This is a genomic window from Luteolibacter yonseiensis (genome assembly GCF_016595465.1).
GTDB lineage: Bacteria > Verrucomicrobiota > Verrucomicrobiia > Verrucomicrobiales > Akkermansiaceae > Luteolibacter > Luteolibacter yonseiensis.
In genome coordinates this window covers 807,401-863,267 of the sequence record NZ_JAENIK010000004.1, presented here as the reverse complement: position 1 = coordinate 863,267, position 55,867 = coordinate 807,401, and the positions used below count along the sequence as shown (strand labels likewise).

Annotated in this window: 56 protein-coding genes and 1 tRNA gene (2 of these 57 cut by a window edge); 20 read left to right on the top strand and 37 right to left on the bottom strand. The window is 58.8% G+C overall.

Annotated elements, in window-relative coordinates; translation table 11 throughout:
• Positions 1 to 992: the end of a polyribonucleotide nucleotidyltransferase gene (locus JIN84_RS05240; protein WP_200349954.1), read on the top strand. 1,159 nt of this gene lie to the left of the window's left edge; the window shows 992 of its 2,151 coding nt (coding positions 1,160–2,151); its start codon lies beyond the left edge, outside the window; the stop codon is at positions 990 to 992.
• Positions 993 to 1,047: 55 nt separating this feature from the next.
• Here the strand turns inward: JIN84_RS05240 and hyoA are convergent, their stop codons facing one another.
• Entirely contained in the window at positions 1,048 to 5,391 is a 4,344-nt protein-coding gene (hyoA, locus tag JIN84_RS05235; protein ID WP_200349953.1) for an NACHT domain-containing antiphage protein HyoA, read from the bottom strand.
• Positions 5,392 to 5,699: 308 nt separating this feature from the next.
• Between hyoA and JIN84_RS05230 the strand changes: the two genes are divergently transcribed.
• Positions 5,700 to 7,778: a M13 family metallopeptidase gene (locus JIN84_RS05230; RefSeq protein WP_200349952.1), complete on the top strand. Its 2,079-nt coding sequence runs from the start codon at positions 5,700 to 5,702 to the stop codon at positions 7,776 to 7,778.
• A gap of 88 nt (positions 7,779 to 7,866) precedes the next feature.
• On the top strand, positions 7,867 to 8,496 hold the full coding sequence (locus JIN84_RS05225; protein WP_200349951.1) for an alpha-ketoglutarate-dependent dioxygenase AlkB family protein: 630 nt from the start codon (positions 7,867 to 7,869) through the stop codon (positions 8,494 to 8,496).
• A 27-nt stretch (positions 8,497 to 8,523) separates the two neighbouring features.
• On the opposite strand, the gene JIN84_RS05220 is transcribed toward JIN84_RS05225, so the two are convergent.
• Positions 8,524 to 9,447, bottom strand: a complete 924-nt coding sequence (locus JIN84_RS05220; protein ID WP_200349950.1) for an EamA family transporter — start codon at positions 9,445 to 9,447, stop codon at positions 8,524 to 8,526.
• Positions 9,448 to 10,051: 604 nt separating this feature from the next.
• On the opposite strand from JIN84_RS05220, the gene JIN84_RS05215 reads away from it, so the two are divergent.
• The 12 genes from JIN84_RS05215 (at position 10,052) to JIN84_RS05160 (ending at position 18,666) form a co-directional block, all read left to right on the top strand.
• The gene (locus JIN84_RS05215; RefSeq protein ID WP_200349949.1) at positions 10,052 to 11,356 is read left to right on the top strand and encodes a tyrosine-type recombinase/integrase; all 1,305 of its coding nucleotides are present in this window, start codon (positions 10,052 to 10,054) and stop codon (positions 11,354 to 11,356) included.
• The gene (locus tag JIN84_RS05210; RefSeq protein ID WP_200349948.1) at positions 11,353 to 11,943 is read left to right on the top strand and encodes a hypothetical protein; all 591 of its coding nucleotides are present in this window, start codon (positions 11,353 to 11,355) and stop codon (positions 11,941 to 11,943) included. Before JIN84_RS05215 ends, JIN84_RS05210 begins: the two co-directional genes overlap by 4 nt.
• Positions 11,944 to 12,003: 60 nt before the next feature.
• Positions 12,004 to 12,216 carry a helix-turn-helix domain-containing protein gene (locus JIN84_RS23470; RefSeq protein WP_200349947.1) on the top strand — a complete coding sequence of 71 codons (213 nt, stop codon included), beginning with the start codon at positions 12,004 to 12,006 and terminating at the stop codon, positions 12,214 to 12,216.
• On the top strand, positions 12,213 to 12,542 hold the full coding sequence (locus tag JIN84_RS05200; protein WP_200349946.1) for a hypothetical protein: 330 nt from the start codon (positions 12,213 to 12,215) through the stop codon (positions 12,540 to 12,542). The genes JIN84_RS23470 and JIN84_RS05200 overlap by 4 nt, the downstream gene beginning before the upstream one ends.
• A gap of 62 nt (positions 12,543 to 12,604) precedes the next feature.
• Positions 12,605 to 12,793 (top strand): hypothetical protein, encoded by a 189-nt coding sequence (locus tag JIN84_RS05195; RefSeq protein WP_200349945.1) that lies wholly within the window; start codon positions 12,605 to 12,607, stop codon positions 12,791 to 12,793.
• Entirely contained in the window at positions 12,790 to 14,313 is a 1,524-nt protein-coding gene (locus JIN84_RS05190) for an AAA family ATPase (protein WP_200349944.1), read from the top strand. Before JIN84_RS05195 ends, JIN84_RS05190 begins: the two co-directional genes overlap by 4 nt.
• Before the next feature lie 352 nt (positions 14,314 to 14,665).
• Positions 14,666 to 14,884, top strand: coding sequence for a hypothetical protein (locus tag JIN84_RS05185; RefSeq protein ID WP_200349943.1), 219 nt, complete (start codon positions 14,666 to 14,668; stop codon positions 14,882 to 14,884).
• A 125-nt stretch (positions 14,885 to 15,009) separates the two neighbouring features.
• Complete coding sequence (locus JIN84_RS05180) at positions 15,010 to 15,492, top strand: hypothetical protein (protein WP_200349942.1); 483 nt, start codon at positions 15,010 to 15,012, stop codon at positions 15,490 to 15,492.
• A gap of 87 nt (positions 15,493 to 15,579) precedes the next feature.
• Positions 15,580 to 15,873 carry a hypothetical protein gene (locus tag JIN84_RS05175; protein WP_200349941.1) on the top strand — a complete coding sequence of 98 codons (294 nt, stop codon included), beginning with the start codon at positions 15,580 to 15,582 and terminating at the stop codon, positions 15,871 to 15,873.
• A 76-nt stretch (positions 15,874 to 15,949) separates the two neighbouring features.
• Entirely contained in the window at positions 15,950 to 16,660 is a 711-nt protein-coding gene (locus JIN84_RS05170) for a hypothetical protein (RefSeq protein WP_200349940.1), read from the top strand.
• Between the two features lie 11 nt (positions 16,661 to 16,671).
• Positions 16,672 to 17,412 (top strand): hypothetical protein, encoded by a 741-nt coding sequence (locus JIN84_RS05165; RefSeq protein ID WP_200349939.1) that lies wholly within the window; start codon positions 16,672 to 16,674, stop codon positions 17,410 to 17,412.
• Between the two features lie 27 nt (positions 17,413 to 17,439).
• On the top strand, positions 17,440 to 18,666 hold the full coding sequence (locus tag JIN84_RS05160) for a hypothetical protein (RefSeq protein WP_200349938.1): 1,227 nt from the start codon (positions 17,440 to 17,442) through the stop codon (positions 18,664 to 18,666).
• 112 nt (positions 18,667 to 18,778) lie between these two features.
• On the opposite strand, the gene JIN84_RS05155 is transcribed toward JIN84_RS05160, so the two are convergent.
• On the bottom strand, positions 18,779 to 19,042 hold the full coding sequence (locus JIN84_RS05155) for a hypothetical protein (protein ID WP_200349937.1): 264 nt from the start codon (positions 19,040 to 19,042) through the stop codon (positions 18,779 to 18,781).
• 289 nt (positions 19,043 to 19,331) lie between these two features.
• Entirely contained in the window at positions 19,332 to 20,135 is an 804-nt protein-coding gene (locus JIN84_RS05150; protein WP_200349936.1) for a TIR domain-containing protein, read from the bottom strand.
• Here JIN84_RS05150 and JIN84_RS05145 point away from each other — a divergent pair.
• The 4 genes from JIN84_RS05145 to JIN84_RS05130 all read left to right on the top strand — a co-directional run bounded on the left by JIN84_RS05145 (position 20,134) and on the right by JIN84_RS05130 (position 23,024).
• Entirely contained in the window at positions 20,134 to 20,460 is a 327-nt protein-coding gene (locus JIN84_RS05145) for a hypothetical protein (protein WP_200349935.1), read from the top strand. The genes JIN84_RS05150 and JIN84_RS05145 overlap by 2 nt on opposite strands.
• Positions 20,457 to 20,921, top strand: a complete 465-nt coding sequence (locus tag JIN84_RS05140; RefSeq protein ID WP_200349934.1) for a hypothetical protein — start codon at positions 20,457 to 20,459, stop codon at positions 20,919 to 20,921. The genes JIN84_RS05145 and JIN84_RS05140 overlap by 4 nt, the downstream gene beginning before the upstream one ends.
• A gap of 391 nt (positions 20,922 to 21,312) precedes the next feature.
• Positions 21,313 to 21,576: a hypothetical protein gene (locus JIN84_RS05135; RefSeq protein WP_200349933.1), complete on the top strand. Its 264-nt coding sequence runs from the start codon at positions 21,313 to 21,315 to the stop codon at positions 21,574 to 21,576.
• A gap of 584 nt (positions 21,577 to 22,160) precedes the next feature.
• On the top strand, positions 22,161 to 23,024 hold the full coding sequence (locus JIN84_RS05130; protein ID WP_200349932.1) for a DNA-methyltransferase: 864 nt from the start codon (positions 22,161 to 22,163) through the stop codon (positions 23,022 to 23,024).
• Positions 23,025 to 23,390: 366 nt separating this feature from the next.
• On the opposite strand, the gene JIN84_RS05125 is transcribed toward JIN84_RS05130, so the two are convergent.
• The 16 genes from JIN84_RS05125 to pbpC form a co-directional block, all read right to left on the bottom strand.
• Complete coding sequence (locus JIN84_RS05125; RefSeq protein ID WP_200349931.1) at positions 23,391 to 23,957, bottom strand: hypothetical protein; 567 nt, start codon at positions 23,955 to 23,957, stop codon at positions 23,391 to 23,393.
• An 833-nt stretch (positions 23,958 to 24,790) separates the two neighbouring features.
• A tRNA-Arg gene (locus tag JIN84_RS05120) sits at positions 24,791 to 24,862 on the bottom strand.
• Positions 24,863 to 24,915: 53 nt separating this feature from the next.
• Entirely contained in the window at positions 24,916 to 26,163 is a 1,248-nt protein-coding gene (locus JIN84_RS05115; protein WP_200349930.1) for a voltage-gated chloride channel family protein, read from the bottom strand.
• A 64-nt stretch (positions 26,164 to 26,227) separates the two neighbouring features.
• Complete coding sequence (locus tag JIN84_RS05110) at positions 26,228 to 28,309, bottom strand: M3 family metallopeptidase (RefSeq protein ID WP_200349929.1); 2,082 nt, start codon at positions 28,307 to 28,309, stop codon at positions 26,228 to 26,230.
• Positions 28,310 to 28,349: 40 nt separating this feature from the next.
• On the bottom strand, positions 28,350 to 28,736 hold the full coding sequence (locus JIN84_RS05105) for a PIN domain-containing protein (RefSeq protein ID WP_200349928.1): 387 nt from the start codon (positions 28,734 to 28,736) through the stop codon (positions 28,350 to 28,352).
• The gene (locus JIN84_RS05100) at positions 28,733 to 28,969 is read right to left on the bottom strand and encodes a DUF6364 family protein (RefSeq protein ID WP_200349927.1); all 237 of its coding nucleotides are present in this window, start codon (positions 28,967 to 28,969) and stop codon (positions 28,733 to 28,735) included. The genes JIN84_RS05105 and JIN84_RS05100 overlap by 4 nt, the downstream gene beginning before the upstream one ends.
• A gap of 32 nt (positions 28,970 to 29,001) precedes the next feature.
• On the bottom strand, positions 29,002 to 30,114 hold the full coding sequence (locus JIN84_RS05095; RefSeq protein WP_200349926.1) for a 3'-5' exoribonuclease YhaM family protein: 1,113 nt from the start codon (positions 30,112 to 30,114) through the stop codon (positions 29,002 to 29,004).
• A gap of 25 nt (positions 30,115 to 30,139) precedes the next feature.
• Positions 30,140 to 31,570, bottom strand: a complete 1,431-nt coding sequence (locus JIN84_RS05090) for a sensor histidine kinase (RefSeq protein WP_200349925.1) — start codon at positions 31,568 to 31,570, stop codon at positions 30,140 to 30,142.
• On the bottom strand, positions 31,567 to 32,217 hold the full coding sequence (locus tag JIN84_RS05085; RefSeq protein ID WP_200349924.1) for a response regulator transcription factor: 651 nt from the start codon (positions 32,215 to 32,217) through the stop codon (positions 31,567 to 31,569). Before JIN84_RS05085 ends, JIN84_RS05090 begins: the two co-directional genes overlap by 4 nt.
• 94 nt (positions 32,218 to 32,311) lie before the next feature.
• Complete coding sequence (locus tag JIN84_RS05080) at positions 32,312 to 33,520, bottom strand: ABC transporter permease (RefSeq protein ID WP_200350028.1); 1,209 nt, start codon at positions 33,518 to 33,520, stop codon at positions 32,312 to 32,314.
• Positions 33,521 to 33,525: 5 nt separating this feature from the next.
• Complete coding sequence (locus JIN84_RS05075; protein ID WP_200349923.1) at positions 33,526 to 34,236, bottom strand: ABC transporter ATP-binding protein; 711 nt, start codon at positions 34,234 to 34,236, stop codon at positions 33,526 to 33,528.
• On the bottom strand, positions 34,233 to 35,564 hold the full coding sequence (locus JIN84_RS05070) for an efflux RND transporter periplasmic adaptor subunit (RefSeq protein ID WP_200349922.1): 1,332 nt from the start codon (positions 35,562 to 35,564) through the stop codon (positions 34,233 to 34,235). The genes JIN84_RS05075 and JIN84_RS05070 overlap by 4 nt, the downstream gene beginning before the upstream one ends.
• A gap of 28 nt (positions 35,565 to 35,592) precedes the next feature.
• A complete protein-coding gene (locus tag JIN84_RS05065) occupies positions 35,593 to 36,996 on the bottom strand; it encodes an efflux transporter outer membrane subunit (RefSeq protein WP_200349921.1) in 1,404 nt (467 codons plus the stop codon).
• A gap of 102 nt (positions 36,997 to 37,098) precedes the next feature.
• Positions 37,099 to 38,310 (bottom strand): tetraacyldisaccharide 4'-kinase, encoded by a 1,212-nt coding sequence (gene lpxK, locus JIN84_RS05060; protein WP_200349920.1) that lies wholly within the window; start codon positions 38,308 to 38,310, stop codon positions 37,099 to 37,101.
• Positions 38,311 to 38,371: 61 nt separating this feature from the next.
• The gene (locus tag JIN84_RS05055; RefSeq protein WP_234043181.1) at positions 38,372 to 39,055 is read right to left on the bottom strand and encodes a zinc metallopeptidase; all 684 of its coding nucleotides are present in this window, start codon (positions 39,053 to 39,055) and stop codon (positions 38,372 to 38,374) included.
• A 142-nt stretch (positions 39,056 to 39,197) separates the two neighbouring features.
• On the bottom strand, positions 39,198 to 41,462 hold the full coding sequence (gene pbpC / locus JIN84_RS05050; protein ID WP_200349919.1) for a penicillin-binding protein 1C: 2,265 nt from the start codon (positions 41,460 to 41,462) through the stop codon (positions 39,198 to 39,200).
• 89 nt (positions 41,463 to 41,551) lie between these two features.
• Here pbpC and JIN84_RS05045 point away from each other — a divergent pair, with 89 nt between their 5' ends.
• Entirely contained in the window at positions 41,552 to 41,971 is a 420-nt protein-coding gene (locus JIN84_RS05045; RefSeq protein WP_200349918.1) for a cytochrome b562, read from the top strand.
• Between the two features lie 90 nt (positions 41,972 to 42,061).
• Here JIN84_RS05045 and JIN84_RS05040 read toward each other — a convergent pair whose 3' ends face one another.
• From JIN84_RS05040 to JIN84_RS04960, 17 genes are all read right to left on the bottom strand, one after another.
• The gene (locus tag JIN84_RS05040; RefSeq protein ID WP_200349917.1) at positions 42,062 to 42,706 is read right to left on the bottom strand and encodes a L,D-transpeptidase; all 645 of its coding nucleotides are present in this window, start codon (positions 42,704 to 42,706) and stop codon (positions 42,062 to 42,064) included.
• 89 nt (positions 42,707 to 42,795) lie between these two features.
• Positions 42,796 to 43,854 (bottom strand): type IV pilus twitching motility protein PilT, encoded by a 1,059-nt coding sequence (locus tag JIN84_RS05035; RefSeq protein WP_200349916.1) that lies wholly within the window; start codon positions 43,852 to 43,854, stop codon positions 42,796 to 42,798.
• A complete protein-coding gene (locus JIN84_RS05030; protein ID WP_200349915.1) occupies positions 43,851 to 44,630 on the bottom strand; it encodes a tetratricopeptide repeat protein in 780 nt (259 codons plus the stop codon). Before JIN84_RS05030 ends, JIN84_RS05035 begins: the two co-directional genes overlap by 4 nt.
• Positions 44,627 to 45,502, bottom strand: a complete 876-nt coding sequence (locus JIN84_RS05025) for a hypothetical protein (protein WP_200349914.1) — start codon at positions 45,500 to 45,502, stop codon at positions 44,627 to 44,629. The genes JIN84_RS05030 and JIN84_RS05025 overlap by 4 nt, the downstream gene beginning before the upstream one ends.
• Positions 45,502 to 45,699, bottom strand: coding sequence for a DUF2997 domain-containing protein (locus JIN84_RS05020; protein WP_200349913.1), 198 nt, complete (start codon positions 45,697 to 45,699; stop codon positions 45,502 to 45,504). The genes JIN84_RS05025 and JIN84_RS05020 overlap by 1 nt, the downstream gene beginning before the upstream one ends.
• Positions 45,700 to 45,702: 3 nt before the next feature.
• On the bottom strand, positions 45,703 to 46,173 hold the full coding sequence (locus JIN84_RS05015) for a hypothetical protein (protein WP_200349912.1): 471 nt from the start codon (positions 46,171 to 46,173) through the stop codon (positions 45,703 to 45,705).
• Between the two features lie 75 nt (positions 46,174 to 46,248).
• Complete coding sequence (locus tag JIN84_RS05010; protein WP_200349911.1) at positions 46,249 to 47,802, bottom strand: AAA family ATPase; 1,554 nt, start codon at positions 47,800 to 47,802, stop codon at positions 46,249 to 46,251.
• A complete protein-coding gene (locus JIN84_RS05005) occupies positions 47,799 to 47,987 on the bottom strand; it encodes a hypothetical protein (protein ID WP_200349910.1) in 189 nt (62 codons plus the stop codon). The genes JIN84_RS05010 and JIN84_RS05005 overlap by 4 nt, the downstream gene beginning before the upstream one ends.
• Positions 47,984 to 48,862: a radical SAM protein gene (locus JIN84_RS05000; RefSeq protein WP_200349909.1), complete on the bottom strand. Its 879-nt coding sequence runs from the start codon at positions 48,860 to 48,862 to the stop codon at positions 47,984 to 47,986. Before JIN84_RS05000 ends, JIN84_RS05005 begins: the two co-directional genes overlap by 4 nt.
• Entirely contained in the window at positions 48,835 to 49,071 is a 237-nt protein-coding gene (locus JIN84_RS04995; protein WP_200349908.1) for a hypothetical protein, read from the bottom strand. The genes JIN84_RS05000 and JIN84_RS04995 overlap by 28 nt, the downstream gene beginning before the upstream one ends.
• Positions 49,068 to 49,628 carry an RNA polymerase sigma factor gene (locus tag JIN84_RS04990; RefSeq protein WP_200349907.1) on the bottom strand — a complete coding sequence of 187 codons (561 nt, stop codon included), beginning with the start codon at positions 49,626 to 49,628 and terminating at the stop codon, positions 49,068 to 49,070. The genes JIN84_RS04995 and JIN84_RS04990 overlap by 4 nt, the downstream gene beginning before the upstream one ends.
• A gap of 161 nt (positions 49,629 to 49,789) precedes the next feature.
• Positions 49,790 to 50,836: a ketol-acid reductoisomerase gene (gene ilvC / locus JIN84_RS04985; protein ID WP_200349906.1), complete on the bottom strand. Its 1,047-nt coding sequence runs from the start codon at positions 50,834 to 50,836 to the stop codon at positions 49,790 to 49,792.
• Positions 50,837 to 51,386: 550 nt separating this feature from the next.
• Positions 51,387 to 52,766: a dihydrolipoyl dehydrogenase family protein gene (locus tag JIN84_RS04980; protein ID WP_200349905.1), complete on the bottom strand. Its 1,380-nt coding sequence runs from the start codon at positions 52,764 to 52,766 to the stop codon at positions 51,387 to 51,389.
• A complete protein-coding gene (locus JIN84_RS04975) occupies positions 52,763 to 53,665 on the bottom strand; it encodes an ADP-ribosylglycohydrolase family protein (protein WP_200349904.1) in 903 nt (300 codons plus the stop codon). Before JIN84_RS04975 ends, JIN84_RS04980 begins: the two co-directional genes overlap by 4 nt.
• A 231-nt stretch (positions 53,666 to 53,896) precedes the next feature.
• Positions 53,897 to 54,217 carry a hypothetical protein gene (locus JIN84_RS04970; RefSeq protein ID WP_200349903.1) on the bottom strand — a complete coding sequence of 107 codons (321 nt, stop codon included), beginning with the start codon at positions 54,215 to 54,217 and terminating at the stop codon, positions 53,897 to 53,899.
• 141 nt (positions 54,218 to 54,358) lie between these two features.
• The gene (locus JIN84_RS04965) at positions 54,359 to 55,099 is read right to left on the bottom strand and encodes a rhamnogalacturonan acetylesterase (RefSeq protein WP_200349902.1); all 741 of its coding nucleotides are present in this window, start codon (positions 55,097 to 55,099) and stop codon (positions 54,359 to 54,361) included.
• Positions 55,100 to 55,108: 9 nt separating this feature from the next.
• Positions 55,109 to 55,867 carry the final stretch of a glycoside hydrolase family 2 TIM barrel-domain containing protein gene (locus tag JIN84_RS04960; RefSeq protein ID WP_200349901.1) on the bottom strand. The gene runs 2,244 nt beyond the window's last position, so the window shows 759 of its 3,003 coding nt (coding positions 2,245–3,003); the start codon falls outside the window, past its right edge; it ends in the stop codon at positions 55,109 to 55,111.

Here is a 55,867-nt window from a genome sequence, read left to right as displayed (position 1 = left end):
TCGGCGAATGCGGACGCATGGGCGGCATCAACCGCCGGGAAATCGGCCACGGATCGCTCGCCGAGCGCTCCATCGAGCCCGTCATCCCTGACGAGTCCGTCTTCCCATACGCCATCCGCGTCTCGTCGGAAGTCATGGAGTCCAACGGCTCCACCTCGATGGCGTCCGTCTGCGCCGGCACCATGGCCCTCCTCGACGCCGGTGTCCCGCTGATCCGCCCCGTCGGCGGCATCTCCGTCGGCCTCGTGACCGAGACCAACGAAGACGGCACCCTCAAGGCGCACAAGATGCTCCTCGACATCATCGGCTCCGAGGACTTCTACGGCGACATGGACTTCAAGCTCTGCGGCACGGACGAAGGTGTCACCGGCTACCAGCTCGACCTCAAGCTTCCCGGCCTCCCCCTCTCCATGCTGGAGGAGGCGATCCACATCGCCAAGGCGGGCCGCACCAAGGTCATCGCGAAAATGGCCGAGTCCATCGTCGAGCCGAAGCAGCTCAGCCCGCACGCTCCACGCATCGTTTCCGTGAAGATCCCGGCCGACCGCATCGGCGAACTCATCGGACCTGGCGGCAAGAACATCAAGGGCATCCAGGCCGAGTCCGGCGCCGAGATCAACATCGAGGACGACGGCACCGTGCACATCTACGCTTCCAAACAAGAAGGCCTCGATCGCGCCAAGTCGATGATCGACCGCATGTTCCAGGAAATCGAAGTGGGCAAGGTCTACACCGGCAAGGTGGTTTCCATCACCCAGTTCGGCGCGTTCATGGAAGTGCTTCCAGGCAAGGACGGACTCGTCCACGTCTCGGAACTCGCCGAAGGCCGCACCGAGAAGGTCGAGGACGTCGTCAAGAAAGGCGACACCATCACCGCCAAGTGCCTCGGAGTTGACGAAAAAGGCCGCGTGAAAATGTCACGCCGCGCCTGGCTCCGCGACCAAGCCGCCGCCGAAGCAGAGGCGAATCCACAGCCTGTCGCTGCCGAGTAATTCAAGGAGTGACGACCTCGCTGTCGTCATCTTCCGTTTCATCAAACCGGCGTCCTCACAAGGGACGCCGGTTTTTTATCTTTATAGAAGCCTCGCCTAAAAGAGCGCTATTTTTACTATTTCTTGTCTTCTTCACTCGTTTGGCTTCGGTCGGCAGGCGAGGACGCAAATCCAGAGCGCAGACATGCAAACGAATAGCGGCGCCGAGCTTTTCTACAATTCTGTTGGCCTCTTCGCGTAGTAGGTCTGCTAGTTCTGTGAAGCCAATACGAGATCCTGTGTCGGGATGGTCCCAATACCGATTCTTGGACAGAGTAAACATGAGACAACCTGATCGCCTGGTCTCTGGAGCCATGTATTTCTCGACGAGCTGAGTTTCAAGAGTATCGCGTAAGTCCTTGGCAGAACGTCCGTCAGCCAGCTTGAGTTCGATGACTGCTTCATAAAGCGATGTAGTGGAAAGTAACCGGATGTCAGTTTCCTTCTCGTCGGCAGTCACGCCTTCCTGACCAATTTTATAGAGTCCGTTGGCGTGGTAATTCAGTTTTTCGGCAATTGCACGTCGCATTATCTTTTCTTCGGTGATGCCTGCCCATAACTCGCGCGGCGAGTCATCACGCAAAAGCAGGTCTTCTAAGTCACTCAAGCGGTCCAACATCATTGCAAACATCGCCTCATTCGTGGAAGGGGGGGCTTCACCGGTTTTGTCGAGTGCAATAACCTGCTCTTCATCAAGAGCAATGCCGTCGATCTCCTCCGCCCATTGTTCTTCGGCCAGCGCTATTATGCGGTCCTTGAAATGTGCGCAAACTGGGTCGGATGCCATTTCCCACTTCGCAGTCCAACCTTCTTCGCCGTTGGTTTTAAGCAACGCATTCACAATCCAACTGCGCGCACGTTCGGCGTCATCGCGTTTGGCGTCATCCGCCGGATGGACATGACGATACGCCAGACGCACAAGCCGGAGAAGGATCTGTGGCGTAAATTGAGGGTCAGATAAATTTATACCGTCATGGCGATCATCGAAGATGTCGCCTATCCATTTCTCGGGCCTGCTTCGTGTCGCCTTTCCACTTGATTTCATGCGCGCTTCAAGCGCGTTAACGCCAGAACTCGGATCAAGTCGCATCAGCACCGGTAGCCAGACTTTAGCAACTGGAATGGAAATTTTTTTCCCAAGACGCTCGTGTGCCATTGCGCAAATGTCCGCACGGGTTTCTTTATCGCCATTTTTTATCAGAAAATGAACTACTTGCACGATGCGTTGTGCTGTTACATTTACATTTTTCCCCTTACACTTATAATTGTCATTTAACCATGCACGAAGAATCGGCAGGAAAATGTCTATCACCGGCTCCGACGATTGGTCGATATTCTGTAATAACATGGAATCTGTCCCCGCGTCACTCTCCAGATCAAAAAGTAACTCCCTGCCAAGTATTGCCACTACTCCTGCCGAGTGCACCTTTACCAATGCTTCCATCCACAAAGGCAAGCCATCATATCCGATAGCTGCGAAACGAGCAACAAGTTTAGCCTCTTCGTCCGAAAGCTTCGTAGCCCACTGGACGTCTTCAGCTTCCGCATAAATGGCGGCGAGCCCCAGGAGCCACCTCACAAGATAGGTGTTCTTTTCTTCATCCGGTCGCTCACTTCTTAGCGTAGGGCGCTCTTTGCGCCACTGTTCCATCAAAGTCAGCCTTAATCGATCTGCGATTTCCTTACCAAATTGTTCTTCAATGAAACGCCGATTCCAACTAGAAGCGCGACTTCCATCTCCAGCCTTACTCATGACATTCCACAGGTACCATGCCGTGTTGCCTCTCCGTTCAAGAGAAAACACGGTATCAGGCTGATTTGCTATCTCACTCCAAAAATTCACCCAACTTACATGCGTCTCGGCTTGCTTCCTTTCTAGTCGCTTTTTCTGTCTAGCATGTTTTTTTTCCCAACGTTTGTGCTCTTCGTTGGGCTCTTGCGGCTTCAAACTATCTTCAACTATTCCAAGAAGTTCGAGTTCATCGGCAACAAGTGGTTTCAACCCAATGAGATGGTTACGCCATTCGTCTTGGCTTGGGGCATGCCGCATCGCGGCCTCCAAAAGCAATGCACGATCTATTGAGGATCGGGTAGAATCGAAGAGGGCTTCCTTAATCCAGGCCAGATCGCGTTCTGAGTTTATACAAGCAGCACCCTGATGTATGATTTCATAGTAGCGCTCCCAGGCACTCGCAGTGGGGTGGATTGACTGAATCAATGTATTTCCAGCCCAAAATAACTGAGCATTCCTGTCGGCTGTCAATTCCGCTAGTAGTTTCTGAAGTTGAGTATACGCCTCATCACCACCATGATCTTGGCGAGGAAGCTGAAGGGCAAGATTACTTGCGTGTATCCACGACGTCATCGAGCCAACATTGAAACTACGTACGCAAGTGGTCGCTAGCGCACAGCTCAGATCATCACGATTCGAAACGATATGCGGCCATCCGTCTTGCCATCGTAATCCAGCGGAGGCCAAATCGAATAGACCATCGCGCAAAGCTTCCAATGTTGAAGCATCCAAATCGGCCTCTACGATCAGTCGAGGAAGCTGCCAGCTCAAGTCACCGATGCCGCGCTTCTTCTTTTTTAGGCGTCCCAAAATCTGAAAAAAATGATTCACTTTGAGATGCTTAGGGAAAAGCCCAACAGCTATATTCTGGGCGAGATCATCCGGCCAAAGTTCAGCATTTTCCGCTATTCCGGCCGTTATGATATCCACACGCAAGTCATTGCACATCGCCAACGCCTCAATGGCAGCAAATCGCTCAGGGCGCGATGCTCCAACGTCCATTGCAACCGCATAAGCAATATCCAAACATTCAGTAATTCTACCGACCTCGATCAAATTAAGGAGAATTTCACGAATTTCAGGATTTTCGATCCCCTGCATCCAAATACGCTTGATTTCGCCAGACAATTGAGGCACGGCAAAGCGGTGAATTTGTATATGAGGCACGGAAAGCCCGCGCCAGCCACCCTTACTATAATGCTCGGCATATGCGCTAAGTGCTTGGTTTTTTTGGGTCAATGATAACGATTCGGGATCTCCCTCTGTGAGCAGCACAGCTGGCTCATAATCACGTAGAGTCTCGAAAACCATTTCTTCGGTCAGAGCAATCCATCCGGCGATAGGCCGTTTTGATGGCCGCACGATGACTTTTCCTCTGGTTGCTGCGAAAAGTAGTCGTCTGAGCGCACGCGAAGTCATACCCCGCTCGCGCAGTAGTTTAATCCGCTCTGCGGCAAGGTACTCAGGCACCGATCGATGATGAAAGCGCACCCGGCCGTACGAAGCAAAACCGAACAACGGCCGTTCCAGCAATGTCTTGCGCTCGTCAGCACTCCAGTCGGAAAGAATTGCGGAGGGATCTAACGGAACACCATCACCCCCGGAATCGGCCTCCGCACTGTGCCGAATAGTTAGACGGCGAGTTCCCATCATGGCCAGAGCGAGACGACTTGCTCCTTCCATTGCTTTGTCGACCGATAACTCAGAGAGCTCGCGCCGGTCTTCTCGCGGCTTTAATTTGATACGCACGTTGCTCTCCACCTGCTCCCGATGAGTGCGGATACGCTTGAAATTCCGCCAATCAGCGCAGAGTTCGATCAGGTCTTGAGGTCGCCGGGCAAACTCCTCGGCATTCCGACGTCGCAAATCCTTCAGCAACGCCTCGGGTTCATCCACACCTTGAGTCTGCGCAAAATCCGAGATCTGGCTATCCGATAATGGCATTAACGCCACAGTTCGCCAATCTGGCGGGACTTCCTCTTCATTCTCTTTCTTTTTGTTTCGCCGACCATGCAGGGCAATCTGAGCAAATGTTTCGCCATCAGCACTGGTTTCGATCTCCGCAAACTGAGGCACGGGGAACAACTTTCTCACGAGCTGTTCATCGAACGGAATAGGCCGTGTGGTGATAATAATACGCATTCGACCTAACTTCCCATAGCATTCTTTTGCAAGCTGCGTTAATGCAACTTTAAAGGAGCCGCGGCTGAGCTTTAGCTCATCAATGGAATCCAGAAAGAAAGTGGCTACATCACATTGAGATATTAGCCAGCCTTCGAAACGGCTTTCTTGCTCAAGATCAAGCATGTCTCGTAAGCGACTTCCTGCCAGCGTAGCCAGCTCTAGATGAAATGCCGGTTCTCCAGCATCCCAAAGGCGTTTGCACTGCGATTCGCACTCGTATGTTTTTCCTGCCCCAGCCTCGGAAATAATGAGCACGCGTTTTGAACGCAGCAATTCCTGCCATCCGGTGCTTCCCGACCATCCCAAACTCACCAGATACGACTGCTGATCCGCTTTATCGAGACTGCCTTCGGAAATATTTTGAAAAGTCCTTTCAATTTCCATGATGATTCTGAATTATTCTCCGATTAATATCACCGCTTGGTGACACCTCACTTTGGCTACCAACTATACAATTATCAATCTTTTTGGAAAAATCTGTCGCTTGGTACATTCACGTCCGCTGCTTTCAACGCGCGTTCATTTGACACATGTTATGAATCACAAGAGGAGGCCGAGGAGTTGCAAATCCTCGTGACACAAGCTTCCTTAAGCTCCGGTCGGCGAGAAGACTTCCCGGGAAAGCCTTAAGTTTGGCGACATTCCGCATGCCTTGCCATTCTCCTCCGAAGGAACTATTTCTTGTCGCAACAATGATGCCAAAAACCGTCTTCCCTCTCCCTCCATCGTTGGCCGCCCGGCTGCTTGCGAGCGCTTTTCTTCTCAGCTCCGCGATGCCGGCTCCCGCCCAGATCACCCCGGAGCCATCCCCGCCCAAGGACATTCTCGCGGCGAATCTGGACACCTCGGTGGATCCGGCGGTGGACTTTTACACATACGCGAACGGAGGCTGGCTGGCGCGCAACCCGATCCCCGCATCCGAGGCGGCATGGGGCATCGGCAATCTGGTGCGGGACGAGTTGCTGGCGAAGCTCCGCTCGATCAACGAGGAGGCGGCCAAGGCAGGGGCTGCGGAAGGAAGCGAGCAGCGGAAGATCGGCGATTTCTGGGCCACAGCGATGGATGAGGCCAAGGCGGATGCCGCGGGGCTGGCACCGCTGAGCAAGGAGCTTGCGATGATCGATTCGATCGAAACCGTCGGCGGCGTGCTGGACGCCTCCTTCGCACTCCGGTCATTGATGGTGGAAACGTTCTGCGCCGTGTCGGTGGGACAGGATGAGAAGCAGAGCGATCTGATGTCCGTCCACATCTGGCAGGGCGGACTGGGACTGCCCGAGCGGGATTTTTATTTCAACCCGGAAAAGGGAACGGCGAAGGTCCGCCAGGAATACTCCGCCCACCTCACCCGGATGCTGGTGCTCCTCGGTCGCGCCGATGACGACGCCCGCAAGGCGTCGGACAAGGTCATGGAACTGGAGACCGCCCTGGCCAAGGCATCGCGGAAACTGGAGGACCTGCGTGATCCGGGGGCTAACTATCACAAAATGACGCCCGGGGGACTTACCGAAAAGCACACGCCCCTGATCGTCTGGCAGGACCGGCTGGCGGCGATGTCGCTGCGCCCGGATTCCGTCATCGTCGGCCAGCCGGAGTTTTTCACCGAACTGGACCGTCTGCTGAAGGAGACATCCCTCCCCGTGCTCAAGGACTACCTGCGTCTCCGGCTGGTCTCTACCTACGCCCCATACATGGGCAAGGCGTGGGAGCACGAGGACTTCGCCTTCACCGGGAAAATCCTCTCGGGACAGAAGGAACCGCAGCCCCGCTGGAAACGCGTGCTGGAGGCCCAGGAATTCGCGATGGGCATGATGTTGGGGAAAATTTTCGTGAAGGAATATTTCCCGGAGCGTGAGAAACGCCGCTACGCGGAGCTGGTCGAGCACGTCCGGGGCGCGTTCCGCGAACGCATCGAAAAGCTGGATTGGATGAGCGACGCGACCAAGGCGAAGGCCCGGGAGAAACTCGACAAGCTCGCCGTGAAAGTCGGCTATCCGGACCGCTGGAAAGACCAGTCGGCATTGGTCGTGGGGACGGATTCCTGGTGCGGCAACATGATGCTCGCCGCCCGCTGGCAGTTCGCCGACATGATTTCCAAATTCGCCAAACCGGTGGATCGTACGGAGTGGGAAATGACGCCCCAGACCTACAACGCCTACTACCAGCCCTCCAACAATGAGATCGTGCTGCCCGCCGCCATTTTCTCTGTTCCGGGCATGAAGGACAGCGCGCTGGACGATGCCATGGTCTACGGCTACGCCGCCGCCTCCACCATCGGTCACGAGATCACCCACGGGTTCGACGACGAAGGCCGGAAATTCGATGCCGCAGGCAACCTCAAGGACTGGTGGACGGAGGAGGACGGGACACGCTTCCAGAAGCGGGCGGCCGTGATGGTCGCACAATACGACGCCATCCAGCCCCTGCCCGGACTTTCCATCAACGGCGAGGCCAGCCTGGGTGAAAACCTCGCCGACCTGGGCGGCGTGCAACTGGCGCTCGACGCGTTCAAGAAGACCGAGCAGTTCCGCAAGGGCGAATCGATCGGCGGATTCACTCCGGTCCAGCGTTTCTTCCTCGGCTACACCTATGCATGGATCTACAAGGACCGTGAGGAAAACCTGCGCGCCAAGCTGCTCAGCGACGTGCACGCCCCGCCCCACTGGCGGGTCAATGTCCCCCTCTCGAACATTCCCGAGTTCCATGAAGCCTTCGGCATCAAACCCGGCCAACCCATGTGGCGGTCTCCGGAATCCCAAGTGAAGGTTTGGTGAACCGGGTGTGGAGGCGATCACCGGTCGCCCGAGCCGTCTCGTTGCAACATCGGTTTTCCGGCACCATACTGACGCCTCGCCGCAAGCCATGGATTTTTTCGGAAATGACCCCACGACCAATCTCCTGCCACGCGATGGCACGGTGAATTACTTCGGCCCCATCCTGAGCGTTGTGGACACGCGGAACCATTACGAAACCCTCCTCCGCGACATCCCGTGGAAACATGACGAAGTCGTGATCTACGGCAGGCGCATCACCACCGCCAGGAAGGTCGCATGGTATGGAGACTCGGATTTTTCCTACACCTACTCCGGCACCACCAAACAGGCCCTCGTCTGGGCACCGGAACTCGCCGCGCTCAAGGACCTGGTCGAAAAACTGACCGGCGCGGTTTTCAATTCCTGCCTGCTCAACCTCTATCACGATGGAAGCGAAGGCATGTCATGGCACAGCGACGACGAGAAATCCCTCGGCAAGGACAGCGCCATCGCCTCCGTCAGCTTCGGAGCCGCGCGGGAATTCCGCCTCAAGCACAAGCGCACGGACGAGAAGGTTTCCGTCCTTCTGGAAAGCGGCAGCCTGCTCGTCATGAAAGACACCACCCAGACCCATTGGCTCCATTGCATTCCCAAATCCGCGAAGATCAAAACCCCGCGCATCAACCTGACCTTCCGCAGGATGGCGGGGATGGACAGCCATTCCGGCACCATTCCGTGAGAACTCGCAACAGAACGCGCGGATTTCTCAATTGAAAAGAGCTTTGCCGCGCCCCGAGCCGCCAAAACTTAAAACGATGATGTTCGCCGCCGCGATCAGCAGGATTCCCAACCACTCGAGCGGGATCAACGGTTGGCGCAGAATCACGACTCCTACCAAAGCGGCGAAAACAGGCTGGATGCTCGAAATCACTCCGAAAAGCGATGGCGGCAGACGGCGAAGCGTCACCAGATCCAGGGCGAAGGGAATGGCGGAGGCCAAAACACCCGCACCGACGGCATAGCACACGATGGCCACACCCGGCTGTGCCTTGATGAAAATGAATACTCCGATTGGAAAAAACAAACTCGCCGAAATACCGGTCGCAACCGCCGTTCCCTCCAAGCCGGGCAGACGACGCCCGATGGTGCGGTTCAACAGGATATAGGATGCCCAGCCGCAGGCGGCCAAAAGTGCCAGTCCGATACCCGCAAAGTCACTTGATGCGTCCGGGTGTGTCAGGGCGAGCACCCCGATACCCGCAAGCGCCGCCGCAACAACAACGGCCCGGGAGCGCGCGCCAAATAATGATACTCCCAGCGGGCCCAGGAATTCAAGAGCGACAGCCAATCCCAGTCCGATCCGCTGGATCGCGAAATAGAGCGTCAGATTCATGACGCCCAACGCAAGCGCGAGAGACAGCACGGGAATCCATTGGGCCCGCGTGAAACTTCCCAACCGCGGCTTGGCAATGGACCACAGCAACACGGCCGCGATCGCCTGCCGGACCGCCACAACTCCGGGTGGTCCCAGCACGGGGAATGCGAGAGAACCCATTGCCGCTCCGACCTGATTGGATGCCGCGGAACCCACGGCCAACAGGACACCTCTTGTCCGCAGGCTTTTCGGAGTTCCGGTATCCGCAGCTTCCATTTTCGAGAGTAATCCGGAACCCGAACCGTCGACAAGCATCACCGGTGCGAAGCGGCTTTTTCTGGCTATGGTGAGGTCCGCTCGGGACCAGAAGTCTAGACGTCATCCACTATCCTCAACGAAATATCGGATGACAGAACCCCCGGACCGCTGGTGCGCATCCCGGCGATGTCCTCATCCGACAGGTAGCGGGGAGTAACCGTATGAAAAGGAGCGTATGGAACCTGGGCGTCTTGGGGAACTTCCTCGGGATCGATGTAAAAGCGGTCCATTTCGCGCCATAACCTGGCACCGACATCGACCCCATTGAGGGAAAACCGCACCTCCCACCCCAAGCATTCCGCCAACTCTTCCTTGGTCATGGCACACTTCTAACAATCGCGTTGCGGAACGCACGCTTAAAAATGGCCCTGTATCTCTCCAAATCCGTCGATCCCAAAGGTTTGAAGATCTGGCAATCCGGAACGTGGTGGCCCGAGCCGGAAGAAATCGCGCACCAAATGCCCCCGTCAAGAATCGAACTTGAATCTAGAGTTTAGGAAACCGCCGATGATCCTTTATTTTACAAGGCAAATTCAGGCGTTGTAATCCCGTGTAATCCTTTTTGCTTGCCGCGCGCCGGGTTGCGGGATAATGCATGGTCATGAAAAACGTCATTGAAGCGGTGCCTTGCAAGCATCCCCGCTACAGCCACCGGGTCAGATTCTACGGCCCGGACGGGAAGCGGAAAGACCGCTTTTTCACCAACCAGACGGAGGCTGCGGCCTTTGCAAAGGAGCAGGCCAAGGAGACCGGCAAGCTGGGATCCGACTTCGGATTCGTCACCGAGGAGGAGCGGGCCGCCCTCGCCTATTGGCGGGCGTTCGTCGAGGGCGTTCCCCACGCTCCCCCACCCTCCCTGCTTTCCGTCCTGCAAGGCTACGGGGCCACATGGAAGGCCAGCCGGTCCAGCGTGACGGTTGCGGCGGCGCTGGATGCCTACGAGGTGGCCAAGACCGCCGAGGGACTGCGTCCGATGAGCCTGCAAGGCATCCGCACACGCTGCGGTCGGTTCGCGAAGGACTTCGGCCCGCGTGTCATTTCTTCGATCACGACGGCGGAGATTTCCGACTGGATTCTCTCCCTGTCCGCCATCCGCCAGCGGGGCCCTGTGAAACGGAAGCCAGGGCGGGAAGGTGAACCGGCGCAAGTCGGGTTGCTGGCGAAACGAAACCACCGTCTCGCCGTGTCGGGGCTTTTCAACTACGCGAAGACTCGCGGCTGGGTGGAGAACAACCCGGTCACGGATGCCGCCCGCCCCAAGCCGCCGAAGGTCCGCCCCGGCATCCTCCGGCCCGCTGACGTGGCTCGTCTCTTCGATGCTCTGGAAAAGGAGTCTCCCGCGCTCGTCCCGTTTTGGGCTGTCCGCTTTTTCTCCGGTGTGCGGGAAGCCGAGGCCGTCCGGATGGACTGGAGCATGATCGACCTTGCCGCCGGTGAGATCCACCTGCCCGACACCGTCACGAAAACCGGGAACTCGAGAACCTTGAAAATCGAGCCGGTGCTTGCCGCGTTCCTCACTCCCCATGCCCAGACAGACGGGGCGCTCGTCACCCGCTCCGCCATGGCCCGCCGTTACCATCTGGCCAAGGCCACGAACCGGTTGAAGGTCGAGGACGAGGCAGCCAAGGAGGAGGCCGTGAAGAACGGAGAGGAACCGCCACGACCATTCCCATCCCCCATGCCCGCCAACGCCGCACGCCACAGCTTCGCCACGTTCCACCTGCTCGCGTTCCGGCACGCCGGGGAAACATCGATCCAACTCGGCCACGGCGGCAGTCCTGAGCTGTTGCACCGGCATTACAAGGGAATCTCAACCGAGGCCGAGGCGAAAGCATTCTGGGCGATCAGACCGACCGCGAAAACCGAGAACGTGACGAACATCAAAACAGGGAGGAGGACGGCATGAGCAGGCCGAAAAAAACAAAATCCCAGCCGCGCGACTGGCGATCCCTTTCTCATGAAGAGGACATCACACCCGAAGACCGGGAAAAATTTGAAGCCACTTGGGGCTTTCCAATTCCAGACGCTTCTGTGAATCCACCGTCAGCCGAAGAGGATGAAGCATTCTCAGCTAATTTCCGACAATCTGTATTGGATAGAGCAAGGGTTGATCCATACAATCAAGAATCCATTCTTTCATGCATATTCGCGGGAATCATCGTTGGTGAACCCATGGATTTCGAGCGTCAGACAGCCGGAGATCTTCTCGTCCGTGTGGTTGAAAAATTTACGGCGGATCAGGCGGACGACTTTTTCAAAAGATTGATCTCGTTAAAGAGAAATCATGAAGCGCTTCCTCATAGAAATGGATTCGCATATCTTGCATATTGTAGATATATCGAGGCTACGGGAAAAGAGCCCACCAAGCCACAGCTCCGCAAGTATATCGTCGCCAGGCCGGAAGAGTTCAAGGACCAGCCATCTCCCGAAGACAAAAAAGGATGGAGCCGTCTTTGGAAGGAATCGGGACTGTTCACCTTGAAGGAAAGGTAGGCACGTAACGGCGATTCAATGCCTACGACTTGAGCGCGAGCAACTGCGCCTAGTAGCGGCATGGTTACCACCAATGCACCGCTGCTAAATAGAAAAGACGTTGGGGCACGCCTCCACGTATCCCTTCGGACGGTTGACGAACTCATCGCATCCGGTGATCTCCCGGTCGTCCGTCTTGGACGCGCCGTCCGCATCCGCCCCTCCGCCATCGACTATTTGATCGAGGCGAGAGAAACCCGTGTGAACCCACGCAAGAAAGGAGCTTCCAAGTGAGTTCCTACGACTACAAATTCCAAGCCGATAGAATGGTGGACATCATCCACTGCCAATTCGGTGAAGAACAAGAATACCATGGCTTGATTGCTTACGTTCAGCCCTTCGACTCCGGGACGTTTCTCGTCGGCATTTGTAAAGCTGAAGGAAGCTCGCGCCGATTCCTTCGTGGCCCAGCCATCGTCCGTTCAAGTCGCGTTATGAAGTGGCTGGAGCGGGACGGGGGCGAATGGGAATGCGGATCATTCTGCGAGACCACCGACTTTGTCCGGTGCGCCACGCCGGACGACTTTATCGATAAAATCACAGGAGGTGGAGGGAAATGAGACGCGTCACCGTTGACCGCCATTCAGCTTGGCGGATGAGGCTTGCACAACAAGAGGCATTCTTGACCGCGCCCGTGGAGATCCATGGATTGTTAAGTCCATCCGACTGGGACGACCTGGAGGCGGATTCATTGATCGAACCATTCGTGTCAGGAACCAACAACCGCCGGTCTGACAAGGAACTGGCGAGGGTCTTAGATTTGATCGACAACCTGCCAACCTCGGAAACCGGAAAGGACGGCCTCGCATGACCGTTGCCGTTCCCAAAGTAGCTCATGAGCAACTTCTGGCCGGCGCGGAGACTGCTGCACGTCGCCTCATCCGCTCATGGATCGAATACGGTCCCAAGGAGATAAACGATTTCGGCTGGCATGCTTTCCCGACCGCCCCCCTACAAGACGTAGCAGGCGGAGTTAGACAAGCCATGTTGGAGGAAGGAGTGAAAGACTTCCCTGGACTGGTGGTGTGGTTTGCCGAAGCTCCAGCGAGCACCCGGGATGAACTCATCGAATGTTCCCAAGCATTTGGGCCGATGCCTTCAGATTGCGGGCCGTTGCTGAATCGATTGGCCGAATACGATAAGGTAAAGCGCCAGCAGTTGCTCGTCTGGAAATTGAACGATGCGATTGCGAAAGGTGATGATATTTCACCCATCGCCAAGGAGCTTGCTGAAATTGGGAACGAAGGCGCTACTCAAAAATCAAACCTCAGAGAGCGGGCCTACGCCTTGCGGTTCGATCCTGACAAGACTCCGCCACCGGACGAGGCGTGCATGGTCATCGGCGATATTCCAATCGCGGCGCGTGGCAACATCACGGTCTTGCAAGGGAAATCGAAAGTTGGAAAATCGGCGTTGATTTCCGCTATCATGGGAGCCGCGCAACGCGGACGATATCAGGCAGAAGGTGATACTCTCTGTATCTCATGGGCCGGGGAAGACGACGGAGCACTTGTTCACCTGGATACAGAACAATCTCAGGCAGACTGGCACGCCTTGGTTTGTCGGAGCATCCACCGTTCCGGACTCGGGCAAGTTTCACCGAGACTTGTCTCCCTGCCCCTGGTCATGTTCCGGCGGACCGAGCGGCTGGAGATCTTGCGTCAGACCTTGACGTATGAGGACGGGCGCGGTGGTTCGGACCTTGTCTTGCTCGACGGCGTTGCGGACCTCTGTATCTCACCAAATGATGAGGGTGAAGCGCTGGAACTTGTTTCCCGCATTCATGCAATGGCCCAGGAATTCCGGTGTGCCATCTTCTGCGTCCTTCATGAGAATCCCACCAGTGATCAGGGCAAGACGCGCGGACACTTGGGCAGCGAACTGAACCGGAAGGCGTTTGCCAACCTCCGGATCGACAAGGATGCGGAAACGTCCATCTCCACGATCTACGGCAGCGACATGAGGAAGCGTGAGATCCCCAAGGAGCAGGGCTTCTGCTTCGGCTGGGATGATTCGATTGGTATGCACAAATTCCAAGGCCGTGCGGCAGGAGTCAAAGCCGCCCAGATTGAGATGAAAGCAGTTCAGAAAGCGCGGGCGGAATGGGAGCCCATCTTTCAAAAAGCGGAAGAAATCGGGACAAAATCAAGTTGTCCCGGACTGACGCCGGATGAGGCCGCAATCGCCGAGCGGGACATTTCCGGGACAGAAAGTCTAACGAAAACCGCGACGATGAAAAAGCGGATGCAGCGGGCAGAAGCTATTGGAGTTCTGAGAAATACGGGCGCAGGAATATGGGTGCTTAACCCCATCGGGACAATCGGGACATGAGCGGGACAAGCCACAATCGTCCCGCCGCTGAATCGGGACAGGGACAGAGCCCCCCTTATATAAAGGGGGGCGTGTCCCGACAGTCCCGAGCGGAACTTCCGGGGCACCAGTTGGACCACCCCGGAGTGGTGAAGATCGCGCTCAGCCAGTCCGCAACCGATGCGCTCGCCGTCCTTGGTCCTCATTGTCTGATCATCGCAACGATAGCCGATTGCACCGCGCCAGAGCATGCACAAGGGCGAATGATACTCCATTGCCTCCCGCTGGCCAAAGAGGCGGCGGACGATGCCTTCCGCGTCGCCACGGGCAAGGCACGCGCTGTTCGTATCAAGTCAACATCCACCTCCACACCATGACCTTTCCTTCAACCATCAATCCTTGGCGGCACACAGGTCCTTCCGCCGCCCATAAATTGGATGTACTCGACATCTCGCCAAAAGCCACGATTGAAAGGATTCGTTCTATCGCACTGGCGGAGCGCAGAGGACTGCTGTCCTTCGCAAGGCCCGATGCTGAGAACATCGGCACCGGCACCGCAGCAACCCCAAGCGCTGAGGCCGGGGAGGGCTGACCCCACCCCCCCATAAGGAATCTTTTATTTGTTAGAAAAGTGCCTCGCGGTGCAGACTGCGAGGATCCGCTACGAATCTATCTCAAATCATTTTCTGAAACATCCACATCACCCCGCCACCACCCATGCCCAAGCCCACAACGAAGACAACCAACGCAATCAAAGCCATTGCCGAGAAATCCGGCTATACCGAAAAGTATCTCCGTCAGTTGCACGCCGATGGGGGCATGCCGTTGGATCTGGAGCAGGCTGTGGCGTGGCTGGCCGCTAGACCGCTCACAGGAGGCACGGGCGACAACTCCGCCGCAGAACTCCGGCGCGAGCGTGTGCGCCTCGTCAGGGCCCAAGCAGAGCGTGCCGAGCAAGAGCTTGCCGTAACCCGTGGCGAATACATCAGCCGTGCTGAAAACGAAGCCAGCGACGCCGCTATTGCAATCGCGCTGAAGAAGATGCTTGGCGAGTTGGCCGATTCGCTTTCCAAGAAATTATACGGCCTGAATCAAATGGAGATGCGCGGAGTTATCAAGTCCGAGGTGATTCTCGTCATGACGAAATTCCAAGATGAGAAATCCGAGTATTGGAAGGATCACCCGTTGCATAATAAATGATGTCAACATATCCAAAATAATGTTGACATTGCAGCCTTCGCTCCTACTTGGCCGCTCGTGAACGACATTGATACTTTCCGATCTGCCATGAGGCCACCGCAGGCCGATCCGCCGAAATCATTTCTGGCAAAAGTATATGGTTTGTCCCGCCAAGGTTTCTCCCAGTTATGCAAACGCCACGGCATAGAAGCCTCAACTTTTGAGAGCACCGAGTGCGTTTTTATCATCCTCTCCGAAAAGATGAACCGCTCCGGACTTCGCCGCCGCTTAGCCGATCCTGCGGAGAGAGAACGAATCCAAAATCAGATTTATGAATGGTATGCCTCAGAACTCACTCAACGATTTTCTCCAGACGGGCAAGCTTCCGCCTTCCTACCGTGATCGCTCCGCTTTACTCGATCAACTCAGGTCCGAACTACTTCTCACCAAAAACAACACATCCAACACATCACCAGATATGAAATTTTTCAATAAAAACAGCAAATCGAAGGAGCCAGCTTCCTCACTGGAAAAAGCTCGGGCCGCTTATTTCGAAAACCAAGCCAAGGCCGCCGAGGAGGGGCTCAAGGAAATCGCCATCGAGCAAGCTGGACGGCAAGCCATGGAGCAGGCCCGCGCAAAAATGGCTGCCGGTGTTCCGGCTGCTCCCAAAGCACAGGCTGGCCCTACCGTCATTCACCGCGCCGCCAATCACCAACCCAAGGCAGATGCGGGAAACCCCGCAGCAACCGCTGCGCCCGGTCTCATCACTGCCTCCCAATTTGCTACTCCGGAGATCAAGATGGAGCGCTCGGAGTTCGAAAAGCTCAATGCCGGTGACAAGATGCGGTTTTTCAAGGAAGGCGGGAAGCTCGTGGAAAATTCAGTGTCATCGCTCGCTGCCCTGAAAGCGCAGGCCACCGCCGCCGGTGTCGCGACGAAGCCATCCTTCGACACGCTGAAGGGCATCGAGAGAACCAAAGCGTCAATGGCATTTGAGACGAGGCGCAAGGAGTTCTTTCGAGCGACCGCCGCACGCCAGATTCACGACGAGGACATGGCAGCAATGAGCGAAGCAAAGAGCGGTTCGCGCGCATCATCCACAGGGGTTGCAAGCACCGCCAACGGCTTCACTCGTGAGGCTCGGATCGCCGCCCGCGCCAAGGAGCTCGAAGCACAACTCTCCTAACTTCTGACTTTATGACCAAAACACACACATCCGACCCACTGCAAACCGTCCTCGCCACCGAATCGAAAATTCTGGAGCTGACAGAGCGTTCCTCAGTGCTGAGGGCGCGTCGTTCCAGCCTCACCATCGACCCCGGCAAAGACATCGAGAATGAGATCGCCGCCAAGATGAAGGCGGAATCTCAGATCGACGCGGAACTCACACCGTTGGAGCTTGCCTTAGAGCACCTGAAAGGTGGCATCGAACAAAAGTGGGGCGACGTGGAAACCTTCTATTTGAGCGAGCTTCGCCCGGTTGCAGAAGAAGCGAAGACCATCGCGGAGAGGGCCCACCTCGTCGGAACCTCCTTTCTGGAGGCGATGTTTCCAGACGAGGAAGCCAAGGAGTTCCAAGTATTGTTCGCCGTGGCGAAAAGCGCGGTGATCCCCATCATCGAGAAGCCGCTGGGAACAGTTCTGGCTCCTTGGCTGCGCGGGGTTCGGGAAGCGGTATCGCTCTCATCCGAGACCTCCACCCTTACGCAAGGGTATGGTCCGCACTCCGCAAATCCCGGCATTGCTGACCAGGCATCCTTCGTGACGGCGGTGAAGGAATTCATTGAAGCCTACCCGGCCCGCAAGGCCAACGTGGAGACTGCAATCGCTCAGCTCTCCTCCTTCGTGGATCACATCGAAGCAACCTTCACCACGACAGACGGAGCGGCTTCCATATCGCTGGATGGTGGCGGCGTGAAGGTCGCTGGAAACAGATAGAAAATCGACAGGAGAAAACATTTCTTTATGTATGTCACCAAACAAAGAGGAACGGTAACCGTGCCGCCGAAACTGCGCGGCATTGGACAGATTGTGAGCTGGGGCAAGCAGGTCAATAGAGCCCTTCAGCAGCTTCGCGACCGGGCTGTAGTGGTGCCTACAAGCCCCCGCTCGACTGGCGGAGGTGGCGACAAGCGATTCAAGATCACGCTGAACAAGGCAGAGCAGAAAATCATGATCGCCCCGGGCATGGTGGTGGGCAACCCGAAGGCCATCAGCGTCGATGACTCCGGATCGTCCTATATCATGGACCCGACAGAGCCGAGGGTTGATGGTGTGAAAATCACCGAAGCGACCGGGATCAGCATCGTTCCGCTGGCGACCGGGAAGACCTACGGCGTTTATTGCGTGGCCAACGACTCCGCCGCGAACATCCGGATCAAGGAGAAGGAAACCTACAAGCCGACCGAGGGGCAGACCGCCTTTTTGATCGGGACTTTCAAGCTGAAGGCTGAGGGAGGAATCAAGGTGTTCGACGGGAAGGTCAACCAAAAGTGGTTTTCTGACATCACCCTTCTTGATGAGGATGTCCAGAACGATTCAGATTCCGGCTTCAACTCAACAGAATCGGATGACGTATCAGATTTAGGCTCCAGCGACGAGGCCTCAATAATTGAGGACGACTCCGGATCGGGATCCTCAGATGAGGAATCCGAGGACGTGGGAGAGTGCTCTGTCCTGGCAGATCTCGACCTTGATCCGAACCGATTAAATAGTTGTTACGCATTCCCAGACAATCCATTCGCTGGATCTTCTGGGACATCACAGCAGGAGTTGCCTGTAAGATTCAGATACAAACTACACGCCGACAATTTATGTGTTTGCGCAGGATGGAAAGCGAAAGTAACCATATTTGGGGCCAAGCCCGCTGCCGGGCAACCCGGAATCGTCTCAGGCGAATCCCTGATTGTGGACATGGTGTGCACTGCTGATGGTGAGATCAGATATAAACCCGTTGACTTTCTTTTTTATAACACTGATCCATGCGCAGTGCACCAATGGCAGGTCGAGATGATGAGCCAGGCCCAGCCGCCACCGGGCCCATTAGATCCTCCTGGGCGTAGCGCTTGCTGCGGAAAAACCTACGTCATCAATTCCGGATCTGGAGGTCATCGCCCCATGAAGTTGCCTCGCCGTTGTGGCTCCAGCTACTGCTCGAGTCCAGGAAATCTTGATGAAGGGGACAGCGAATAATGCCCACACAGGGCGAAATTATTTATCTTATGAAAGACAGAAATAAACAGACTACAACAGCCGCAGTTCAGATCATCAATCACGAGGGCAGACCGATCCTGGATGAGGATATCTACATCATCGCGGACGAATCTTCTCCACTTCCGGAATCCGCCCCACGAAACGCCATTGCAATCACCCGCCGGCAGCTCGCTTGGATGGTGCGAGAATGGCGGAACGACCCGGCAACACCAAAAAGCCGGAAGAACTCGCCGACCGTAAGCGAACTGATGGCAAGGCTCGTATTGTCCTTGGTTGGGGGCGCAGGCGTCCCGGCTTGACGCAATGACTTTTCCCGGATCAGGCCCGCCGAGTGGCGGAACTTGAACAACTTCATACCGGGGATAGGCCCGCCGTCCACTACACCATGGGCGGCGGGTTTTTCATTGGGGGTTTGGCGGTTTGAAACCGCTAAACCAGTTGCCCGGATTCCACCCGGAAAACCTCGATGCCGGAAATCCGGCATCGGGATGACCTCAGCACTACTGAGGTCATCGCCGTGATGGGAATTCCAATAAAGGAAGGGTGGTGCCCGCGGGAGCCGCTTGTCGTCGACGGAACTGCTTCGCTGCTGACGCTGGAAACCTTTTGCTTCATCTTGGCAGCGATACCCTGGCAGGCTCGAGTCAGGAATTTAAATCGTTCGATCCTGCGACAGGAGGCCAGCCATTTTCGGCTTGAGAGTCATCAGATCCCATGTCGATCGCCTCTTGTATTTTCTGAGCAAGTTCCCCAGACTCGCTTTCCCTCGCTTGGCGAATCAAATAGTTAAGGGATGCTCCGATTCCTGTCGCGGACGGTCTCCCGCGCCGAAATTGCGTGGGTTGGGCAAGGGCACTGAGCGCAGAATGAGTTTCCCTGGTTCTGATGTCCAACCGCCGGAGAATTTCGTGGATTTGCTCCAGGGGGTCAACTTTGGTCTTTTTGGAAGGGGACGCGTCGGGCGTTGTATCATCGATAATTTCTCTAAACTTCGACTCGAAAAGTGGCCAGAATGTTTCAAATACCTTTTCCAAGGTGGGATCTGGGACGGCAGCTACGCCCAAGTTTTTGTTAATCGTCCTGACCAGCGCCCTCATGCCATCTCTAGTAGGGAGAGCGTGATTGAATTGAGCAAGGGGGTCGCCAATATCTTTTGGTTCCAGGTCCACGAGAAGGGTGATCACGCGCTGGGTGGACAGTCCGCGACACAAAGCTCCAGCCTCGAATAGTATCCAAGGTTCATTTTTATTCTGCTCGGTGATGCAGACGATCCCCGCTGTCACATCTTGAAGTGCATTCCCGATTTCAGAGAACCACAGCGATCCCCGGTCGATGTCCCGCGATGAAACCCATGGCGAAGTTGCCTGGATGACACAAACCAGCCATTCGCTCAGGAGTTCAGCGATCAGACGGCTTCTCTCCTTAGACCAGCTAATGAAAACCTTCATGATGTTATTCATCGAAATCCGATTGATCTTGTCAAACAAGTCGTCGGATTGGTTCCGCACATTCTTAAATGTGGCGGGCGAGTTCATTTTGAAGTCAATTTGCGCGGAAGATTACCACGAATACTGCTTGCCATTCCGTCGTGCCGTGTTATCCGTCGCCCATCGGCGCGTCAACGCCGATCCGCATTCGAAACCCTTGGCTAGTCCCCTTGGCGCGGCATCTCATCGAAAATCGAATCAAAGTCCTGCCGTGAATAGTCGTCGCCTGACCGCGACGGCGAAGATGTTGACGCATCGCTCACGGCAGGACTTTTTCGTTACATGAAAAACACCAAAGTCAAACCCACCGCCAGAGAAGCGGCTCAAAAATCCACCACACTCGAACTCGACGCCACACGGGTAGCCAAGCTCCGCGCAATGCTAAAGGTTACCAAAAATGGGCCTATTGAGCCTTTTTTGAATGACCTCCTTAGATCCCTTGTGGAAGACGAGCCAATGACCGGGAGCCTATTTTGCACAGAACCGGACGAATGTCCTGTTCATAAGGATAGGATTCCAGAGATCAAAGAAAAAATCCGCCGCATCATAGCAGGCGACAAACGTCTTGTTGGCCCGGAGCCCGTCCCTTGCAACACCACCGTGTATGAAAGGGAGATGGCTCGACTTCTGACTATCGCCCAAATTGCGGGAACAGGAAAAAACTACATCCTGAATTCCTTGCTCTCCAAAGCAATGGATGAAATCGAAAGCGGAAGATGGTCGCTGGAAGAAGGAGGTGCAGCATGAGTACTACGGCAGCTTGGGAAATTGAATATCTGCTGATCCCATTGACCAGCTCTGATGCCGGGGCATGGGAACGCCTCAGCGCATCGCGCGGCAAAACACTGTCTGAGTGCGGCCTTGAGGCGATGCGCGTTCTTCTGGGCAGACGAAGGAAAAGAACCACCGTCGAGTTGCCACCACGATCCGGGAATCTTTGGGCCATCAAGATCCCGCGTTGCGAATACGCTCGGTTTGAGAGTGTCGCAAGCAAGTCAGGTCTTACGTTGACCGAATGGGCTTATCTGGCTTTGAAACACGCCTGGAGTTTAAATTAATTCACTCCCTCACATCGTGCCCCGTCTGGTTTCGGCTGGACGGGGCCCTTTGTTTTTGCTTGTTTATCCGAGAATCGGCAATGAGCAGCATCCAACTATCTCCCTCCGAGCTGGAAGACGTGAAGCGCATTGCCGCGCGCGACATCGCTGGCGCGGTGCTCGCTGGCATCAACATCGAGGAACTGCAGTTGATGGACATTGCCACCGTTTCGGCCTTCACCGGCCTGCCCGTGGATCGTGTCGCCCGCTCGATGCCAATAGTTGAACTCGGCCCCCGTTCGCGCCGAGTCCGCATCTCCGACTACAAGGCATACATCGCAAAGCACATCAAGAACCCTGCCTGAGCCCCCCCGATTCCGACGCCCCCAAATTTGGGGTGGTCTCCGGATTCGGAGGTGCTGAGATTTCAGCACCTACCCGCGGTAGAAACTTACCGCGGGCCCTACCCTACCGTCCCTTCAAATCGCGGAGATCACTGGCAAGCGTGGTGGGATATTCGTCCGCCCGGCATCTAGGACTCTTTACGATGATTGCCATTTTCTTCAGGTAAAAAGAGGCTTGAACCTCCACAAATAAAAAGATTGATTTTGGCTATGTCTGACACTTACGTCCTTCAGCTCAATGACTCAGAATATGAAATCGTTTGCCGGCAAGATCCCAATTCGCGGACCGATGGCGGGTTTCAAAGCCTGATGGTGACCTTACAAGACATTACTGACGAGTCCCAGAGGATGTTTCTTCCTCATCACCTCATTGAGCGTATTCGGCGCTACGCTTTCGACTACAACAATGGAGGGTGGGAGGATCGCATTCAATCGATCTTCGGTCGACATTTGGGGCCGAAACTCGATAGGATAAAATAGCAGAAAATTAGACTGTACGAGTTTTCTGAAAGAAGTTACTAGGGATGTCGTACGAAGAACGACACATGAAACTCGAACAAAAGACCACCGTCAGACTTTACGAAGGCGATTGCATCAAGGGCATGATGGAGCACATTCCGGACTCTTCAATCGACATCATCGTAACATCGCCGCCCTACAATCTTGGGATTAAATACAATTCCTACGACGACCAAAAAGACTGGCAGGAATATCTGGATTGGACGATTGAATGGGCAACTCAGGCGTCCCGCAAGCTGAAAGACGACGGCTCTCTCTTTCTGAATATCGGCGGCTCTCTTAAAGCTCCGCTCTTACCGCACGTAGTTTTGAATCTCCTTGCGGATGAGCACAAGCTCTTCCATCTCCAGAATTCTATCCATTGGATCAAGTCCATCGCGTTGCCGGACAAAAAGGATGGCCCCGAACGGCAGCGGGGGCACTACAAGCCCATCAATTCCGATCGTTTCGTCAACGACTGCCACGAGCATATCTTCCACCTCACGAAGGGTGGAGACACAAAGTTGGATCGCAAAGCCATTGGCGTTCCGTATGCCGACAAGTCCAATATTGGCCGGTGGGGGCACACAGGAGGAGACGATCTGAAGTGCCGTGGCAATGTATGGTTCATACCCTACAAGACAATTAATCGCCGCGCTGATGACCGACCTCATCCCGCAACCTTCCCGGATGCGCTGGTTGAGCATTGCATCAAGCTCCATGGCAAAAACGGCAGCTCCGTGGTGATGGATCCCTTCTTAGGCATTGGCCATGCGGCCTACGCTGCCATTAGCTGCGGGGTTAAGGAATTCATTGGATTTGAGATCGACCCTGTCTATATGTCGGCAGTCAGGGACGAGCTGACAGAACGAGGAAATCGTTACATTTGCGGTGCAGTCTCGCCTACCTAGCAAGTCTCAACCCATCTCCCCGGAGGCACCTACCGCCCTTCAAAGTTTGAGGCCTTTAACGTGTGAGGCGTCGGCAGGAGGGCGCTATTGCCCTCCCCCCCCAACAAAACGCCCTAAAATTCCGGGGCCTCACTTGGACGTCGCAAATTTGCTGAGTCCGTAGCCAGCAGATTCTCTGGCACCTCTTGAGAAGGCCGGGACTTTCCCCAATTCTGGGGAAAAGGTTATTCGGGAGGTGCCGAAACTTCACTCCCCAAACTTGGGGGCTGGGTTATTCCCGATTCTGGGAAAAACACCGCCGGGCGCCTAGACCTACCGTGATTATTTACGAAGGGGATCACATTACCCACCTCCCCAGTCGTGCGTTTAGATTACCCGAGGATAACCGCACCCATTTTCGTTGTAGCACAACGCTTCGAATAAAACCGAATAAGTCTTGAAGTGCGTATCAGGCAAGATCCGTTGTGCAGCTTCAGCGAGATCCACCAGCATGTGTCGAGAAATCCGCATGGGCTTTTCTAGGGTTACGACAGTTTCCTGCTCGCCGTTCTTCTTGAATAACTTAGCACCTGTAAGAGCTTCCTGAACAAGCGTATACCCCACCAAAACATTTGCATTGTTGGAAAGTCTCGCAAGATCTTCCCCCACTTGCTCAGATTTAAGCGGCTCTTTAAAAGGAGCAATTGCTTGTAGCCAGACAAAAACGTTTGCTGCCTTTTTGAATGGGCTTGCCTTTTCAAACCCACCGTTCGCAGGAAAGTCGGATTTACGAAGAGAGGTGATGAATTCCCAAATACGATCTGGATTTATGAAATAATTTTCACACCCAAAACCCTTTAGGCACTGATCAGCCCACGGGGCAAAAATCCTAGCGGACTCATAGGGATCTTCGGAATAGAGATCGTCGAAACAGATTATATTTGTGCCACTCATTGGGTTAAACACCCAATTAGGGCGCAGAACGCAATGTAAACGGTTCCGACGTCAGTGCGTCAAGTGCTGATTATCACACACTTTCAGTCAAAAGAGCCCGAAGCCGCTGTCCAGCGGCCAATGCCTTCTTTTTGACTTCATCAACCTCTACAACTCCCAAGGTGCCACGGGCGTTCGCCTGAACACATGGCGAAGGTACGATATACGGCTTCAACGCCGCTTCGCCCTGAGTAGGGTACAATCTAAGCACATCCATGATGATGGGCTGATTTGCTGGTGCGGATGAGTTCATGTGTAACGATACGTGCAAATGCTGTGAGCGCAACTCTACCCTTAATCTGTAGATTTACAGGGTTAGTTCCATCCCTCCCTTAAGGGGTGGAAGGGCGTTGCCGGACGGGTGTATAACGTATTACTCTCCCATATTCCTACAATTATTTTCATATTTCATTAAAATACCCGCTATATGGGAGCATAAATTAAAAAAAATGCCGATACCTACGAGATACAGCGCTGTTCAAATGCTTTTTACGCTACCGTGAATTAAAGGATCTTCAGAGATTCCATGAATTAACAAAATTTGAACCGTCTTGCGTTCCAAAGCAAAAAAGAAGTTCGAGTATGACTAGAACCTTAGCGCGCGCCGAAAGGTTCCATTGATTAGCCTCGCCAATTGCGGAGATAATCTAAATTTTGTAATCCCTTTGTAATCCTTTTCCGCCTCATTTCGGGGATTTTCGGTGCATTTTGGCGCATTTGAACACGCGTCAACACGTCCACTTAGCGACTTAATAGCTAACCTATTTCGCTAATATTCAACCACTTGCACCAAATGCCCCCGTCAAGAATCGAACTTGAATCTAGAGTTTAGGAAACCCTTGTTCTATCCATTGAACTACGGGGGCATGAAGTGCCTGCGGGCGGGAAGGAAATAAACGCCCGGAACGCGGCAGGCAAGTCAGTTGTGAGAAGATGGCAGACGTTGGGCGCTGTAGATGCCCTTGCTGCCGCTGCACGCGTAGGCGATGATGCAGGCGGTGGCGATGTAGAGGCCGTTTTCCGCGCCGAAAAGCTCCATGCCGAGGAAAATGGAGGCGAGCGGCGTGTTGGTGGCTCCGGCAAAAATGGCGACGAATCCAATGCCCGCGAAGAGGTCCACCGGCGCTCCCAGCACGGTTCCGAGCGCGTTTCCCAACGCCGCGCCGATGAAAAACAGGGGGGTCACCTCGCCTCCCTTGAATCCCGCGCTCAGAGTGATGACGGTGAAGAGCAATTTCCAGGCCCACGCGCTGGCGGGAATCCCCGTGGAGGTGAAGAGCGCCGGCAAGGTGATGGAATCCGGATGCTCCGCCAGAACGCCAAGACCGAGGTAGTCAGAGGTACCGGCGAGGAAAAACAAGGCGATCACGAGGATCCCGCCCACCACCGGCCGGAGTTCCGGGCGGGGAACATAGGTCTTGAAAGCGTCCGCCAGACGATGGGACAGCGTGGAAAACAGCAGGGCGGCGAGACCAAAGGCCGCGGAAGCCAGCATGACCTTCCCCATCAGCCAAGGGTCGGGCAGGGCGCCCGGTGGGAGCAGTTCGATCTGATAATGGGTGTGTCCAATTCCCCAGAACCGGCAGGTCCAGTCGGCGAGCAACGAGGCGAAAAAACAGGGAATGAGCGCGTCATACTGCACCCGCCCCACGACCAGAACCTCCAACGCGAACACCGCCCCCGCCACCGGAGTGCCGAAAATCGAACCGAATCCCGCCGCGACCCCGGCCATGAGTACGATCCTGACGCTTGCGGCATCCAAAGCCAGCATGCGCGCGAACGCGGCGGCGATGCTGCCGCCCATCTGCACCGCCGTTCCCTCCCGCCCGGCGGATCCGCCGAAGAGGTGGGTGACGAGCGTGCCGAACAGGATCAGCGGAGCCATCCGCCGGGGCACGCCCGCCCCGGGCTGGTGGATCTCATCGATGAGCAGGTTGTTTCCTCCCGCGGCGGATTTCCCGACCCTCTGATAGATCATCCCGACGAGCAACCCGCCGACCGGCAGAAGAAACAACAGCCAGGGGTTTGCGAAACGAAGACGGGTGACGGCATCCAGCGCCCATAGGAAAAACGCGGAGGCCGTGCCCACCACCGCCGCCAGCGGGACGAGAATGGCGGTCCACCGCAGGATGGATGGGAGTCTGGCTTGGGCTGCGGCGGCAATCATCGAATGGCTTTACCTCAATTCCGGTGGAGGCTCGTTCCTCCGTATTGACCTCTATTTCATCCGCTCAAGCCAGCGCCGGTTCCGCCAGGCCGGCGCGGATGAGCAGCGGTTCCTGCTCGGGATCGCGGCCCATGAAGCGGCGGTAGAGCTCGTCCGGAGGCACGGAGTTGCCTTTGCTGAGGATGTGCTCGCGGAAGGCGGCTCCGGTTTCGGAGTTCAGCACGCCCTCTTTCTGGAAGCGGGTGAAGGCGTCGGCATCGAGCACTTCCGCCCATTTGTAGGAATAGTAGCCGGCTGCGTAACCGGTCGGGCTGCTGAAGAGGTGGTTGAAACGCCGCATCATGGAGGGCGACGGCGTCTTGAGTGGCGCGAGATAGTCGGCGAGGATTTCACGGTCCACGGCGTCCAGATCCTTGCCTGCGAACTTCGGGAAATTGATGTGGAGCTCCAGATCCAGCTTTGCGAACGAGAGCTGGCGCATGAAGCCGGACGCGCTGAGGTAGTTCTTCGCGGCGATCATTTTCGCGAAAAGATCTTCCGGGATCGCATCGCCGGTCTCGAAGTGGCGGGCGAAGAGATCGAGCGATTCGCGGTCCCAACAGAAGTTTTCCATGATCTGTGACGGAAGCTCGACGAAATCCCAAGGGACGTTCGTTCCGGACAGGGATTTCACCGCGACGTCGCTGAGCAGACCGTGCAGGAGGTGGCCGAACTCATGGAAAATCGTCTCCACCTCACGGTGGGTGAGCAGCGCGGGCTTGCCGTCCACCGGGGGGCTCATGTTCCCGATGATGAGGCCGAGGTGAGGCTCGCCAAGCGCTCCGGTGTGGAGAGAGTTCATCCAGGCACCGCCGCGCTTGGATTCGCGTGGATGCCAGTCCGCATAGAACGATCCGAGATGGGCGGCGGTTTCCGAGTCATGGATCTCGTAGAACTTGCATTCGGGGTGCCAGGTTTCAACGACATCCGAATCCGATACGGGCAGAGGAGTTTCCGAGAAAACGGTGTCCAGTTCACGGATGGTGATGCCGAAAATGCGCGAGGCGATTTCAAACATGCCGGCCATCACGCCATCGACAGGGAAATACGGGCGCAGTTCCTCCTCATCGAAATCGTAGTTTTCCTGGCGTTGTTTCTCCGCCCAGTACGAAACCTCCCACGGTTGAAGTCCGTCAACGGGCTGGCCGGATTTCGCCGCCTTGTATTGGGCGAGTTGCTTGTATTCCGCCAGGAACGCGGGCTTGATGCGGGCGTGGAGGTTCTCGATGAACCCGAGCGCCGAGCCACCGGTTTTCGCCATGCGGCGGAGAAGGGTGAGATCGGCGAAATGCGAATGACCGAGGATTTCAGCCTTTTCCTGACGGAGTTCCAGAATGCGCCAGACGAGTGACGTGTTGTCATAGTCGCCATAGCCTCCGACCTTTGTCGATGCCTCCCAGACCTGCTTGCGGATTCCATCGTCGTGCAGATGCTGCATGATGGGAGACATGGAGGGAAACTGCAGGGTGAAACGCCATGCGTTCTCGTGACCTTTCGCACGGGCGTTCGCGGCGGCACCCGCCTTCGCGGAGTCCGGAAGACCGGCGAGTTTTTCCTCATCCGTGATGACGAGTTCCCAGGCGTTCGTGGAATCCAGCACGTGCTCGGAATACTCCTTGGTGATCTTGGAAAGCTCGGCCTCGATGGCGGCGATGCGCGCCTTTTTCTCCGCCGGAAGATCCGCGCCGGAGTTGCGGAAATCCGCCAGCGTCTCCTCGACGAAACGCTGCTGCACGGGCGGCAGCGTGGAAATCTCCGATTTTTCACCGGCCGCCTTGATGACGCTCCACAAGCGGTCGTTGAGCGCGAGAGAGGAGTAGAAATCCGTCACCTCGGGCAGCATCTTCCCGAGCGCCTCGCGCTGGGCGGGATTGTCGCTGACGGAATCCAGGTGGTTGAGCCGTCCCCAGCCGTCGTTCAGCTCCTGGCTGGCATTCTCAAACGCGAGGAACGTGGACCCGTAGTCCGCGGTCGCATGATCCTGGGAGCAGATGGCCTCGATGTTCGCCTTCGCGAGCTCAAGCGCGTGGCGGATGTCCGGCTCGACGGCTTCAGGAACGAGCGTGGACCAACGGACGTGGAAATCTGGGGAAAGGAACGGATGCATGTGGAATTGATAAAGTGAGAAGTTGAAAGGCGTGGCAGGGTCAGAGTTTTTCGAGAAAATCGGCGGGTGAGATGGCTGTGACGGGTGAGTGCCGGTAGTCAGGAAGGTTGCGGGTGACGATGAAATCCGCATGCCATGCCAACGCTGCCGCGACTTGGAACGCATCTTCCACATCGGTCATGGGCAAGGCAAGCGCCCGTGCCGCATCCGCCGTCCCTGTTGAGGAGACCTCCACCAGCTTGAGCAGTTCCACCAGAAACGGTCTGCCACCTTTGAGCAGATAGGAACAATTCGTAAGCGTGTGCCAGGCGACGCATGCCTCGCCTCCCGCTTCCGCCCACTCCAACACTCCGGCGCTGGCGGCGAGATGGGGTTCCCGGGCCAGCGCGACATCCAGAAGAACGTCCGTATCGATCAGGATCTTCATCCGCGGACATATTTTGCCTGCAAGGCCTCATGCAAGGGATCGCTGCCGGGAGCGGGCACCCGCAGACCCGCCATTCCCACCATGCCGCTGACAATGCTGCCTTTTTTCGGAGCGGCCTCGGCCTGGAGCAAGGCTTCGATCAAACCGGAGACCGTGGTGCGCCTCTTCCGCGCCGCCTGTTTCGCCAGACGATGGATCTCCGGATCCATGGTGACGGTGACACGCGTTTTCATGAGTATGCATCTACAGCAAATCATGCATACCGTCAAGATTCAGCCTGCGGTTCGTCATGCCCCGATTCACTCCCGTCCTCCGGCTTGGTTGGCGGTGGCACGAAAACCGCCAGGGGACGGACCAGATTCGTCGGCAACGGAAACATGCGGTCGTAAATGCCGGGTGCGATTTCGTTCGACTGCACGTAGGCATCCCTGACCATCTCGAGTTTGGCATCGAGATTGTCGATATAGTGCAAGGCAAAGGCCTCGGGCGTGCGCGGCAGCACGGGGGAGCCGAATTCATACTGGCCGTGATGGCTGCCGATGAGATGCAGCAGGTGCAGGCGGGTCATTTCGGTCGAGGGCTTGAGCGATTTCCACTCGTCCGCTTCCCCGGTTTCCAGCAAGTCGTTCCACAGTTTGTTCACCAATTCGATGCCGAGCGGGATATGCCCCAGCATCTCACCGTGAATGCCGTGGATTTGCGCGAAGCCATCCTCCGGATATGAGTTTTCCCACAGCTTTCCGCAATCGTGGAACAACACACCCGTGATCATCAGATCGCGGTTCAGTTCCTGATAGACGGGACACAACGCGGCGGCGGAACGCATCATCTGCGCCACGTGTTCGACGAGTCCTCCCCGGCGGGCATGGTGGTTTTTCCTCGCAGCGGCGGTGCGGCGGAAACGATCGCCCAACTGGATGAGGAAATGGGCGCACAGCGCGTGATAGCGCGGATCTTCGATGGAATCACACAAGCGGCGGATCTCCGCGAAATCGCGATCCTGCTTGTCACGAGTCTCTGGATCGCCTGCCAGGAAATCAGCGATCGCGGATTCATCCATGTGGTGCCACTCCAGCTTGTTCGGATTCACCCCGTATTGGTTCTGGGTCCACTCGGCTTCGAGCCGGACGATGGACCCATCCGCCATCTTTTCCGCCGCTTCGTACATCGCCGAGTCCGACCAGATCTTCAGGGAGAAATTTCCTGTCGAGTCGGCGAACAGCATTTCAAAATACGGCTTTCCGCCCTTTGTCGTGCGGACGGCACGTGACTGGAGCTGTGCCTGGATCGCTGCCACGATGGGCGTTTCCCCGGCTTGTTCCTTGATGGCGGCGATGGTGATCGGACTCACGTGCGACAGCGTGACAGCCCGGGCCATGGCGCGTCCACCCTGAATCCTCCCGTCACGCCATTCCCGGCAGGCTTACCCGGAACGTCGCTCCTTCTCCGGGCGCGCTCTCGACGGCGACGCCGCCCTGGTGATTCTCCACGATGGCCCGCACGATGGCGAGGCCGAGGCCGGAATGACCGCTGGCGGATCCACGGGCGGGATCAATCCGGTAGAATCGGTCGAACAAGCGTGGCAGGTGTTCCGCGGAGATTCCCGGCCCATGATCCGCCACCTCCAACACCACCTGCCGCTCCTCGGAAAAAACACGGATCCTCACCTCACCGCCATCCGGCTGATGGCTGATCGCGTTTGAAATGAGATTGCCCGCGACGATGGAAAGCGCGTTCGGATCGGCGGAGCAGCGGGCGGACTCCAGGTCCGCGATGACGCGGATGCCATGTTGGTCAGCCAGCGGCTGGAGGAGCTGGATCGAGTCGGACGCCACCGAGGAAAGATCCACCACCTCGCGCCGGAGTTCCGGACTGTCATCCTGCCGGGCCAGCAGAAGCAGCGATTCCACCAACGAACGCATGCGGGTGGCGGCGTGGCTGCAGTTTGAAATGACCTCCTGATATTCCTCCGCGGTGCGTTCGCGTTTCAGCCCGCGTGAGGTTTCGGACAAGATCACTGTCAGCGGAGTGCGGAGCTCGTGCGAGGCATCCGCCGTGAAATCCCGCTGGCGCTCGATGCCGGCTGCAAGGCGGTCGAAAGTTTCGTTCAGCACCTGGCTGAGACGCGTCAGTTCGTTGTCCGTTCCCGCGATGTCGATCCGCTCGGAGAGCTTGCCTCCCGCGATGCGCGATGCGGTCTGGCTGATCGCCTCAATGGGCTGGATCGCCCGTCCGGCCAGCCACCAGCCACCCAAAAGGCCCAGCAACCAGAACAAGGCGCCGCTGCCCGTGATCTGCCAGCCCAGCCTCGCGAGTGCCATGCGGTCCGAGGAAATGTCGCGGCCCACCATGCTGCGGAAGCCACGTGGCCCGCCTTGGATCAGTTCTCGATAGATGCCGCGCGTACCGACCTTCCGATCCCCGTCGGATGAGGACAACTTGGGGCACCCCAGGCTCGCGGGTGCGTTCGCGGAACGGAAAAGCGTCTGCCCGTTGCCGTCCCAGAAAGCGAGGTAGGTGCTGTCCTTCGCTTCCGGATCGAACAGGTCGCGCATTTCCAACGGGAAATCCTGCGCGTTTTCCAAACTCCGGAACCGCTGGCGGAGTTCCCCGGTGGACGGGATCTTGTCCTCCTTGTTCTTGCGGGACTGCACCTCCCAGAAACTCCGCATGAAGGCGCGCTCGAAGGCTTCCAACTCCCGGTCGATCCGCTCCCGCCGGTCCTCCACCGCCAACCGGTAGGCGAGCATGCAAAGCGCGGTGATGACGCCCAGCAGGATGAGCGCGTGCCACAGTTGCAGGCGCCAGCGGACCGAATGGAAGAGCAGGTTCATTCGACGGAGTAGCCGTGCCCCCGGCGGGTGGTGATGAATTCAGGCCCCAGCTTCTTGCGGATGTTGGAAACGTGCACATCCAGCAGGTTCGAAAGCGTGTCGTCATCTTCGTCGAAAAGATGTTCGTAGAGTTCGCTGCGGCTGACGACCTGGCTGCGGTGCAGCGCGAGGTATTCCACGAGCGCGTATTCCCGCGCGGTGAGGGAGATTTCCTTTCCATCCTGGCTGACCGTCCGGGAGGCGGTGTCGATGGTGATGCCATCGATTTCCAACAGGCTGCTTGCTTGTCCCGAGCTCCGCCGGATGAGCGCGCGGATGCGGGCGAGCAGTTCGTCGCTGTCAAAAGGCTTGGTCAGATAATCATCCGCTCCCGCGTCGAGGCCACGGACACGGTCCGGCACCGCATCACGTGCGGTGAGCATCAGCACGGGTGTCGATTTCAGGGGACGCAGGCGGCGCAGGACCTCCCACCCGTCGAACACCGGGAGCATGCCGTCCAGCACGATACAATCGTAGTCCGAATTGCTGGCCTTGAAGAGGCCGGACTCGCCGTCATCCGCGGTATCGACGGCGTAGTTCTCCTCGCGCAGGTTCGCCGCGAGGCTCCGCTGGAGGAGTGGGTCGTCTTCGATGATGAGGAGCCGCATGAGGAAGAAAGTCGGGAGTGGGTTGGTCGGGCGTTGAGAGCGGGAGCCGGGCAGTGGATTTTGCTCCCAACTCCCGCACGACTCTCAACCCAACCTATTCATGCCTGAGCGCGTCGATCGGATCAAGAGCCGCGGCCCGGCGTGCCGGCATGAAACCGAAGAGGATGCCGATGGCCGCGGAGAAGACGAAGGCGATGATATTGATTTTCGGGTCGAAAAGGAATGGCGCGCCCACCACTTCCGCCAGCATCGTGCACAGGCCGTAGGCAAGGGAAATGCCGGCCACTCCCCCGATGCAGGAAAGTGTCACCGCCTCGACAAGGAACTGCAGGAGCACCTCCCGCGCCCGCGCGCCGATCGCGAGGCGGATGCCGATCTCGCGGGTGCGCTCGGTGACGGAAACAAGCATGATGTTCATGATGCCGATGCCACCCACCAGAAGACTCACCCCTGCCACGGCACCCAGCAGCGAGGTCATCACCTTGGTGCTCGAGCTGATCACTTCGGCGAGCTGCTGCGAGTCGAAGACGTTGAAGTTGTCCGCCTCGTTGGCGGTGATTTTCCGGCGCTCGCGCATCAGCGCGGCGACGTCCGCCACGATGTAGGCGCTGGGATAATCCTGCTGGCCCGAGATCATGATCTGGTTGAAAGCCTTCCCGCCCTGGCGACCCGAAAAGCGGTGGATGATGGTGGTGTAGGGGGTCATCATGTTGTCGTCCAGATCGTCGCCGAAACCGCCCTGGCCCTTCGCCGCGGTAACGCCGATGACTTCGAGTGTCATGTTTCTCACACGGACCTTGCTGCCCACGGGATCCACTCCCTCGCCGAAGAGTTCCTTGCGGATGGTTTCCCCGATGACACAGACGGGCGCGGACTCGTCCACCTCCGCTTCCGTGAAAAACCGGCCGGTCCCGATGGTCCAGTTCGCGATCGCGAAATAGTTGGGCGTGGTGCCTTGGACGTCGTAGGTGCGGCTTTCCTCCTGATAGACCACCTGTGCGTTGTTGGACACGAAAGGAGCGACCGAGGAGATGCCCGGGACCTGGTCACGGACGGCATCCACATCCTGCAGGCTGAACATCGGCGCGCCGCCACCACCCCAGCCCTGGCCGGGACGGAGCACGAGCAGGTTGTTCCCCATTTTGGAAATCTGTTGTTTCACGGTCTCGGTGGCTCCCCGGCCGAGGGTGACCATGGTGATCACCGCGGCGACGCCGATGACGATCCCGATCACGGTGAGGAAAGAGCGCGTCAGGTTCCGCCGGATTTCCCGGATGGCGATGAGCAGCGCGTTGAAGGACATTGCGATCATGACGGGAGATTCTGGCGGTTGATGATGTCGTCGGAAATCAGGCCGTCCCGGACGTGGATGACGCGGCGGGCGCAGGCGGCGACCTCATCTTCGTGGGTGACCATGATGATGGAGATTCCCCGTTCGGAGTTGAGTTTGCGGAGGAGTTCCATGATTTCGACGGTGGTTTTGGAATCGAGGTTTCCGGTGGGTTCGTCGGCGAAGAGGGTGTCCGGTCGGGTGACGATGGCGCGGGCGATGGCCACGCGCTGCTGCTGGCCGCCGGAAAGCTCCGCAGGGGTGTTGCGTTCCTTGTCGGACAAGCTCACCTGGGCCAGCGCCGCGCGGGCCATTTCGTGACGCTGCTTCCTGGAGTAACCGCGATAGAGCAGAGGAAGTTCCACGTTCTCCAGCGCTGAAGTGCGGGCGAGCAGGTTGAATCCTTGGAAAATGAATCCCAGCGCGTGCCGCCGGAGCAGCGAGCGCTGGTCCTTGTTGAGATTTTCCACGGGAATCCCCTTGAACAGGTAGGAACCGGCGGTGGGGGTATCCAGACAACCCAACAAATTCATGAGGGTCGATTTTCCGGAGCCGCTGGGACCCATGACGGCGACGAATTCCCCGCGATTGATGGTCAGATCCACTCCGCGGAGTGCGAGGAACGCGGCGTCACCCGAACCGTAGCGCTTGGTCAGGCCTTTGAGCTGGATAAGCTTTTCAGCGTTCATTCGGTCTTCGGTGGCTTGATGCTGATGATGAGCGGAGTGCCCTCGGCGAGTCCCTCGCCGAGGATTTCGGTGAAGCGGCCGTCGGTGATGCCCGGCTTGACCTTGATTTCCGAAGGCTCCCCGTCTTTCAGTGTCCAGACCCTCGGTACGGAATCCGAGGAACCCGCCTTCGCGGGAGGAGCGCCGCGCCAGCGCCTGCCGCCGCCCGGTGAGAGGCTTTGGACAAGGGTGCGCTTGGTGGCATCCGGCTTGCCAATGGCGGCGGCGGCGACGGGATCGAAGCGGAGGGCGGAATTCGGAACAACGAGGATGTCCTTCTTGTCCACGATGGCGATGTCCACGGTGGCGGTCATGCCCGGGCGGAGGGAGAGATCCTCGTTAGCCACCTCAAGCTCGGTGCTGTAGGTCACCACGGTGTTGGACGACGTGGTGGCGGACGTGGTGGTCGAACCGGTCCCCACCGCTCCGAACGCCACTTTTTTCACCTTGGCGGTGTAGTTGCGGGAAGCCCACGCGTCGACGGTGAACGTCGCGGTCTGGCCAACCTCGATGCGGCCGATGTCGGCCTCGGAGACATTCACAAGGAGTTCCATTTTCTTCAGATCCTCGGCGATGGTGAACAGCGTGGGAGCGGTGAACGAGGCGGCCACGGTCTGGCCGACTTCGATGGAACGCGAGAGGACGATGCCGTCGACGGGAGAGCGGATGATCGCCTTCGCGATATCGCTTTCGAAGGAGCGGACCTCCGCCTCGGCACCGGCGACGGTGGCCTGGGCGCTTTCCAGATCCGCCTCGGCGCGGGCCACGGTGGCGCGCGAGGTTTCCATGGTGGCGCGTGAAGGGGTCTTGCCACCGCTGAGTTCGTGGAGCTCCTCCTGGCGGGCGAGCGCGGCCTTGCTCTCCGCGAGAGTGGCCTGGGCCTGGCTGACCCTGGCCTTCGAGGCAAGCAGGGTGGCGCGGCTGCGCGCGGTCTGCTGGTCGAGCTTGGAAGTATCCAGAATGGCGAGGGTCTGGCCTTTTTTCACCTGGTCGTTGGTGTCCACCAGCACTTCCCTCGCCGTGCCGGAGAGCTCGCTGCCGACGATGATCTGGTTGGTGGGGGCGAGGTTCCCCGCGGCGGTGACGATGAGCGAGATGCGGCCGATCTTGGACGCCTCCGTGTGGTATTCCGCCTTCTGCTCGCCGCCCTTGTTACGCCCCATGTAGTACCAGGCGCCGCCTCCGGCCAGGGCGACGGCGATGGTGATGAAAATCCACTTCCTCACCGGGCGCGAGGCTCCGCTGGCGACGATGGTGGCGAGATTCTCTGATGAATCGGATGATGTCATTGAATTGGATGGATGTTTGGAAATGGATTCAGGAACCGGAGGACCAGCCGCCGCCGAGGGCCTGGTAGAGGCGGATGTAGGCGGTGGTGCGGTCGGTGCGGGTGGTGAGCAGGTTGTCTTCGAGGCTGAGGAGCGTGCGTTGGGAATCGAGCACATCGAGGAAATCGATTTCTCCGGATTCGTAACGCTGGCGGGCGGTTTCGTCGGATTCCCGTGCCAGTCGGGTGGCGGTTTCCAACAGTTCGAGACGCTCGGCGGAGCGGCGGCAGGCGATGAGGGCATCCTCCGTTTCCCTGAGAGCGTTGAGCACCGTGGTGCGGTAGGTTTGGATGGCCTGTTCCTCGGAGGCGGATGCGGCTTCGATATTCGATTTGATGCGGCCCGCGTCGAAAATCGGCGAGGTGATTCCGGCGACCAGGCTGGCCGTGGCGGCCTCCGGATCGAGCAGCTTGCTGGCGGTGGCGGAGTTCAAGCCGAGCGATCCGGAGAGATTCAACGACGGATAGCGGGTCGCCTCGGTGGCGCGGGTGCTGGCGGCGGCGGCGAGCAACTGATAGCCGGCGAGTCTGACATCCGGCCGCTGGCGGAGCACGTCCGCAGGGATGCCGATCGCGAGACTGCTTGGCGGAACGGGCGCGCCATGGCTTTTGGACAGCAAGGAATCCAGTTCCCCCGGCGAGCGGCCGGCGAGGAAGGCGAGCTGGTTTTTTCCTTGGGAAATGGCCTGCTCCAGCGACGGGATCGCGGCGCGCGCGGTCTCAAGACTGCTTTGGGCCTGGGTGGCTTCCAGCGAATCCGCCTCGCCCGCCTGGTTCCGCCAACCGGCCAGACGCGCGGTCTCCTCACGGGTGGTGATGTTTTTCTTCAGCACCGCCAGCCGGGCTTCGTTCGTGCGGAGGGAGGCATAGGCAGAGGCCGTTTCAGCGGCCAGGGAAGCCTGGACCGAGTGGAAGTTTTCCTGGGTGGCTCCGACCTGTGCGGAAGCGGCTTCCACCGAGCTCCGGTTTTTCCCAAAAAGATCCGCTTCCCACGAGGCGTTCAGGCCGGCGGAGTAGGAGCTGTCGGAATCGCGGCCGAACCTGTCCCTGTCGGAAGCATTCGCATTCCCCGTCACTCCGCCGCTGAGGGATGGGAAAAGCGAGGAGGCGACCGCGTTGCGCTGCGCCCGCGACTCCCTGACGCGTGCCGAGGCCGAGGCGATGTCCGGGCTGTTCTTCAGCGCGTCCGAAATGACGCGGTTCAGCGTCGGATCATTGAAGCGGCCCCACCAGCGGCTGAGATCGCGGGTGGCCGAGGCGACGGGAAATCCTGCGGAGTTTTTCCAGTCGGCGGGCAGCGGGAGATTCGCATGCGAGGAGGTGGACGTGACACCACAGCCGCTCAACCCGATGAGGGCGACGCTGGAAATGAAGAAAAAGCGGGCGGATTTCATAACGAATCTGTGCGGAGCATAGGAGGTCAAACCTTTAGAAAAGGTGAAGAGCGGAGAAATTTCCGCCCATCATACGCACTCCCGCCCGGGGAGCTTGCGCGATTATGGCCGATAGGCGTCCCGATGCCGCAGCACGTGCTCGAAAGCTCCGGGCGGGCGGCAGATCCGCTCGATGAGATCGTCCCAGATCTCTTGTCCTTTCAGGATCTCCACCTCGATGCGGAGGAAATACACCGGCACATCGATGGAGCCGGGCCGGGGAAACCGCACCGCATCCTTCTCGGTGGTGACGATCATTTCCATGTCCCGCTCGACGCAGCGGTGCATGAACGTTTCCACTTCCTTTCGCGAAAACCGGTAGTGGTCAGAAAAGCGCCGCCTGATTTCCACACGTGCTCCGAGCTTGGCGAGCGAACCCTCGAACGCCTCCGGCACGGCGATGGCGCTGATGGCGCCCACCCACTTGTCCTTGAGGAAATCCAAGGGTTTCCTCTCGCGGGTGAAGACATCCTCCAGGTAGATCGGCCCGTGCGTGCACTCGATGATTTCCGCGGTCCTGTTGTATTTGCGGATGCGGGAAATCAGGGCCTCGTTCGGACTTCCGTCGCACTTGGTGATGAGGATGTAGCTCGCCCGGCGCAGGTTCTTCGGCGGCTCACGCAGGGTGCCGCGCGGGAGCAGGGCCTCGGTGCCGAAGGGCGAACCGGAGTCCACCAGCACGATGTCGATGGAGTGCGCCAGATCCAGGTACTGCATGCCATCGTCCAACAAAAGCGTGTCCACCCCGAGCTGGCCGACGGCGAAGCGCCCGCTTTTCACGCGGTTCTTGTCCACCACCACCGACACCCCGTCGAGATTGCGGGCGAGCATGAAGGGTTCGTCGCCCGCATACTTCGAGTCCAGCAAAAGAGCGCTGCCGGTGGAGACGACCTTGGGCATTTTCTCGCCCGGAATGGTCCTGCCCTTTGTATCCTGCCATTTCTGCGGACGGTCGAGTTTCTTGCTCTTGTAGCCTCGCGAGAGGATGGCCACCTTCCGCCCCCGGTCCCGCAGGGTGCGGGAGAGCAGTTCCACCACGGGGGTTTTTCCGGTCCCTCCGACGGTGATGTTTCCGATGGCGACGACCTTCGTGCCCAGATAATGCTGTTCCCGCCAGCCGCTGCGGTAACGCCAGATGCGGATCTGGACGATCATCCGGAAGACCCCGGACAGCGCCCGCATCGCGAAGCGCATCATCGCCGCCTGGAACCCCTTGGCGCGGCCGAAGATCACATCCGCGCCCCAGCGTTCGAGTTCTTCGATTAGTTCCTTCATCGGCGGGAGACACGATGGTCCGCGCCCGGCCCGCCGATCAAGCGTGAATCAGACGGATCGATCACTCCTCCCTGCGGCCTCCCATCGCCTGCATGACGAAGTAGATCAGCTGCGCCAGGGAACCCAGCGCACCGGCGGTGTAGGTCATGGCGGCCCAGAAGAGGGCGTTCTTCGCACGGTCATGCTCGATGCTGGAGGCGATGCCGCTGTTCTCCATCCACACGAGGGCGCGGCGGCTGGCGTCGAACTCCACGGGCAGCGTGATGAAGGCGAACAAGGTGGTCACGCTGAACAGGGCGATGTAGATCCACAAAATGGTGGGGTTCCCCATCGAGAAGACGCCGAAGATACCGGCGAACATCACGTAATTCAGCATGTTGCTGGAAAACTGCACCGCCGGCACCATCTTCGAGCGGAAGCCGAGCCATGCATAGGCCTGCTGGTGCTGCACCGCGTGACCGCATTCGTGCGCGGCGACGGCGGCGGCGGCGACGTTGTTCATGGCATAGACGCCCTCGCTGAGGTTCACCGTCTTGTTCGTGGGATCGTAGTGGTCCGTCAGCTGGCCCGGCGTACTGATGACCCGGACGTCGGTGATGCCATTCTGGCGCAGCATGGCCTCGGCGACCTGCGCGCCCGTCATGCGGATCGGAATTTGGGAATATTGCGTGAAACGGCGCTTCAGCATGCCGCTCACCACCATGCTCACCAACATCGAAGCGCCGATGATGATGAGATAGTTCATGGAAAACAACCCACCTTGGGTTTGCGCCAGGAGGGCGTGGGAAAACAGATCAGATGTCATGTCCGCCATTTTACTTTGCATCCCCATCGCGGCAACTCGTTTCCTGGTGGAAAATAAGGCGGATTTTCCAATCGCGGCATTCTTACAGGCTCTTCACACGCAACGTGAGCCTCTGGGTCGCTCCGGTGGACGGATCCGTGACGGTGAGGATGTGCGTGCCCGCCGTGAGATGAATGACCGGCTCCGGGATACCCGGCTCGATCCGCAGCGTATCCGAATGCCAGCGTGCGACTCCCGGCAGGTTCGTGACAGGCCGGAGCCGGTCGGAACCGGAAGGGATCTCGGGATCCAGCAGATAGGTCGCGTCCGGAGCGGGGCTGATGACGCGGAGGGGTTCGGCGACTGCTTGGGAAGCATCCAGCGCGAGCTCTCCACGGCGGGAATTGTAGCCACCGGCGAACCACCCCGCGTAGGTCGGATCAAGCAGCGCCCTGCCCTCTGGATCGTAATCCGCGGCGGTGGCGACGGCAGGCGGATCATCCGCCGGGACGATGTCCCTGCGGGAGTATTTCGCGTCCGCCGGGACCAGTTTCCCATTCCGTGGATCAATGGAGACTTCCCGCAGGCCCGCAGGCTTTTCGTACCATGTGGGTTTCACGTCGCGATGGACCCGCAGCATGGCGCGGTGGAAAACGGGTCCCGCGCCCGCGATGCCGGAAAGCCCCTTCATCGGCTGGTGCTCGAAATTTCCCGCCCACACCCCGACGGTGAATTCCGGTGTATAGCCGATGCACCAGTTGTCATGGAAATCCGAGGACGTGCCGGTTTTCACCGCACATCGGAATGGCAGGTCGAGCGGGCCGCCGGGCTGGAACGAGGGGGCGCGGGCCTGTGAATCCGACAAAATGTCCGCGATGAGATAGGCGCTTCGAACGTCGAACATCGAAGAAGAAACATCGAACGTGGAAGGAAGAAACAGGACCGGCGGCTGATGACGCCCCTGGCGGGCGAGCGTGGCATAGGCATTGGTGAGTTCCAGTAGTCGGACGGGTGCGTTTCCAAGGGTGAGGCCGAGTCCGTATCGCAGGGGGTCGGCCCCCAGCGTGGTGATGCCAAGATCCACCAACAGGTGATGCAGGGCCTGCGGACCACCGAGCTGGTTCATCTCCCGCAGGGCCGGGACGTTCAACGAACAGGCCAGCGCGGCACGCAGTGTGACCGGACCGCGGTATTGGCGGTCGTAGTTTTCCGGCAGATCCAGCCCCTGCGGCGTGCGGAAGGGACTGGGGATATCCGCAAGGATGGAAGCCGGGGTCCGGTGGTTCCTCTCCATCGCCAGCAGGTAGGTGAATGGTTTGAGCGTGGAGCCGGGGGATCGCGGGGTGAGGGCGCCATTGAGCTGGCCGCCACGCGGGTCGTTCCAATCGGCGGAGGAAACGAGGGCGAGGATTTGTCCGGTGGGATTGTGAATGATCACGACGGCGGCGTGGCGGAGGTTGGCATCCTTCAGCTTCGCGGTTTCCTCCCGCACGATGTTCTCCACATCCGTCTGGAGCGGGAGGTCGAGGGTGGTTTGGATCCGGGATTTGAAACCGAGGTCCTGAAGCTGCCGTTCGAGCCACGGAGCGGTTTGTTTGTCCTGCAACGGCCTCAGGACAAGAGACTCCGCCAACGCGGCCCGGATGCGGACGGGGTCCGACTCCGCCGCATTTCCAAGCCGCCCGAGCACCGTGTTTCTTCTGACGACGGCACGCTGCGGATGGCGGAGGGGATTCAGCCGCGAGGGAGCTTGTGGCAGTCCGGCCAGCAGGGCGCACTCGGCCAGCGAAAGGTCCGCAAGCGGCTTCTGGAAATAAAAGCGTGCGGCTTCCGCGCTGCCGATTCGGAGGTTCCCGTAGTCGAGGCGGTTGAGGTAGGCGGTGAGGATTTGTTTTTTCGACCATGTCATCTCCAGCCGGCGCGCGACGAGCGCTTCACGGATCTTGGTGAACGGGCCGCGTCTCGCCGGCGGAGAGGAGATTTTCACCAACTGCTGGGTGATGGTGGAGGCACCGGAAACGACACGCCGGTGGAGGAGAAAATCCCGGGCGGCGCGCAGGGTGGCAAGCAGGTCCACGCCGCCATGCTGATAAAACCGCTTGTCCTCGGCGGCGAGGGTGCAGGCGATGAGGTCGGCCGGGACATCGTCCAGTGGCACAGGTGCCGCGCGGGAGGAATCCGCGAGTGTCACGTGCCGGATGACCGCGCCGTGGCGATCCAGCAGGACAGGAGAAGCCACCGGATCTCCCGCCAGCCTTTCGGGGAGGGGCATGGCGAAGGGCAGCACGAACCATCCCAGTGCCACGGCCAGCAGGCCGGCACAAAACAACCGGATGATCCGGCGCCGCCACTTCGGATTGGAAATCAAGCGACTGATGATGCGATGGATATCCTGCAAAATAAACGGAATAATTTACGGCTGGAAAGGGCGGTGGATTTCGCCCGTAGTCGTGGCGTATGAAAAAACATTTATTTTTGATGGGATGCGCGGCCGGTCTCCTGGCCGCCCCGGCGATCGCACAGGATCACGAGCACACCAAGCTCGGTGAGCAGATGGAGTCCATGGACGACGCGTTCAAGGGTTTCCGCCGCGAGACGGATGCGGCGAAGGGTGCCGCCCAGGCGCGCGAGGCCCAGACCGCCACGCTGAAGGCCACGGCGGAAATCCCCGCGCTGATCAAGGAAATGCCTGAAGGTCCCGACAAAGCCAAGGCCTCCGCCGAGTATCGCAAGCAGATGGGCAAGGTCTTCGTGACCCTCTGCGAGGTGGAGGAAGCGTTCCTCGCCGGCAAGATCGAGGACGTGGCGAAGCTCGTGGAGACGCTGAAGGAACAGAAGAAGGCCGGCCACCAGAAGTTCATCAAGGAGGAGGAGTGACCTCCTTCCGATAGGAATCGTTCTAAAAAAGGCCCGGTCGCGATGAAGCGACCGGGCCTGCTTTTTTATTTGAAGATCACGAGGAGCGGATCACTGGACGACCACGCGGGTGCCCGGCTTCACCTTGGAATAAACGACAGGCATCGTCGCACTCGGTCCACGGATGCAGGCGTGGGAGGCGGGCCTGCGTTTGACCGGGCCGATGTGATGGCCCACGCCGTCGTTGGTGAGGCGCATCCAGTAGCGCATGGAGGCTCCTTCGAATTTGCCGCCTTCCGGGATGGGGTCGAGGGTCACGTCCGCATCGCCGTTCACAAGTTCCCCGGCGGCGTCATAGATGCGGCCGTATTTGTTGGACCTCTTGTCCACCACCTTCTCGAGAATGTAGAAAGTGCCCGGAGGTGTGGGCCGGGAGGGAATGCCGGAGCAGATCGGATAGTCCAGAACGACGTCCTCGCCGTTGAGCAGGAATCCGCGCTGCTTTTCCAGACTGATGAGGATGGAGGAGTTCTCCGCGTTGGTGCGGGAGAGGAGCTCGTCGTTTTTCCACACCGAGTAGGTTTTCGGATAAGTCGGCTCGGCCTTGAAATGATCGTAGGTTCCGGCGGGGTATGGATTCACGAAAACCTTCTTCCCGTCCTTGGTCACTTCGGCGGGTTTTTGATTCGCACAGCTCGCCAGCAGGAGCGTGGCGAGCGCGGCGGTGATTTGGGCGACTGTGCTGAGCGAGATCATGGGGTGGAAAAATCTGGAACGCGGGGACTTAGGCCAGCTTTTAAAAAAAAGCAACCCCGGATGATTTTTCCGGTCCGCGGCCGGTCGGCTCAACCCTTTGTCATATACCCCGGGTGGCGCGCCCGGCTGACGGCGGTGTCATAGGTGATGCGGGTCTGCTGATACAAGTCGAGCAGGCAGGCGTCCATGGTGTTCATTCCCTCGCGGGCATTGGTCTGCATGCAGTTTTCCAAGGCATGGATCTGTCCTTCGCGGATGATGTTCCTGACGGCCGGGGTGGCCACGAGGATCTCGTAGGCAAGCACGCGGTGCGACCGGTCGGCGGAAGGGAGCAGTTGCTGGACGATGATGCCCTGGAGCGAATTCGCAAGCTGCAGGACGATCTGCTTCTGCGTGGGACCGTCGAAGATACCGGTGATCCGCTCGATCGCCTGGGTGACGCTGGAGGAATGCAGAGTGCTCAGGACGAGGTGGCCGGTTTCCGCGGCGGTCAGCGCGGTCATGATCGTCTCCGGCTCGCGCATCTCGCCAACCACGATGACATCCGGATCCTGCCGCAGGACGTGCGTGAGAGCGCGGCGGAAGGAGTGCGTGTCGGTCAGCAGCTCCTGCTGGACGACGATGGCTTTCTGGTTCCTGTGGACGTGCTCGATGGGATCCTCGATGGTGACGATCTTGCAGCGGCGCTCGCTGTTGATGAGGTTCACCATGTAGTTGAGCGAGGTCGTTTTCCCGGCGCCGGTGGCTCCGCAAACGAGCACCAGCCCGTGTGGCTTGCGTGCGAGATCGTCGATTTTCCCCGGCAGGCCCAATTCCTCCCTGGCGGCGACCTCGCCCCCGCAAAAACGGAAGCTGAATTCGATGCGCCCGTTGTGCCTGTAGGCGGTGACCCGCAACCGCCCGGCGATGTGGTGGTTCAGCGAAACGCAGAGCTCCCACTCGGTTTCGAATTTCTCGAGCTGCGCGGGATTGAGCAACTGGAGGGAAATCACTTCGATGTCCTCCGCGGAAAGGGCGTCAGAGCCGATGAAAATGATTTCTCCGTTCACCCGGAGCGATGCCGGAAGACCCGCGATGAGATGGAGGTCCGAGGCCCGCATCCGGGACGCCTGGATGAGGAAATTTTCGAGAAGGGGGTGGAGGTTCATTTGCGGAAAAATTGTCGGCAGCGCCGCCACCAGGAAGAATATGCCGGTGTCATCTCCAGCGAGGCCATCATCTCCCGCGCACGCGGATCCGTCGGGTTCAGCCGCAGCGCGTGGGTGTTGGATTCGAAGGCCGCGTCAAGGAGGCCGAGCTCCTGCTGGCAGAGGGCGGTCTGGAGCCAGACCTGGGCTCGGGAGACATCCAGGGCCAGCGCCTTCTGTGCGGAGGCCAGGGCATGGGCGAAACGGCCGTAATACGAGTTGACCCGTGAGATGAGCCAGTGCACCAGCCAGTTCGCGGGATCAAGGATGATGGCCCGTTCGATGCAATAGTCAGCCTTCGGTTGTCTCTGAGCGAGCAGGACATCCGCCCGCGCTACCCATAGATAGGCGGAGTCCCCCCGCTCGCCGAAGGAGGCGTCGGAATAAGCCATGGCGGCTTTGAAATCCCCGAGGCGCGCGAGGGCCACGGCCTTCGCGGCGAGCAGCTCAGGTTCGTGCGGGAACATCTCCAGCGCCTTGTCCGCCCAGAGTTTAGCCTCGCGGAATTCGCCCAGTTCGATGAGCATCCGCACCTGTCCGGTCCACGGAACCGGGTTCCGCGGATTGTGCTCCAGCACTTTCGCGTAGGCGCGCAGGGCCTCCTCGAAGTCGCCGTTTTCAAATGCGGCGGCCGCCTCGCGCAGGTGGAATCCCTCGTCCGGCACGGTGGATTCCGCCGCGGTTTCCAAACGACCGGGAGATACGTATTCGAATTCGAGTTTGGAAAATCGGCTCATGGTTTCGAAGGGTGGATCGGCTTGAGGGCTTCCAAGGTGGTGGATTTCCAAAACCAGTGTTGATAGGGCCGCCCCACGATGTCCGGTGCGTCAATGTCCGCCACACCCAACATCAGTTGCGGCAGCCTGTCACCAGCATGAACGAATGTCGCGGCCGTCGGCCAGATGAAATAGGTGTTCTTATCCATGTGAATCTCGCCCTCCACCGGCATGTGAGGGGACACGCGCGGGAAAAATTTCCCGTCCACCTCGAACGAATCCTTGTGGAACCGGATGATGTCCTCCGGACCGGCCAGGATGCGGTCGATGTTCAACAGCCGGTTCGGAAGCCGGTAAACCACCCATTCTCCCCTCACCCACGGCCCGCTGCCGGCCCACGCCCGCCGGGTCATGATGGTCTCACCGTCCAGGACCATCCTTTGGGCAACCACCGGCGCCACCCCTCTCAGGCCTATGGTGTAAAGCACCAGAACCAGAAGCGTTGCGTATACCGAGGTCTTCCACATGCGGGTGAATCCCTGCCATTGGGGATTCAGCACCGCCAGAACCGCCGCCGCGGAAATTCCGTGCAGCATGCTGGCCAGTATCGCCGCCCAGTCGGCGAAAGCTCCGTTCAGACTGACGATGTGGACCACCACACAGGCGGCCCAGGCAAACATGATGCGATTGCCAAGCTTCGCCTGTTCCGGCTCCCCGCGCCACATCAGTCCCGGCAGCAGCAGCCATGAGACAGCCGAGGGGAAGGCTACGAACCGGTACGGAGTCCTGCGCATCAGCTGCGACATCCGCACACGGGCGACCAGCCGGTCCGCCAGGGTGAGGAGTCGGGACAACGTACCGGCTCGCGGGGGGTAGTACGGGGAGGATTTCATCAGTGATGCTGGTCGATGCGCACCGTTTCCTCAGGCTCATACGCCTCGCTGGTTTCCCGCTGCGAGTCGATGTGGCCTACGATTTTTTCCATCATCGCCGCCGCGCTGTTGCAGCCGGCAGTCCCCTTGTAGCCCTGGATGTGGATTTCCACCCGGCCGTCCGGTGTGATGGTGATGGCGAATTCCTTTTGGTTCATGGCTCAGTGTTCCCAGTGGCGGACGGTCATGTGGATGGCGTTGGTCTCGTCGACGGTTTCCTCCACCATGACGAAGTTCCGCGCCTGCATCTCGTGCTTGATCTGTTGGTAAACGTAGTCCCGCACCAGCCGCTGGCTCATTTCCTCGCCCAGCAGCCGCAGCTCCTCTTCGGTCCGGCCCGTGCCGTTCACATGAAGGGACGCCTTTCCCCGGTCGTCGCGGCGGATCGTGATGACCACACCGTCCCGGGTGAAACTCAGTTTCTCGCCCAGGCCTAGCTGGTCCGTCAGCACGTTGCTGTTCGGCACTTCGATGGCGATTCCGCTTTTCATGGAAATGCCCTCGTTCGTTTCAGCATTCGCCAGTTCCTTCGCCGCGTTGTAGCCGAGCGAAACCGCGGCGCTGGCCACCGCGGTGGCGAAGGCGGGCCATGCGGAAACGATGACAGGTGTTAGAATCAGTACGGCTCCCATGAGATTCGGTGGTTGAATGGTGTCGATGTTCCGACAATCCCGCGACGGTTTCCTCACGCGGGAAATTCCGATTAATCAAAATTCCATGCGCCGGGAGGTTGAGGCGGCGGATTCGGGGCGGCCCGCGCTGGCATCCCGCGCGCGGCCACCGGCCCACGAACGCAGGCGGTTGATCTGCTCGTCCATGGTGCGGGCCAGAGGGACCGTTTCATGAAGGGCCTTGAGAACATCGTCCGTCTCCAGCTCGCGGCCCGCGTAGAAGGCGTCATACATCGCGCTGATGATGGCCTCCTCGATTTCCGCACCGCTGAAGTCCTTGCTGTTTTCCGCCAGCAGCGGCAGGTCGAAATTCTCCGCCGCGCGACGGCGCCGCGCGAGGTGGATCGCGAAGATCTGCGCCCGCTCGCTCTGGGCGGGGAGGTCGACGAAGAAGATTTCGTCCAGCCTTCCCTTCCGCATCAGCTCCGGGGGCAGGTGCGAGATGTCATTCGCCGTGGCCACCACGAAAACGGACGAGGTTTTTTCCGAAAGCCACGTCAGGAAGGTGCCGAACACCCGCGCCGTCGTGCCGCCATCGCTGGAACCGGAACCCTGCGAACCGGCGAACGCCTTGTCGATCTCATCCACCCACAGGATCGCCGGGGCCACCGACTCGGCGACGGCCACCGCTTTCCTGACATTTTCCTCGGAAGAGCCGACGAGGCTGTTGAACATGCGCCCCATGTCGAAGCGCAGCAGCGGGAGCTGCCACAGGCTGGAAACCGCCTTCGCGCACAGGCTTTTGCCGCAACCCTGCACGCCCAGCATGAGGATGCCTTTCGGGGCGGGCAGGCCGTAGTCGCGCGCTTCTTTTGAAAATGCCAGCGATCGCTTTTCCAACCAGTCCTTCAACGCGGAGAGCCCGCCGACATGGTCGAAATTCTCGGTCGTGGGATAATATTCCAGCAACCCGCTCTTGCGGATGATCTGTTGTTTCTCGGCGAAAACCGCCTGGATGTCATCCGCGTCCAGGCCGTCGCCGGTGACGATGATCTTTGCGAAAACATTCTCCGCCTCACCCAGCGTGAGCCCCAGCGCTGCCTGCAACAGACGCTCGCGCCCCACATCGTCCAGATCCATCCTCACCTTCCGGATCTTCTGTACATCGGCGAGGATGTCGCCCAACAGTTCCGCCAATTCGTCCCGGCCCGGCGCGGGGAAGTTCAGGACGGTGATTTCCTTCTCCAGCTCGACCGGGATTTCCAAAACCGGGGAAATCAGCACGATGGTCTTGTAGCTGCTCTTCAACTGCAGGGCGATGTCCTTCAGCTTGCGGATCACCGCGAAATTGTTTTTTGTTAGAAACGGGTGGAAATCCTTGAAGATATAGATCGCCGGGTCCACCTGCTCGATGACCTGGTCCAGCGCGAGCAACGGATCCTTCGTCGCGCCGCTGCGGTTTTTCTGGGACTGGATGGACATCCCGGCAGGCACGATGCCTGTGCCGAAGCTCCACTCGAACGCGTTTTTCTCCCGCTTCCTGGCGATTTCCACCACCACCTTCTGCGCCCGCAGCTCCTCTCCGGTGACGATATAGATGATGGGATACCTCGCGCGGATGAGCGTCTCGATTTCTTCGGAAATGTTCATGGGTCTGATTCGGTGGGGATTTGAAAAGGTGGTGGTCCGGAAAGCGCCGCCCGCAGTGCGAGATCCGGATTTCCGGGTTGGATCGCCCGCAGCAGTTCGGAGAGTTCCGGGGTGACATTCCGGGCCAGCAAACGGCCGTCCGGCAGGACGAGCAGGCAGCTCTCGGGGCGGGCGTCGTCGGTCATGGCACGAGATGGAGTTTGAGATGGGTCGCGACGGCCATCGCTTCCGATAGTTCCGCGGCATCCAGCGGGCGGTCCAGCGGAACATGATCCGCCGCCCGCCAAGTGGGCCAGTAGCCGGAACGCAGGCTGACCTTCGCGCCCGGAAGATGAATGGAAATCCACTCCGCGGCAGGCCTCCAGCAGCAATCCACGTGGCCCGGCATGAGCAGGTGGCGGATGATGAGATCGGTATGGGAGGCCGCCCAGAGCAAGGTTTCCCCGACGGCTCCGGTATAACCCCGCGTGAGGGAAAGCTTTTCCGCACAGGCATCGTTGCCGAATTTGAAATCCACGATCCAGACATCGAACAAACCGTCCAACACCGCCCGGACGGCGGAGGTGGAAAGCCCGTTCGTTTTCAAAACCAGACGGGCTTTTTCGGGCATGGCGGCGACGAGTTCGAGCAACCACGGCAGGTGGATCGTCGGTTCACCACCCAGGACCAGCAGGCTGTCGGCTTGTCCTTTCCCGATCGCCGCCGAGGCCCTGCCCGCGACGTCGGCCGCGTCCAACCGGTGCCCGCGCCGGGGATGCCAGCTTTCATCACCGGTGATGCAGAACGCGCAGCGCATGTTACAGCCCGCCAGCGCGATGGCGTAGGCGGGGATGATCTCGTGTTCATCCCCGACCTCGATCTGGGCGGAAAAAACATTCGGCTCCGCCGCGGCTCCGCAGCGGCCCGCCGGTCCCTCCAGACGGTTCGCACCACAGCGGTGATGGCATATCTCACAGACGGCGAGAGCCAGCGTTCCCTGCAGCAACCGCTCCGCCGCCATTTGCCGCCGGCCCATCGGCAGGCGCGTCTTCATCAGAACGGCATCCATCGTTTCCACCATGGCTTTGATGTGTTTTCACCCGGCTCCCGCGCGACGGACCGCATCACCCGGTTTTTCAAATCAGGCGGAACGACCGTATTCGCGGCGTCGTGCCGGATCATGGCTTCCACGGAATCGAAGACCAGGGACTTCTCCGTCCGCTGGTCCTCCGCCATGGATGATTCTTCTCCGGTAAGCTCCCGGGTTTCCTGGGTCAGTCGCTGTTTCATGGCTCGGTGGTTTGTCTGAATGCGGTGCCGAATGCCTTGCGTGCCCGGTAGATCTTGCCCCGCACCGCGTCGCTGCTTTGGTTGGTCAATATGGCGATCTCGTCGTAGCTCATCTCCGCATCCGCCACGCAGAGCAGCAGCAGGCGGTATTCTTCCGGCAGCACATCGAGCGCCTGTTGGATGCCGCGTCCCAGGTCCCGTGCCTCGGCCACCTGCAGGGGTGTGGAGGAATCCACCGCCGCGCCATCGGTGAATTCGCCATCCGGGGTCAGGCTCACGTTCCGCTGGTGCCAGCTCGAACGCAGGTTCTTGCAATGGTTGATGGCGATGCGGAACAGCCAGGTCCGGATTTCGGAATCCTGCCGGAAATTTTCCAGATTCCGAAACGCCTTGAGAAAGACATCGTGCGTCGCGTCCTCCGCTTTGGAGGGGTCTCCCAACCACCGCAGGATCAGGTAATAGACGGCCCGCACGTGGGTTTCGTAAATCCCGCTGAAATCCGCCACCGCGCCGCCCGCGTCAGGCGGAGGTTCGGTAGCTGGAAAATTCGCGGGCATTCTCAGAGTTGGACCAAGCCCATCCGGAATCGTCACGTTTTATTTTTGCCAGGGAGGGCAGAATCCCGCTCCAACAAGATGGACCGGAGGCCCGCCTCCCATAAAAAAGCGCCCGTCTCCCTCGCGGGAAACGGGCGCTGGAATTTTTCAAAAGCCCGGGATCAGTTCGAGCCGGAGATCAGGCTCGCCTGGCTGGCACCCTTCTTGATCTTCGACTGCTTGAGCCAGCTCATGGTGGAGCGGAGCTTCTCACCGACCTTCTCGATCTGGTGGGCGGAGCCTTCCTTGCGGAGCTCGTTGAAGCGCTTGTAGCCGCCTTCGTATTCGGCGATCCACTCCTTGGCGAACTTGCCGCTCTCGATTTCCTTGAGCTGCTTGACCATGCGCTTCTTGACGGAGGCGTCGATGATCTTCGGTCCGACGGACACGTCGCCCCACTCGGCGGTCTCCGAGATGGAGAAGCGCATGCCGGCGATGCCTTGCTCGTTCATGAGGTCCACGATCAGCTTCAGCTCGTGAAGGCACTCGAAGTAGGCCATTTCCGGTTGGAATCCGGCTTCGACGAGGGTTTCGAATCCGGCCTTCACCAGCGCGGTGGCGCCGCCGCAAAGGACGACCTGCTCACCGAAGAGGTCGGTCACGGTTTCCTCACGGAAGTTGGTTTCGAACACACCGGCACGGGCGCAGCCGACACCACCGGCCCATGCGAGCGCGGTTTGCTTGGCCTTGCCGGAAACGTCCTGGTGCACGGCGATGAGGCCGGGAACACCCTTGCCCGCGACGAACTGCGAACGGACGGTGTGGCCGGGGCCCTTCGGCGCGACGAGGATCACGTCCACGTCGGTTGGAGGAACGATGGTCTTGAAGTGAACGGCGAAGCCGTGGGAGAAAAGGAGGGTCTTGCCCTTGGTGAGGTTCGGAGCGATGTCCTTCTCGTAAACGGCGGGGATCACGGTGTCCGGAGTGGCGACGAAGATCACGTCCGCGGCCTTCACTGCCTCGGCGGTGTCCATCACCTCGAAACCGAGTTTCTTGGCGACTTCACGGGACTTCGACTTCTTGTAAAGGCCGATGATGACCTTCAGGCCACTGTCCTTGAGGTTGAGCGCGTGGGCGTGGCCTTGTGAGCCGAAGCCGATCACGGCGAGGGTTTTCTTTTTCAGAGGAGCGATCGGAGCTTCCTTGGTGGTGTAGATCTTCGCGGCCATGGCGGATCGGTAGGTTGGTTCGTTTAGGTCGCACCGCTGCCATCGGGGCAAGCGGCGGGGCGGCAACTTGGAGGGATGCCGCGGGCGGGTCAAGCAACAACAAGCATTTCCTTGCAAGTTTGGCCTCAAAAAAGCTTTCGACTCGGGTGGAAATGTCGAAATTCGCGCCATCCGGAGGCTCGAAACTATCCGCGGCGGAAACAAAATGAGGTTTTTCCGCCCAAAAGCGGGATCTGCAAGGTCACACGTCTGAGGAAAATGTGACGGGAGATCCGATTTTCTCTCGTGAACCCGTCATAGTAAATTGAAGACGCCCGTTCCCAATCTCCCGCCTCCACCCCACGGCAGGGAGCGGGATGCGGGTTCACCTTGAATCATTCCAGCGCGGTGAACTTCACGCGGCAGTCCGTCACCAGTCCGCACAACGTCAGTTTGCCCGTTGTCGAAAACCCGCTTCCGCGAACTGTGCCAGACAGCGGGCGCGTGCCTTCCATCAGGGAAGGCAAGAGATTATCGGGTTCTCCGTTCCGGAAAAGCGGCTGCATGATTTTCACTTTTTCCGGAACTTTTTCACCTCGTCCACCGCCTTCACCGCGGCGGCAAGCAGGCACTCGTTGAGAGCGGGGTGGACGAAGATGGTTTCCGCGAGCTCCCGCACGTCGTTCTTCAGTTTCATCACCGTGATGACCTGATGGAGAAGCGTGGACGCCTCCGGTCCGATGAGATGGCAGCCGAGGATCGAGTGATCCTCCGGTGAGACGAGCAGCTTCACCCGGGGATAATCGATGCGCATGGCCTCCACGCGCGCGCTGGCGAGCCAATCCTCGAAGACAGCGACATATGGTGTGCCGCGCTCTTTCAGCTCCTCTTCGGTTTTACCGATGGAGGCGACCTCCGGGTGGGAGAATATCCCGTGGCCGATGGCCGCATCGTCAATGGGTCCGGTCCTCCCCTTGAGAAATTTCTGACGGAGGAAATGAACCTCCTGCGCAGCGGCATGCTGCAGCATGTGGCGGCCGTTGACATCGCCCGTGGCGTAGATGCCGGATACGATGGTTTCCAGGTGTTCGTTTACCGGAATGAAGCCTTTTTCGTCGGGACGGATGCCGGTCTCAGCCAGATCCAATGACTCGCTGTTGGGTGTTCTTCCGATGGCGAAAAGAACACGGTCCGCCACCTGGGTCACCTCGCCTTCATGAGTTTCGAAAGTTGCGGCGAAACCATCCTCCGAACGGGACAGATCCACCAGCGATGCTCCGAAACACAGCCGGACATACTTTCCAAATTCCTGCTGGAAAACCCGCTCGATGTCCGGATCCTCCTTTCCCAGCAGCCGATCCTTGCGGACGGCAAGCGTGGTCCCGACACCCACCGCTGCGAAGAACGCCGCCATCTCGCATGCGATGACTCCGCCCCCGATGACGAGCAGGCTTCGCGGCGGATCACCTGCCAAGGGAAACAGATCATCGCTCGTCCAGACACCAAGGTCGGCATACGGCGGCGGGTTGGGACGGGAACCGGTGGCGATGACGATTTTTTCCGCTGTCAGGATTCGTCCGCCAGCCTCGATCCGCTTGTGCCCGGTAAACCGGCCTTCGCCTCTGACAAGGGTGACGCCTGCGTCCCCGACCCTGCCTTGATAGCGGCCATCCACTCCGGCGATGTATTCGTTCACACTGGCGAAGATTTTCCGCAGATCCGCGCCATGGTAATCCGCGTCGATGAAATGTCTGCCAGCCTCCCGCACATGGCGGGCCGCATCCGCAAATCCAACCAGCAATTTCGATGGCACACACCCGCGGTTCGGACAGGTGCCGCCCAGGCGGTCCCGTTCGATAAGAGCGACCTTCCATCCGTCCTTGGCCGCGGCGATTGCGAGATTCGCCGCCCTGCCGCCGCCGAGAACGATGAGGTCGTAGGATTCGATCATGGCAGCCTGCCGATGAGATTTGTGATTTCCTCGCGGGCGTTCAGCCCTGCCAGCCAGTCGGCGGGCCAGTCGGAGACGGGAAACGCCGCCGCATAAACCATTCCGAGGATCATGCCCCGGGCCGCGCTGTCACCACCGGCATTGGCATTTTCGATGAGCGCTTCAGCCGGTGATGTGGGGTGACGAAGCAGGAGGTGGCAGATTCCCGGGAACGCATCCACCGCGTGGCATGTCAGGCCGTGGCGTTTCAATGCCGCCGCATCCGTCTCGTCCGAGGCGGCGGAAGCAAGAGCGTCGTCCAGCCAATCCTTCCGGATGGAATGCCAGGTGGTGTGCTTGATGGTTTTTCGCAATGCCGTTTCCATGTCATCACCCGACCGCACCGCGAGGATGACCCTGGCAAAAAAGAGCGCGGACTCGATAACAACAGGATCTCCATGCGTGAACGCGGTCTGGACCCTCACCGCCAGCAGAAGCTCTTCTTCTGTTTCCCATTTCAATAGAAACAACGGTCCGATGCGCGCCGCTCCCGCGATGTCGTTGGAGGAAGATGGCGGATTTTCTTCCGAAGAGAGATGGGCGAGGGTGGCCTTTGTCGCACCGTCCCGATAGGAGATGGTCCGGGGGTCTTCCCAATACGCACGCCAGTCTTCGGCAAACCCCGCCAGATTGAAACGGCCGGTTTTTGAAATCGTGCGGAGAAGGACGAGCGCCTGATCACCATAGTGCGTCTGGTCTCCAGCCGCCTTCCCCTGGTGATAGACAGCGAGCGGCGGCTGATAAGTGGTGGCGCGGCCCAACCGCTCACGGATCTCATTCTGATCATAAATCCAGTGGGGGCCGAGTGCGAGTGCGTCGCCGATGAACGCACCGAAAACAATATCTGAAGGCGAGGTCATGGGTGGAGGATAGACGGGATTCCAACGAGGAGCGACTGGGAAATCCGTGTGAAGGAGTGCGGCGGGAAACGTAGCGCCAGGAGTGCTCCGGACGATGTGTTATGGCCGGACGTCCGAGGTTCGGTCCGTCCGGAGGTCACATGACCCTATCGCTTCCCTCCGCACTCCCAAGAAACTGGCCGCGGCTCCAAAGGGAGCCGCGGCCGGTAAGTGGCGGGAAGGCGGGCGGACTTATTTCGCCTCGCGGACTTTGTCAGCTTCGTCCTCGATCTCGTCCGCACGCTTTTCAACGGCCTTGCGGGTCGCATCGGCGTCGTTCTCGGTTGCGTCTGCGGCATTCTCACTGCCTTTGCGGATCGCGTCGGCGTGGTTTTCCTTCGCGTCGGCGACTTTCTCACCGTCCTTGCGAAGTTGGTCGGCGTTGGCTTCGAGGTTCTCGGCCTTTTGCTCAAGGCGCTCCTCACGGGCTTGCTCTTGTTTGGAGTCACACGCGGTGAAAGCAAAGACGAGGGTGGATGCGCCGATAAGGGAAACGATGGATTTGGTTTTCATGGTCGTAGTGGTTATCCTGTATGGATCTTCCCACACCATTGCAAATATCGTGCCTGACGATTTATCAGAGAGTTATATCAATTTTCAGTCATTTGATCGGGTGAAATGCGATCTGCATGATGCATTCTGCATGAAGACTCCTTACTTCTTCAGCAAGGATGCGAGTTCTGGGATGTGGCTCTGAATTTCGGTAGCGACGAGCAAGGCGGTCCTCTGAGCCCCAAGGGGCGAAAGGTGGGTGGTGTCACCTTTTTTCAAATCGTAGGCGGCAGCGGCCTCAGGACCGATTTCATTCATCTGTCCGACGCTGCGGGCATTCAAGTCGACAAGGGGAACTTTTTCCGCAGCGGCGACAGCACGGGTGGCGGCTACATAATCCGCAAGGTGGTCCTTGCCCGTGCCTCCCACCTGGGCATCGGCATACGGTTCCAAACGCTCCGCATCGATCCTGCCCTGAGGATTGAAGTTCCGCCGGGTGAGGGAAGTGACAAGCACGGGCCTGGCTCCGATTTTCTTCAGGTCCGCGATGTAGTTCACCAGATTCTCCCGAAAAGAGGTATCCGCATCCGTCTCGCGTTTCGGACCTTTCCCGGGTTGGTCGTTGTGGCCGAACTGGATGAGCACCCAGTCCGGTCTCGCCTCGAGCACCTTTTCCCAATGACCTTCGCCACGATAGCTTTTCGAACTCCTGCCGCCGAGCGCCAGGTTCCGGCATTCGGCACCGGGAGCAAGTCGTTTGGCAAACTCATCCCCCCATCCGCCGCGTGGAGCGACGGTGGAGTCGCCCACAAGGATGATGCGGGTTTTCGGTCCGGGCCCGGCTTCTGTGTGCGTGCCGAAAAGAGCCGCGCAAGCGAGGAGAGCGAGATGGAGTGATTTCATGAATGCGGGTTATTGATCGTAGCTGTGGTGAAACGGCCGGAAGATCTCGTCCGTGGCGACCGGTTTGCCGAACCAGCGGGTAAGCATCTCCGGCCAGGATTCTTCCAGTATCATGAGAGTGAAGCTGCCGGAAACACGCGGCGTCTCAGCCGCATTGACGGACGTTTCCGGGCCGGAGCCTTTGTTGCCGAAACCGGACATGACGCTGTTGTGGCTCAGCAACGTCTTCCCACCATCGCGCTCGATGGCGACATCGGCCGGACTTGTGGCAAGCGCGACCCCTTTGCCCTGTGGCGTGGTGACGAGAGCGCATTCGGTCTCACGGCGGTTTCCTTGATACCGCAGATCCTCGCGATTGAGGTGAAACAGGCCAAACTCGTTCAATCGATCCTTGCCGGGATAGCCGGCATACGGACCTTGGCCGATCCAGCGGAATTCCGTCAGATCGGCGGGCAACACGACGGACAGCCCGGCCTCGGAAAATCTGCCTTTCGCGTTTGTCGGCACGTAGTCGTAGTGGACGGTGATGACTCCGCCGGGCGTGATTTCCAACTGATATCCGCCGACGAAGGCCTCGCCTCCGACGTCCTGCCGCCCGACGGATTTGTCCAACTGATCCAGCGGCTCGTCCGAGCGTTTCACTTCCTTTTCTTCCTTCACCCGGGGCCGGGGATAGGTGCCTGCGACGCTGAGGCGCACGGCCGAGCCCTCCTGGATGACTTTGATTTCGGAACGAGTGATTTCCTTGAGAGTTGAGTAACGCCAGGT

Excerpts from the sequence above, each read along its gene's own strand:
- hyoA (WP_200349953.1), bottom strand. The coding sequence starts at position 5,391 with ATGGAAATTGAAAGGACTTTTCAAAATATTTCCGAAGGCAGTCTCGAT.
- JIN84_RS05230 (WP_200349952.1), top strand. The coding sequence starts at position 5,700 with ATGATGCCAAAAACCGTCTTCCCTCTCCCTCCATCGTTGGCCGCCCGG.
- JIN84_RS05225 (WP_200349951.1), top strand. The coding sequence starts at position 7,867 with ATGGATTTTTTCGGAAATGACCCCACGACCAATCTCCTGCCACGCGAT.
- JIN84_RS05220 (WP_200349950.1), bottom strand. The coding sequence starts at position 9,447 with ATGCTTGTCGACGGTTCGGGTTCCGGATTACTCTCGAAAATGGAAGCT.
- JIN84_RS05215 (WP_200349949.1), top strand. The coding sequence starts at position 10,052 with ATGAAAAACGTCATTGAAGCGGTGCCTTGCAAGCATCCCCGCTACAGC.
- JIN84_RS05210 (WP_200349948.1), top strand. The coding sequence starts at position 11,353 with ATGAGCAGGCCGAAAAAAACAAAATCCCAGCCGCGCGACTGGCGATCC.
- JIN84_RS23470 (WP_200349947.1), top strand. The coding sequence starts at position 12,004 with ATGGTTACCACCAATGCACCGCTGCTAAATAGAAAAGACGTTGGGGCA.
- JIN84_RS05190 (WP_200349944.1), top strand. The coding sequence starts at position 12,790 with ATGACCGTTGCCGTTCCCAAAGTAGCTCATGAGCAACTTCTGGCCGGC.
- JIN84_RS05185 (WP_200349943.1), top strand. The coding sequence starts at position 14,666 with ATGACCTTTCCTTCAACCATCAATCCTTGGCGGCACACAGGTCCTTCC.
- JIN84_RS05180 (WP_200349942.1), top strand. The coding sequence starts at position 15,010 with ATGCCCAAGCCCACAACGAAGACAACCAACGCAATCAAAGCCATTGCC.
- JIN84_RS05175 (WP_200349941.1), top strand. The coding sequence starts at position 15,580 with ATGAGGCCACCGCAGGCCGATCCGCCGAAATCATTTCTGGCAAAAGTA.
- JIN84_RS05170 (WP_200349940.1), top strand. The coding sequence starts at position 15,950 with ATGAAATTTTTCAATAAAAACAGCAAATCGAAGGAGCCAGCTTCCTCA.
- JIN84_RS05165 (WP_200349939.1), top strand. The coding sequence starts at position 16,672 with ATGACCAAAACACACACATCCGACCCACTGCAAACCGTCCTCGCCACC.
- JIN84_RS05160 (WP_200349938.1), top strand. The coding sequence starts at position 17,440 with ATGTATGTCACCAAACAAAGAGGAACGGTAACCGTGCCGCCGAAACTG.
- JIN84_RS05155 (WP_200349937.1), bottom strand. The coding sequence starts at position 19,042 with ATGAAGTTGTTCAAGTTCCGCCACTCGGCGGGCCTGATCCGGGAAAAG.
- JIN84_RS05145 (WP_200349935.1), top strand. The coding sequence starts at position 20,134 with ATGATGTTATTCATCGAAATCCGATTGATCTTGTCAAACAAGTCGTCG.
- JIN84_RS05150 (WP_200349936.1), bottom strand. The coding sequence starts at position 20,135 with ATGAAGGTTTTCATTAGCTGGTCTAAGGAGAGAAGCCGTCTGATCGCT.
- JIN84_RS05140 (WP_200349934.1), top strand. The coding sequence starts at position 20,457 with ATGAAAAACACCAAAGTCAAACCCACCGCCAGAGAAGCGGCTCAAAAA.
- JIN84_RS05135 (WP_200349933.1), top strand. The coding sequence starts at position 21,313 with ATGAGCAGCATCCAACTATCTCCCTCCGAGCTGGAAGACGTGAAGCGC.
- JIN84_RS05130 (WP_200349932.1), top strand. The coding sequence starts at position 22,161 with ATGAAACTCGAACAAAAGACCACCGTCAGACTTTACGAAGGCGATTGC.
- JIN84_RS05125 (WP_200349931.1), bottom strand. The coding sequence starts at position 23,957 with ATGAGTGGCACAAATATAATCTGTTTCGACGATCTCTATTCCGAAGAT.
- JIN84_RS05115 (WP_200349930.1), bottom strand. The coding sequence starts at position 26,163 with ATGATTGCCGCCGCAGCCCAAGCCAGACTCCCATCCATCCTGCGGTGG.
- JIN84_RS05110 (WP_200349929.1), bottom strand. The coding sequence starts at position 28,309 with ATGCATCCGTTCCTTTCCCCAGATTTCCACGTCCGTTGGTCCACGCTC.
- JIN84_RS05105 (WP_200349928.1), bottom strand. The coding sequence starts at position 28,736 with ATGAAGATCCTGATCGATACGGACGTTCTTCTGGATGTCGCGCTGGCC.
- JIN84_RS05100 (WP_200349927.1), bottom strand. The coding sequence starts at position 28,969 with ATGAAAACGCGTGTCACCGTCACCATGGATCCGGAGATCCATCGTCTG.
- JIN84_RS05095 (WP_200349926.1), bottom strand. The coding sequence starts at position 30,114 with ATGGCCCGGGCTGTCACGCTGTCGCACGTGAGTCCGATCACCATCGCC.
- JIN84_RS05090 (WP_200349925.1), bottom strand. The coding sequence starts at position 31,570 with ATGAACCTGCTCTTCCATTCGGTCCGCTGGCGCCTGCAACTGTGGCAC.
- JIN84_RS05085 (WP_200349924.1), bottom strand. The coding sequence starts at position 32,217 with ATGCGGCTCCTCATCATCGAAGACGACCCACTCCTCCAGCGGAGCCTC.
- JIN84_RS05080 (WP_200350028.1), bottom strand. The coding sequence starts at position 33,520 with ATGTCCTTCAACGCGCTGCTCATCGCCATCCGGGAAATCCGGCGGAAC.
- JIN84_RS05075 (WP_200349923.1), bottom strand. The coding sequence starts at position 34,236 with ATGAACGCTGAAAAGCTTATCCAGCTCAAAGGCCTGACCAAGCGCTAC.
- JIN84_RS05070 (WP_200349922.1), bottom strand. The coding sequence starts at position 35,564 with ATGACATCATCCGATTCATCAGAGAATCTCGCCACCATCGTCGCCAGC.
- JIN84_RS05065 (WP_200349921.1), bottom strand. The coding sequence starts at position 36,996 with ATGAAATCCGCCCGCTTTTTCTTCATTTCCAGCGTCGCCCTCATCGGG.
- lpxK (WP_200349920.1), bottom strand. The coding sequence starts at position 38,310 with ATGAAGGAACTAATCGAAGAACTCGAACGCTGGGGCGCGGATGTGATC.
- JIN84_RS05055 (WP_234043181.1), bottom strand. The coding sequence starts at position 39,055 with ATGAACTATCTCATCATCATCGGCGCTTCGATGTTGGTGAGCATGGTG.
- JIN84_RS05045 (WP_200349918.1), top strand. The coding sequence starts at position 41,552 with ATGAAAAAACATTTATTTTTGATGGGATGCGCGGCCGGTCTCCTGGCC.
- JIN84_RS05040 (WP_200349917.1), bottom strand. The coding sequence starts at position 42,706 with ATGATCTCGCTCAGCACAGTCGCCCAAATCACCGCCGCGCTCGCCACG.
- JIN84_RS05035 (WP_200349916.1), bottom strand. The coding sequence starts at position 43,854 with ATGAACCTCCACCCCCTTCTCGAAAATTTCCTCATCCAGGCGTCCCGG.
- JIN84_RS05030 (WP_200349915.1), bottom strand. The coding sequence starts at position 44,630 with ATGAGCCGATTTTCCAAACTCGAATTCGAATACGTATCTCCCGGTCGT.
- JIN84_RS05025 (WP_200349914.1), bottom strand. The coding sequence starts at position 45,502 with ATGAAATCCTCCCCGTACTACCCCCCGCGAGCCGGTACGTTGTCCCGA.
- JIN84_RS05020 (WP_200349913.1), bottom strand. The coding sequence starts at position 45,699 with ATGAACCAAAAGGAATTCGCCATCACCATCACACCGGACGGCCGGGTG.
- JIN84_RS05015 (WP_200349912.1), bottom strand. The coding sequence starts at position 46,173 with ATGGGAGCCGTACTGATTCTAACACCTGTCATCGTTTCCGCATGGCCC.
- JIN84_RS05010 (WP_200349911.1), bottom strand. The coding sequence starts at position 47,802 with ATGAACATTTCCGAAGAAATCGAGACGCTCATCCGCGCGAGGTATCCC.
- JIN84_RS05005 (WP_200349910.1), bottom strand. The coding sequence starts at position 47,987 with ATGACCGACGACGCCCGCCCCGAGAGCTGCCTGCTCGTCCTGCCGGAC.
- JIN84_RS05000 (WP_200349909.1), bottom strand. The coding sequence starts at position 48,862 with ATGGTGGAAACGATGGATGCCGTTCTGATGAAGACGCGCCTGCCGATG.
- JIN84_RS04995 (WP_200349908.1), bottom strand. The coding sequence starts at position 49,071 with ATGAAACAGCGACTGACCCAGGAAACCCGGGAGCTTACCGGAGAAGAA.
- JIN84_RS04990 (WP_200349907.1), bottom strand. The coding sequence starts at position 49,628 with ATGCCCGCGAATTTTCCAGCTACCGAACCTCCGCCTGACGCGGGCGGC.
- ilvC (WP_200349906.1), bottom strand. The coding sequence starts at position 50,836 with ATGGCCGCGAAGATCTACACCACCAAGGAAGCTCCGATCGCTCCTCTG.
- JIN84_RS04980 (WP_200349905.1), bottom strand. The coding sequence starts at position 52,766 with ATGATCGAATCCTACGACCTCATCGTTCTCGGCGGCGGCAGGGCGGCG.
- JIN84_RS04975 (WP_200349904.1), bottom strand. The coding sequence starts at position 53,665 with ATGACCTCGCCTTCAGATATTGTTTTCGGTGCGTTCATCGGCGACGCA.
- JIN84_RS04970 (WP_200349903.1), bottom strand. The coding sequence starts at position 54,217 with ATGAAAACCAAATCCATCGTTTCCCTTATCGGCGCATCCACCCTCGTC.
- JIN84_RS04965 (WP_200349902.1), bottom strand. The coding sequence starts at position 55,099 with ATGAAATCACTCCATCTCGCTCTCCTCGCTTGCGCGGCTCTTTTCGGC.